Source organism: Mycobacterium sp. DHQP2018-32-09, from assembly GCF_058148405.1.
Map to the genome: position 1 here is coordinate 1 of NZ_JBYVYK010000024.1, position 54817 is coordinate 54817.

Genomic DNA, 54817 nt, shown 5'->3' on the forward strand with positions numbered 1-54817 from the left:
TGCCGGCGGGCGCGGGGGCGACGGGAACGGCCGCGGCAGCGGTAGCTCGGGCGGCACGGGTGGCGACGCGTCCTCGACGGCCGGGGCGGCGACCGGCGGACACGGGGGAACCGGCGGCGACAACGGCTTGGAATCTGGTGGTCGCGGGGGCGACGGGGGCCGCGGATCGGGTGCTCCGGGGCGCGGTGGTGACGGTGGAGACGGCGGCGCTCCCGGTGGCGCGGGAGGCGCCGGGGGTAGCGGCAGCACCGCGAACGGCAACGCGGGATCCGACGGCTGACGGCTCGGCGTTCACGCTTCCGCTACCGCGGTCGGGTCCTTGGGCCCGTTGCCGTGGCATGGCGAAAGCGGTTGCGCCAGTGGCGGTCACCGAGTCGAAGGCACGCGGGGCGGCGTCGGCGCAGTCGTGCGTGGCAACGTCCGGCATCTCGCTCGGAACGTTTCAACCAGTTTGCTGACGGGATCGTCGCGCCGCAGCCCGGTAGTGTGCTGGGCCGAAGTCGACTGGTGCATCGGTCCGGTGGCGCCGTCACGGTCGGCGCGCGGCGTCCGGGTCGGTCCAACGGCGGCGGTACCGTGCTCGACCTCCCTGGGGATGGTTCCGGTGCGGGTGCGTGGATGCAGGTTTCTGCAGCGCATGACATATTGACGTCCAGGATCGAAATTTGCCGAAAAGTATCGCGCCGGTTGGTTCGGGCTATGTATAGTCCCATCGCATCGTGCTCGACCTGAGACCAATCCGTTCTCGGCGGTATGTGCACCTCGTCTAGAAGGACGCCTCATGAAGAAGTTCGCGCTGTCGATTGCTGCCTTTGCCGCCGTGGGCATTGCCCTGGGCACTGCGGGTACGGCAAACGCCGATGAAGGCGGTTACTTCACGGCCTTGACCGACTACGGTTACGGCGACACCTCGCAGGACGTCGCATTGAACGTCGGCTATGGGGTCTGCAAGGACCGTGCCGCCGGCGTCGCGCGCCAAGCCACCATCGACGACATCTACAACACCACCAACGACGCCGTCGACGCCAAGGACGCCGCATTCCTCTACGACGCCGCCGTCGCCCACCTCTGCTGATCGCCAACGACGTCTGCGGCGATGCGGTTGGTGACAACCGCATCGCCGGGCACCCGCGGCGTGGCCGGCGGCAGGCTCACCTCTGCGAGAGGACTTCGAGCGCCTTGTCGAGGCTGGGATAGATCTCCAGCACGTGGTGCAGATCGGTGATGGTCAGCGGCCGGCGCGTCGCGGGTGCGGCCGCCACGATGGCGAGGCGCGTGTGCGCGGCCAGGCGGTGGACGTCGACCAACACCTGCAATCCGGCCGAGGCCAGGAAGCCGACGTCGGTCAGGTCGACGATCAAAACCGCCGGGGCGGGTGCGATCGCCCGGGCGAGTTCGTCCCGGAGTTGGTCGGCCGTCGACAGGTCGACGTCACCGGTCACGCTGGTGATGGTGCAGCCCGCTTCCCTGCGGGTGAGGACACGCACCCGCGAGGAAGGCTGGAAGGCATTCGATCGCTGCATTGCACCCACGACTTTACGGGATGGCACCGACGACACTGCATTGCGCACAATTGAAATGCGTACGATAGTCTGGCTCCATGCCGGGGCCACGTCTCGACGAACAACTATGTTTTGCGCTCTATTCGGCTTCCCGGGCCGTGACGGCCGCTTACCGGCCGCTGCTGGAGCCGCTCGACCTGACCTACCCCCAATACCTGGTGCTGCTGGTGCTGTGGGAGGAGGAGCCCTGCACGGTGGGGCACCTTGGAGAGCGGCTGTATCTCGACTCGGGGACGCTCTCGCCGTTGCTCAAACGGCTGGAGGCGGCGGGCCTGGTGCTACGCCGACGCAGTGATCTCGACGAGCGGCGCGTCGAGATCACCCTGACGCCCAACGGGCGAGCACTCGAAGAGCGCGCGGCGTGCATCCCGGAGCGCCTGCTGGAGGCCGACGATTCCGCGGCGACCGACCTCGCGTCGCTGCGTGATGCGTTGCACGCCATCACCGCCGAACTGCATGCCCGCACGGCCCGCTGAGGAACCCGTCGCCCGCCCACCGTCGAGAGGATCGATCCCGTGCCCGAGTCCGACCTGCCTGCGCCGCCACCGACCACCCGCGCGCGAACCCTCGCGCGACTCGTCCTGGCGGGTGCGATGATCTTCGCCGGTTTCAGTCACTTGTTCTGGGCCCGTGAGGAATTCCAGGCCCAGGTGCCCCGGTGGGTGCCGATGGACGCCGACGGCGTCGTCATGGCATCCGGAGGCGTCGAGATCACGCTCGGCGTGGGCCTGGCCGTCCTCAACCGGGACCGGGTACTCGTCGGCAGACTGCTCGCGGCGTTCTTCGTCCTGGTCTTCCCCGGCAACATCGCGCAATTCGTCCATCAGACCGATGGTTTCGGCCTCAACAGCGACACCAGTCGCTTCGTTCGGCTCCTGTTCCAGCCGGCGCTGATCGCGTGGGCGCTGTGGGCCACGGGGATACCGCGCGGCAAGCGGTGAAGCGTCCGCGCACCCGGTGATTCGGCCTCAGGTCGTGGCGTCGATCGCGGCGACGGTGATGGCGAAGGGGCCCTGCTGCCCGTCGAGGATGTAGACCGACAGCTGGTCGATGGTCGCGGGGTCCAGCCGCCGCGGCGCGTCGGGTGCGGGGTCGAGGCGCATGCCGACGGGTTCGAAGTCCTCGACGGGCAGCTCGTAGGTCCGTACGGTGCCGGCGACCGTGCGGAATCTCTGGACGTAGGACCAGGGCTGACCCGCCACTCCCAGCTTGAGCAGGTAGACCTTGCCGTCGCCCTCGGCGCGCATTCGCAATGCCGTTGCGCCCGTGGCCCGTTGCCCGATACCGGGGTCCTCGGGGCTGCGGGCCGAGGCGAAGCCGCCGTTGTTCGCCAAGGAGACGTTGCCGGAGAACACCAGCCCGCCGTCGCCGGCAGCGACGGTCGAGGTGGACGCCCCGCCCATGACGGGATCGTTCACCGTCGTCCATCCGGCCACCGCGGCGGGATCGAGATCGACGAGCGCGACGTCCGATGCGGCGGGCGCGGTCGTCTGGGTCGCGTCCGGGGACCCAGACGCCGTCCCACACGACACGACCAACAGTGCCGCGCTCGCCAGCGACACGCCCGCCAGCCGATACCGGAACCCTCGACCCATCATGACGTGTCCTCCTCAACACCGGTTCGACTGCGCGCCGGCCTCGCGGCCGCGCATCGGCATGCCGTCGACGACGTCGTACACCGTGCGCATGTCGGGTACGTCGCCGACGCGGAACTTCTCGCTGCCGTCCTTGCCGATCAACACGGCTGCGAAACCACTCGGCCCGATGTCGAAGCGCTGGGCGAGTTGCCGTGCCTCGTCGGCGGTGATGGCCCGGTCGTCCAGCGTGCTGGCCCCACGGGGCACCACGACACCGAGCACCATGTCGCGATCGGCGAAGTCGCAGCGGCTGTTCTCGACCCGGCGCAGCGTCTCGATCAACCGGGGGTCGTCGGCGGCGGGGGCGAATACCAGCAGCGGCCGACGCTCCCAGAGGAAGTCGCCGAGTCCGGCGGCCGCAACGGTGGCAGGTGACAGCGCGGCACTCGCCACGGCGGCGCCGACCAGCGCGAGGGCCAGGACGAGCGCGCGTCGCAGGGCGCCAGGCATCGTCGACATGTGGCATCACTCCCCGGACACGGTGATTTCGACTGTACCGATCGCAGCGGCGTCGGTGGGCTCGGCCCTGGTCTGGCTGCGGTGTCACGTTGAATGTCGAGGGGGTGCAGCCACTTCGGGGCCGTAGCGCGACACGCTGAAGTCGGCGAGCCGTTTGGCCATGCCCGCGAGCGTGTCGGCGGCGTGATGGCGCGGGTCCCACGCCGCGTACAGGCGGATCCGGACCGGTCCCGCCGGGCCGTCGATGTGCAGGGGAACCAGCCCGAATCGGGGGTCGTCGGTGACCACGGCGACACCGCGCTCGGCGGCGGCGATCGCTTGCGCCACCTGAGGATTGGACACCTCGACGTACCGTCCATATCCGATGCCGGCAGCGTCCATCGCGGCGTCCAGCAGCATGCGCGGCCGGAATTCCTCGGTCAGCAGGATCAGTTCGCGGCCGGCGAGTGCGGCGACGTCGACGCGCGTGCGGTCGGCCCACGGGTCGGATTCGGGAACGTAGGCCCACACCGGCAACACCGCGAGGAGTCGGCTGGCGAGCCACTGCGCCGGCGGGCGGGTGGCGACGGCGAGGTCGGCCCCGCCGCGGATGGCGGCGGCCGCGCCCCGCGGGTCGAGTTCGCGCACCACCGGCGTCGGGTCGTCGGGCCCCCACGTCGCCAGGAACGGGGCGAGCACGTCGGTGAGAGTCGTGGTCGTCACCGCGAGGTGCAGTGAGGACATGCGGCCCGACGCCAGCGACTCCGCCGTGCGCTCGGCCATCGCCGCCTGGTTCAGGAGCGCCCGCGCCTCCACCACGAACTCCTCTGCGGCGGCCGTGGGCCGCAGACGGCGACCGTCCCTGTCGAACAGCCGCAGGCCGAGATCCCGCTCGAGCTGGCGCAGCTGGCGCGACAGCACGGGCTGGGTGACGTGTAGGACCGCGGCCGCCTGCGTGGCCGACCCGCACTCGACCGTCGCGACGAGATAGCGCAGCAGCCGCAGATCGATGCCCACGAAGCATGATTTTAATGCCGAACAAGTCTTGGACGGCAAGTGCGCAGCGCCTCACACTGCATGTCATGGTCAACGGTGTCGAGCAATCCCGCCTCCTGCAGACGGCCGTCCCCGGCCCGCGGTCGGTCGAGCTGATGCAGCGCAAGCAGGCGGCCGTCAGCGCAGGTGTGGGCACCACGATGCCGGTCTTCGCGGCGCGTGCGGCGGGCGGCATCGTCGAGGACGTCGACGGCAACCGCTTCATCGACCTCGGCTCCGGCATCGCGGTGACCACCGTCGGCAACAGCGCGCCCCGGGTGGCAGCCGCTGTCGCCGAGCAGGTCGAGGCCTTCACGCACACGTGTTTCATGGTCACGCCGTACGAGGGGTACGTCGCCGTGGCCGAACGCCTTTCGGAGCTGACGCCCGGTGACCACGCGAAGCGCACCGCGCTGTTCAACACCGGGTCCGAGGCGGTGGAGAACGCGGTGAAGATCGCCCGTTGTGCCACGCGCCGCGACGCGGTGGTGGTGTTCGACCACGCATATCACGGGCGGACCAACCTCACGATGGCGATGACGGCGAAGAACATGCCCTACAAGCGGGGCTTCGGACCGTTCGCCGGCGAGGTCTACCGAGCACCCATGTCGTATCCCTTCCACGACGGCGAGGAGATGGACGGCGCGCGCGCCGCGAAGCGGGCCATCGCCATGCTCGAGGCGCAGGTGGGTGCCGACCAGGTCGCCGCCGTGGTCATCGAACCGGTGCAGGGCGAGGGCGGCTTCATCGTTCCCGCCCCGGGGTTCCTCGCCGCCCTCGCGACGTGGTGTCGGGACAATGGCGCGCTGTTCGTCGCCGACGAGGTGCAGTCCGGCTTCGGGCGCACCGGCGCCTGGTTCGCCGTCGAGCACGAAGGCGTGGTGCCCGACCTGGTGGTCAGTGCCAAGGGCATCGCGGGCGGTCTGCCGCTGGCCGCCGTCACCGGCCGCGCCGAGGTGATGGACGCCGTCCACGCCGGTGGTCTCGGCGGCACCTACGGCGGCAACCCGTTGGCGTGCGCGGCCGCGCTGGCGGTCATCGAGACCATCGAGTCCGAGAACCTGCTGCAGCGCGCCCAGCACATCGAGAAGACGCTGCTCGGACGGCTGCGCGACCTACAGGCGCACGACAAGCGCATCGGCGACGTACGTGGCCGCGGGGCGATGATCGCCGCCGAGTTCGTCGACGCCGTCACCGGCGAACCGGACGCCGAACTCGCCAAGCAGGTGGCCGCACACGCCATCGCCAACGGCGTCATCACGCTCACCTGCGGCACCTGGGGCAACGTGATCCGCTTCCTGCCCCCGCTGAGCATCTCCGACGAACTGCTGGACGAGGCACTCGGGATCGTCGCCCAGGGACTGGCCGAATGACCGCCGTAAGCGCACCGGCGCACCTCGAACTGGTGGCGTCGCTCGACCCGGTCGACGCCGTGCTGATCGACGGGCGCTGGCGCGCCGGTGGGGCGGGCACGTTCGACGTCGAGAACCCGGCGACCGGCGAGGTCGTGGCCACCGTGGCCGACGGCGACGCAAGCGATGCGACCGCGGCCGTCGACGCAGCGGCCATCAGGCTCGCGCAGTGGTCGGCGATCCCGGCCCGCGCGCGGGGCGAGATGCTCACGCGGGTGCGCGATCTGATGCTTCGCGACCACGAGCGACTGGCCCAGTTGATCGCGCTCGAGAACGGCAAGTCACTGGTCGACGCCCGCGGCGAGGTGACCTATGCGGCCGAGTTCTTCCGCTGGTACGCCGAGGAGGCCGTGCGCCCCGGTGGGGACTACGGACCGTCGCCCGCGGGCGGCACCCGCACGCTGGTGACCCACAAGCCAGTGGGTGTCGCCGCACTGGTGACGCCGTGGAACTTTCCGGCCGCCATGGCGACCCGCAAGATCGCCCCGGCGTTGGCGGCTGGGTGCACCGTCGTGCTCAAGCCTGCGGGGGAGACCCCGCTGACGGCCCTGGCCATCGCCCGGCTCATCGAAGAGGCCGGGGTGCCGGGCGGCGTGGTCAACGTGGTGCCGACGAGTGACTCCGCCACCGTCGTGAGCACGTGGCTCGAGGATGCGCGAGTACGCAAGCTGTCCTTCACCGGATCGACCGGCGTGGGCCGAATCCTGCTGCGCCAGGCGGCCGATCGCGTCGTCAACACCTCGATGGAGTTGGGCGGCAATGCGCCGTTCATCGTGACGGCCAACGCGGAGATCACCGCCGCGGTCGAGGGGGCCATGGTGGCCAAGTTCCGCAACGGTGGGCAGGCCTGCACTGCCGCCAACCGCTTCTACGTCCACGCCGACGTGGCCGAGGAATTCACGGCCAGGTTCGGCGCCGCGGTCGAGGCGCTGCGCGTGGGTCCGGCCGACGAGGGCAGCGACGTGGGTCCCCTGATCTCCGCCAAGGCGCTGGGCCAGGTGACCCGGCTGGTCGACGGTGCGGTGGCGCGCGGAGCGACCATCGCGCACCGGGCCGCCGCCCCCGAGGGCGCCGGGCACTTCCTCAGCCCGATGGTGCTCACCGGACTGGCCCCCGACGACGACCTGCTGGGCGAGGAGATCTTCGGACCGGTGGCGCCCATCGTGGTGTGGGACGACGTCGCCGGCTTGCTCGAGATGGTGAACGACAGCGAATACGGCTTGGCTGCCTACGTGTTCGGGGAACTGGCCGAGGCGCTGAAGATCGGTGAGGCGCTCGACGCGGGGATGGTGGGCATCAATCGCGGGTTGGTGTCGGACCCGGCGGCGCCGTTCGGTGGCGTGAAGCAGAGCGGCATCGGCCGCGAAGGCGCCCGCATCGGGCTGGAGGAGTACCTGGAGACGCAGTACCTCAGCGTCGCTTGGTAATCATCACCGCCGTGCCGCGGCGAGCTTGGCCAGCGCGTTGCGGGCCATCTCGCGGGTTTCGCGACGCGGTTGTTTGCCGTGTCGCACGTCGTCATGCGCTGCGGTCAGCAGCCACCACGTGGTGCTGACCATGAACGTGGCCGTGAACTGCGTGTCGACGGTGCCGTCGCGCTGGCCGCGTTCGATGACGGCGATGATGCCTTGGTCGGTCTCGCAGTCGAAGTCGTCGACGTCGTGGTCCTCCGACGCGCGCAACCACCAGCCCAGGCTGTCCAGGCGTTCGAGCATCTCGTCGACGATCCGCAGGTAGGCGGCCAGTCCGGTGCCCTCGTCGGTGCGGGCTTCCCGGATGGCCTCTTCGTACTGGGATTCGACGAACGCCTCGATGCCTTCCGTCAGCGCTGCCCGGTCGGGGAAGTAGCGGTTGAGCGTGCTGCGCGCCACGCCCGCGGCGGTCGCGATGTCGCTCATCGACGCGGTGGCATCGTCGGTGAGCACGTCGATCGCCGCCGACAGCAGCGCCGCTCGCGTGCGATCGCGAGCGCGCAGGGGGCGGGTGCTCGCAGCCATGACCACATCGTGCCCCACGGACCCCCTTTCGGACGAAACTTGACGAAAATCGGACACATATGTCCTAATTTTAGGTGTGAACCCCACCGCAGTCGTTGACGCGCATGCCGAGTCGCAGCCCAGCAGACTGTCCGTGCTGTGGGGCTTCGTGCGACCCCATCGCGGCCGGCTGGCCGTGGCCCTCCTGCTGGGACTGGGTGTCTCGGCGGCCGAATTGGCGACGCCGCTCGTCACGCGGAGCGTGCTCGATGCGATCGGCGCCGCGGGGGGATTCGTCGGGCCCGCTCTGCTGCTGGCCGGAGTCATCGTGGTCAGCACGGTCCTGAGTTGGCGGCAGTGGGTGATCCTGGGGACGCTGGCCGAGGACGTCGTCTTCGACGCCCGCCAGGGAATGGTCAAGCGTTTCTTGCGCGCCCGCCTGCTGCCCCTGCACGAGCGTTCCAACGGCGAGCTGGTGACCAGGGTGACCAGCGACACCGTGCTGCTGCGCGAAGCGACGTCGTCGAGCGCGGTCGGGCTCGTCAACGGCACCATCACCGTCGTCGGCACGCTGGCCCTGATGGTGTATCTCAACCCGCTGCTGGGTGCGGTGACCATCGGGTCGATGGTGCTGATCGCCATCGTCTTCGCGCTGTTGACGCCGGCCATCGGTCAGGCCCAGGAAGACGCCCAGCGCGCACTCGGCGGCCTGGGCGGCATCCTGGAGACCACGCTGCGGGCCATCAAGACCGTCAAGGTGGCAACAGCCGAGGAACGGCAATCGGATTCGCTCGTCGAACGAGCCCTGGAATCGCGCAGCCACAGCGTGCGCGCGGTGCGCCGCGAAGCCTTCGTCTGGAGTGTCACCTTCTCCGGCGTCCAAGCCACAACTCTCGTGATCGTCTGTGGCGGTGCCTATCTCGTATCGGTGGGGCAGCTCGGCATGTCCACCCTGGTGGCCTTCCTGCTCTACGCGGTGGGCCTGCTGGGTCCGACCATGGAGTTGAGCCACCACCTCACGACACTGCAGGCGGGCATCGCCGCCGCCGGCCGGATACGCGACGTGCAGTCGCTCGCCCAAGAACCGCAGGACATCGGTCCGGCGACCCCAGACCGCCTCACCGCCCTCGACGTGCCCGCCGTGGCGTTCGAGGGGGTCGGCGCCCGCTACCGCAGCGGTGGCCCACCGGTCCTGCGCGACGTCAGCGTGGACGTACCACGACGGGGCCACACGGCGATCGTCGGTCCGTCCGGTGCCGGCAAGACCACGTTGTTCGCAGCAATGCTCGCGTTCATCGAGGCGGAGACGGGTTCGCTTCGAATGGGCGGCAAGGCCTACTCGGAATTGGGCATCGCCGGGGTGCGCCGGCGCCTCGGCTACGTCGAACAGGACTGCCCGTTGCTGCCGGGAACGCTTCGCGACAACCTGTTGTTCGCGAATCCCGAAGCCACGCAGGACCAAGTCGACGACGTGGTGCGTCGGCTGCTGCTGACCGACCTGGTCACCGGTCTGCCGCGGGGACTCGACACCGACGTTGCGGCGGTGACCATCTCGGGTGGGCAGCGGCAGCGCGTGGCCCTGGCACGGGCGCTGCTGGCGCAACCGGAGGTGCTCCTCCTGGACGAGGTCACCGCACAGATCGACGCCTTGTCGGAGGCCGCCGTACACGACGTCATCCGCGAGGAGGCCGCCAGCAGGGCGGTGGTCACCATCGCCCACCGGCTGTCGACGGTCGTCGACGCCGACACCATCATCGTGATGGACCGCGGGCGCATCGTCGACCGAGGGCGCCACGACGAACTCCTCGAACGGTGTGAGCTCTACCGCCGTCTCGTCGACTCACTCCGGCTCGACACCGTCCCTGCCGGTGCCGACATCCGGGAAGGGATCACCCCATGACCCAGGGCAACGCGCCGGTCACCACCACCACGACCGACGCCTCCGCGCCCACGACCCCTGCGGCGCAGCGCACCTCGGTGCTGTCCGCGCTCAGCCCCAACGACGTCTACGGCGGCGTCATCGGGACGGTGTTCGCCAGTGCGACGCTGGCGGCCATCCCCATCGGGCAGTCGGCGGGGTACTCGGCACTGTGGGTCGCCGCCAGCGTCGGCATCGCGGCGATCACGCGCAGCTACGGCCAGCACGTGTCGGCTCACCAGGTCAGCCCCACCACGGGCTTCTGGCGGGACCTGCGGTCCTTCCTGCTCACCGGCGTTCCGATGGTGCTCGCGTCCGTCCCCACGCTGATCCTGCTGTGGACGGCCCACCTCACCGGATGGCGCGACGACGTGGAAGGGGCCGACGGGTCGCTCACGGTGGGCTACACGTCGGTCGCGCTCGTGCTGAACGCGGGCCTGCTGTTCGGCTGGGGCGTGGTGGCCGGCCGGATCAGTGGCTACTCGAAGTGGGGGGCGTGCGTCGTCGGGCTGGGCAACACCGCCCTGGGCGTGGCCGTCATCCTGGTCAACCTCGCCATCAAGTGACCTGCGCTTGCCGATGACCGCGAACCTGGACCACATTGGTGGGCATGTCAGCGGAACGACGGTCGGCGATCCACACGGTGCGAGCCGGGGTACTGGACGTGGCCTACGAGCGGCACGGCGACCCGGCGGGCTGGCCGGTGGTGCTGCTCCACGGCTTCCCGTACGCCCCACCCTGCTATGACGACGTGGTGCCGCCACTCGTCGAGGCCGGCGCCGACGTCGTGGTGCCCTACCTGCGGGGTTACGGGCCAACCCGTTTCGTCGACTACGCCACCATGCGCTCGGGCCAGCAGGCCGCGTTGGCCCACGATCTGCGGGACCTCATCGAGGCGCTCGCGATCGACCGCCCCATGGTCGGTGGCTTCGACTGGGGTGGGCGCGCCGCATGCCTGGTGGCGGCGCTCTGGCCCGAGGCGGTCTCGGGTCTGGTCACGGTGGACGGGTACAACGTCCAGGACATCGCGGCCGCCGCGACCCCCGCACTGCCGGAGGTCGAGGCCCGCTACTGGTACCAGTACTACCTGCACGGTGAGCGGGGGCGCCGCGGCCTGGAACGCCACCGCGCCGAGTACGCCCGGCTGCTGTGGCAGCAGTGGTCGCCGCGATGGGACTTCACCGAGCAGGCACTCCTGGCCACCACGCGCTGCTTCGACAACCCGGACTTCGTCGACGTCGTGGTGCACAGCTACCGCCACCGGTACGGTCTGGTCGCCGGCGACCCGGCGTACGAGGCGACCGAGCAGCGCATCGCCACCCGACCACCCGTCGACGTGCCGACCGTCGTCCTCGATCCCCTGTACGACGGTCTGGGCCCGCGTCCCGGCGTCGGCGACCACCACGAACACTTCGCTCGACTGGTCGACCACCGGGCAGTGGACGCCGGCCACGGCCTGCCGCAGGAGAACCCGAAGGCCTTCGCCGATGCCGTCCTCCTGCTGAGACGATCACACCCCACGGTTTGAGATCACGGGCGCGCGGCAAGCACCACAGTCGTGCCCGAGGGTGACACCGTGTTCGCGCTGGCGCGCCGGCTCGACGCCGCCCTTCGCGGGCGCGTGCTGACGCACGGCAGGCTGCGCGTTCCGGCGCATGCCGCCGAGGACCTCGGCGGTCTCACGGTGCTCGAGCACGTCACGCACGGCAAGCACCTGTTGACCCGCCTTTCCGAGGACGTCACGCTGCACACGCACCTGCGGATGTCGGGCTCGTGGACGATCTCACGCGCCGGTAGGCGGCTGCCCGCGACCGTCATGCCGGACGTGCGTGTGGTGCTGCGCACCGACGGACCCGCGGCGTACGGCATCCGGCTCCCGGTGGTCGAATTGCTGCGCACGCGTGACGAATTCATGGTCGTCGGGCACCTCGGGCCCGATCCGCTGCGCCCGGACTGGGACGCTCGGGAGGCGTTGCGACGCATGCGCGAAGACGGGGGACGGCCGGTGGTGGCCGTCCTGCTCGACCAGCGCTGCGTGGCCGGCTTCGGCAACCTGTGGGCCAACGAGCTGTGCTTCCTGCGGGGGCTCAGCCCGTGGACCCCGATCGACCAGGTCGACGTCGAGGCCTTGCTGGCTCTCGGGGCACGCGCACTCCGCCATTCGGCCACGGTGCCCGGCGCCATGCAGGTGACCACGGGCCACCGGCGCAAGGGCGAGAGTCACTGGGTGGCCGGCAGGGCGGGGCGGCCGTGCCTGCGATGCTCGACCGTCGTCAGGGCGATCGACGAGGTCCCCAACGACCCGGAGCGGAGGCGCACCTGGTGGTGTCCGAACTGCCAACCGGGGCCGCAAGCGCCGCCCGGTTAGGAATCCGGGGCGCGGTGCCTGCCGATGTACTCGGCCTGCGCCGTCGGCGGCCGCCAACCCAGGCCGAAGAGTTCGTAGGACGAGTTCCCGAAGCTGGGCGCGGTGGCCGACAGGCCACCAGGCGACGGGATCAGGGGATCCACTCCGTGGTCGTTCATGTCCGCTCCGTGGTGACGTTGACGCTGGCGCAGATTCGATACCCGCCAACCGGAGGGACGAAACGCAGCTGTCACGACGGTCTGGCGGGCGGAGCGAACCCGGGCTACTTCTCGACGCTCACCACGGGGAGGATTCGTCGACGGGGATGCCTAGCGGTCGCCGGCCGTCACTGGCCGTTGGCGACCACCCCGCCGCTGAGGTGGTCGACGACGAAATCCGCTGCCTGGTCGGCCATCCCATTGCTCTTGTAGGCGCTGTGGGCGGCTCGTTCGAAGCCGCCGGGTTGGCACACCGGATCGCCCGGTGCGCAGAGTTGCACGGTCTTGTCGGCGTAGCGGGGACCGACCGAGATCGGCGGGGCGTTGCGGTCGACGATGTCGAGGAAGTTCGAATCCGGGGTGCCGAACAGCGCCACGGCGGCGACGTGTGACGCCACCGACTCCGGCATGGGCCCCTTGATGCTCGGCGGCAGCACGTAGCCCGGCGGAACGCTGTCGAACGTGGTGTAGGCCGCGACGGCGGCGCCCTGCGAGTACCCGCCCAGCACGATCTGGGTGTCGGGGCACCGATTGGCCAGCGCTTCGATGTAGTTGGCGGCGTCACCGACGCCGCCGACCGCCGCCTGGAAGTCCAGCGATGCCGGGTAGTTCACCCCGTAGACCGCGGCGGGCGTCTTCAGGCGCGAGTTGAGCGCGTCGATGAACGCCTGACCGGTGGCGCCGACACCGGGCGCCTCGAACGTGCCGCGGGCGAAGACGACCTCGACGGCGGGGCATCCCTGCGCGGGCTCGGCCCACGCCGACGCCATGCCGGGGCCCACGGCGGCGACGAGCGCCAACCCTGCGGCGGCGGCGAGTCGGCGGCCCCTCCGCACGTGCGTACTGATGGTCATGGGTGCCTTTCGACGGAGCCGCTTAGACGGGCTATCAAGCTATATGGCTATCACGCCACCCCCGTTGGTGCAGAACGGCCTCGCCGATTGCTGTCCGAACGCTGGGACCGCTCGGATGAGCGGCGTCACTGAACAGGGCGAAAACCGATGCTTCCAGACGCGCGTGGGCCCGCCTGCGATCCTCGACCACTTGGGATGGGGACTTCGTCGCCCGTCACGTCCCACGGGCAGCGCCCGGCCGGGTGCCTGCGGCAACCGCTGACGGCCTCAGACCGGCGGCCAGTGGCGTAGCGCGGCATCGGCGACCCGTTGGAGTTCGCGACGGCCGGCACCGCCTGCGGCCTGCACGGCGAGACCGTTGCCGACGGTGGCCACGTAGCGGGCGAGCAGCCCGGGATCGGTGTCGGCGCTCAGGTCACCGGCCGCGACGGCCGCGCGGAAGCGATCGCGCAGCTGCGACCACTGTTCCTCGCGGCACGCGGCCAGGAAGTCGCGCGCGGATTGGGCCACGTCTCCTGCGACCAGCGAGCCCTGCACGACGAGGCATCCGGCGGGACCACCTCGGCGGGTGGTGGCGGCCACCACGCCGGCGAGGGCAGCCGCGGCGACCTCGCGGGCGGTCGGCTGGGCCAGCGCGGAGGTGAGGTAGCCGGCCGGCCCGGCCAGGTAGCGGCGGACGGCGGCCTGAAACAGCTGTTCCTTGTTGCCGAAGGCCGCGTACATGCTGGTGCGCGTGATGCCCATGGCATCGGTCAGGTCGGCCAGCGTCGCGCCCTCGTACCCCCGCTCCCAGAACACCAGCATGGCGCGCTCCAACGCCTGGTCGGCGTCGAAGCCCCGGGGCCGCCCCAGGGCCGTTCCCGTGGTCGTCGGCATGTGACGAGTCTACGCCTTCTGTACCGATCGGTCCCGAAGTGATACGGTGACTTCCGTACCGATCGATACCGAACCGGCGCGACGTGCGCCGTACCGCGAGGAAGGCCAATCCCATGAACGCTGCGGCACCCGAGCATCTCGGCTCTCCTCGCCCACGCCCCCTCGCGGGCCTGCGGGCACTCGTCACCGGCGGTTCACGCGGCATCGGAGCCGAGATCGTTCGCCGTCTGGCGGCCGATGGCGCTGCCGTGGCGTTCACCTACCGGTCCTCGCCGCAGCAGGCCGACGACCTCGTCGCCGCCGCGACGTCGGCGGGCGCCACCGTCGTCGGGCTCGACGCCGACAGCGCCGACGCCGCCCAGATCCAGCGCGCCGTCGACGAGGCCGCGCGCCGCCTCGGCGGCCTGGACGTCCTCGTCAACAACGCGGGCATCGCCCATGCCGAACCCATCGACACCTTCCCCCTCGAGCGGTTCGACCAGTCGATCGCGGTGAACGTGCGGGCGGTGTTCGCCGCCGTACAGGCGGCCGTCGCCCACATGGAAGAGTCCGGCCGCATCATCACCATCGGCAGCGTCAACGGCGATCGGGTGCACGTCCCCAACCTGGCGGTGTACGCCATGACCAAGGCGGCGGTCGCCGGCCTGACGCGCGGCCTGGCGCGGGAACTCGGCCCGCGCGGCATCACCGTGAACAACCTGGCGGTAGGCCCCACGAGCACCGACATGAACCCGGATGACGACAGTGACATGGCCGAGGCGAACCGGGCGATGACCGCGTTGGGTCGCTATGGTCATCCGCGCGACATCGCCAGTGCCGTCGCCTATCTCGCCTCACCGGAAGCGGCGTGGGTGACCGGCGCGACGTGGGCCGTCGACGGTGGTTTCAGCGCCTGAGCGCAGACGGCGAGGCCAACCGTCCCGTTCGGTCACGACTAGGACCGATTTCGCGAAAGCGCATGCGCAAGCGCTTGCGTAGCCCCTAGGCTCCTGCACAGCCGCGACGCGGTCGGCGTCGCACCGGGACGAGGGAGTCCACATGGTCGGAAAGCGCACCCGCAGCACGCTCGCCGTCGGAGCGCTGCTCACCGCGGGGTCACTGGTCCTCGGTGTCACCGGCTGCAGCAGCTCCGGCTCCGACGAGGTCAAGGTCGGGCTGATCACCAAGACCGACTCGAACCCGTACTTCGTCAAACTGCGGGAGGCCGCCCAGGCGCAGGCCGACAAGGACGGTGCCAAATTGGTGGCGCTTGCCGGAGCCTTCGATGGCGACAACGAGGGTCAGGTGTCGGCCATCGAGAACATGGTCGGCCAGGGCGTCAAGGGCATCCTCATCACCCCGAACTCCTCGACCGGCGTGCTCGACGCCATCAAGAAGGCCCGCGACGCAGGCGTCGTCGTCATCGCCCTCGACACCGCGACGGACCCCGAAGACGCCGTCGACGCCACGTTCGCCACCGACAACAAGGCCGCGGGCGTCAGCCAGGGCAAGTGGGTGCGCGCCGCGATCGGCAGCGCCGCGCCCCAGGTCGTCATGCTCGACGGCACGCCGGGCGGCACCGTCGACACCTTCCGCCACGACGGCTTCCTCGAGGGCTTCGGCATCGCCAACGGCTCGCCGGAGATCGTCGGCCAGGAGAACACCAACGGCGACCAGACCAAGGCGCAGACCGCAATGGAGAACATCCTGCAGCGCGCCCCGCGGATCAACGCCCTCTACACCATCAACGAACCCGCCGCCGCGGGCGCCTATCAGGCCATCCAGTCCGCCAACCGCGCGGGTCAGATCACCATCGGATCGATCGACGGCAGCTGCACCGGCATCGCGGACGTCAAGGCAGGCAAGATCGGCGCCACGGTGCTCCAATTCCCGGCCAAGATGGCCGAACTCGGCGTGCAGGCCGTCGTGAAGTTCGCCAAGGACGGCACCAAGCCCAGCGGATTCAACGACACCGGTTCGCAGCTCGTCACCGACAAGCCCATGCCCGGTATCGAATCGAAGGACACCGCCTGGGGCGAACAGAACTGCTGGGGCTGAGCCGCGACATGAGTACGGATGCACCCACGACCGCGACGCCGCCGGAGGAGGGCCGGTCGAGGCGGTTCGACGTCGCCAACCTGCTGCGTGAACCGCTGCTCGGGCCGGTGGCCGCGCTCGTCATCGCGATCGTCGTCTTCAGCGCGGTGTCGGATTCGTTCCTCGAACCGCAGAACGTCTCGCTGATCCTGCAGCAGTCGGTGGTCATCGGCATCCTGGCCGTCGGTCAGACGCTCATCATCCTGACCGCCGGCATCGACCTGTCGATCGGAGCGGTCGCGGTCTTCGGAACCATCGTGCTGGCACAGGGCGTCGGGGCCAACGGCCCGGTCGTGGCCTTGCTCTCGACGCTGCTGGTGTGCGTGGCGTTCGGCGCGCTCAACGGTGGGCTGGTCACCGTCCTGCGCCTGCCGCCGTTCATCGTGACGCTGGGGACGTTCACCGCGATCCAGGCCGCCACGCGCCTGCTCGCGGGCTCGGAGACCTACCGCGTGGAGCCGGGGCCGCTGACCTTCCTGGGCACCTCGTTCCGGATCGGGTCCTTCGCGACGACCTACGGCGTGGTGGCCATGCTGCTGGTCTACCTCGTCATGTGGTACGCCCTGTCCCAAACCGCCTGGGGCAAGCACGTGTACGCCGTCGGTGGCAACCGGCAGGCCTCGGATCTCTCGGGCATCAAGTCCGGACGCGTCTTGCTGTCGGTCTACGTCACCACGGGTGTCATCGCCGCCATCGCCGCGTGGGCGGCACTCGGTCGCATCCCCAACGCGGACCCGAACGCCTACCAGAACGCGAACCTGGAGACCATCACCGCCGTCGTCATCGGCGGCACCAGCCTGTTCGGCGGTCGGGGCGGCGTGGTCGGCACCCTGGTGGGCACCCTGATCGTCGGCGTGCTGCGAAATGGCCTGACCCAGGCCGGTGTCGACAACCTCTATCAGAACATCGCGACGGGGATCCTGGTGATCGTCGCGGTGGCGGTCGACCAGTTCACCCGCAGGAGGTCGCGATGAGCGATGCGCCCGCACTCGAGGCCCGGAGCCTCGTCAAACGCTATGGCAACGTCGTCGCCATCAACGGCGCCGACTTCGAATTGCGCACCGGCGAGGTGCTGGCCGTCATCGGGGACAACGGGGCGGGCAAGAGCAGCTTGATCAAGGCGCTCGCCGGCGCGGTGATCCCGGACTCCGGACAGATCCTGATGGACGGTGAACCGGTGTCGTTCAAGAACACCCGCGATGCCCGGGCCGCCGGGATCGAGACCGTGTACCAGGACCTCGCCGTGATTCCGGCGCTGGACATCTCGTCGAATCTGTACCTGGGTCGGGAGGTGCGTCGAAAGGGATTGGCCGGCAGCGTGTTCCGCAGGCTCGACATGCCCCGCATGCGCCAGGAGGCCTCCGGGCACCTGGCGGACCTGAAGATCGGCATCAAGAACGTGAACCAGGCCGTGGAGACGCTGTCCGGTGGGCAGCGGCAGGGGGTCGCGGTGGCGCGAGCGGCCGCGTTCGGCCGCGGCGTGATCATCATGGACGAACCGACCGCAGCGCTGGGCGTGCGGGAATCGGGCCAGGTGATCGACCTGATCAAGTCGATCCGCGAACGCGGTATCCCCGTCGTGCTCATCAGCCACGACATGCCGCACGTCTTCGAGGTGGCCGACCGGATCCACATCCATCGGCTGGGGCAGCGCGCCGGCGTCGTCGACCCGAGGAAACGGTCCATGTCGGAGGTAGTGGCGCTCATGACCGGTGCGGAGGAGCCGACCGATGAGGAACGCGCAGGGCTCTGAGCGCGCCCCGGCCGGACTCTTCGTCGGCCTGGCCACCCTCGACGTCGTGCACCGCGTGGCCTCGCGTCCCGACGTCAACGAGAAGGTCACCGCCACGGCGCAGTTCGTCTCGGCCGGCGGTCCGGCTGCCAATGCCGCGGTCGTCCACGCGGCCCTCGGCGGCACGGCGACGCTCGTCACCGCGCTCGGCGATGCACCGGTCGCGGACCTGGTGCGCAGTGATCTCGCCGCTCACGGAGTCACCGTCGTCGACGTCGCCGTCGGGACGGAGCGGGCGGTTCCGGTGTCCGCGATCGCCGTCGTCGAGGGGACGGGTGACCGGTCGGTGGTATCGCTGGACGCGGTGACATCGGATGCCGGGCCGCCGCCGTCCCTGGAGCGCCTGGTCGCCGCCGCCGACGTCGTACTGGTCGACGGGCATCACCCCGACCTCGCCGGAGCCGCGGCGAGGTGCGCGGCAGCGCGCGGGGTCCCGCTGGTCGTGGACGCGGGACGCTGGAAACCCGTGCTGGGCGCGATCGCCGAGCACGCCACCGACATGGTGTGCTCTGCCGACTTCCGCGTGCCCGGCGCGGACACGTCGGAGGCGATGGCGGCCGCCTTGCTGGCCCGCGGGGTCGGCACGGTGGTCGTGACCCATGGGGGCGGTCCCGTCCAGTGGTGGGCCGGCGGGCGCAGCGGCGAGGTGGCGGTGCCTGCGGTGACGGCGGTCGACACGCTCGGTGCGGGCGACGCCTTTCACGGCGCGTACTGTTTCCATGCCGGTGACGCCCTGGTGGATCGGATAGAACGGTCCGCACGCGTTGCGGCGCTGCGTGTCTCGACGGTCGGGCCGCGGGCGTGGCTGGCCGAGTTGCGCGGCGGAGGGGAGACGAGGTGACCATCGACGGCGACGTCCAGGACGTCACCATGGAGCAGTTGACCGAGTGGGCGCGTGCGCTCGTGGTCCCGGGACGGCGCCGCCTCCTCGGGATCACCGGCGCTCCCGGCGCCGGAAAGTCCACGGTGGCCGAACGTCTGGTGACCGCACTCGGGTCCGAGGCCGCGGTGCTGGTCCCCATGGACGGCTACCACCTGGCCAACGAGGTGCTGGAGGCGTTGGGCCGACGCGACCGCAAGGGTGCGTACGACACGTTCGACGATGGGGGATACGCGCGACTGCTCCAGACACTGCGGGCGCAGGGCGGCGACGATCCGGTGGTCTACGCCCCCAGGTTCCGACGGGAGATCGAGGAGCCCGTCGGCTCGTCGATTCCGGTGGCGTCGACGACGCCGCTGGTGGTGACCGAGGGCAACTACCTGCTGCTCGAGTCCGGGGCATGGCCTGCGGCCCGCGCGTGCCTGGACGCCGTGTGGTTCTTGGCCCCCGCCAGCGACGTTCGGCATCTGCGGCTGGTACGCAGGCACGAGGCGTACGGCAAGTCGCCGGACGACGCGAGGCGCTGGGCGCTGGGATCCGACGAACGCAACGCCCAGCTGATCGAGTCGACCGCAGGTCGCGCGGACCGCATCCTGCGACTGCCATGACCACGATGGGCGACGTGGCCCGGCTGGCGGGTGTCTCGGCGTCCACGGTGTCGCACGTGCTCAACGGCACCAGGAAGGTCGACGCGTCGACGCGGTCGCGCGTGGAGGCGGCCATCGAGCAGACCGGGTATCGGCGCAACGTCGTGGCGCGTGCACTGGCGGCCGGGCGGACGCACACCGTGGGCCTGTCGATATCCGCCTTGACCAACCCGTATTTCGGAAGCCTGGTGCACGCCGTCGAGTGCGCGCTATCGGCCGCCGGGTACGTCCTGATCGTCGGGGACTCGCACGACGACGTGCACTCGGAGCGGCGCGTCACCGACTCCTTGCTCGACCGGAAGGTCGACGGCCTGATCGTGGCGCCCGCGGCGGGATCCGAGCGGGTGACGCTCCCCGCGGTCGTCGCGAGCCGTACCCCGCTGGTGCTCATCGACCGCGGAGTCGAACTGGACTGCGACCAGGTGTGCCCGGAGAACACGGCTGCGGCGCGACGGCTCACCGAACACCTGCTCGCGCACGGGCACCGGCGCGTCGGCGTCGTCCGCGGACTCGCCGGGATCTCCTCCACCACCCAGAGATTCGACGGGTACGTCGCGGCGCTGGGTGCGCGGGGGATCGCCGTGGACCCCGATCTCGTCGTCGACGGTGAGTCGGCCACCGACGTGGCCGAGCGGCGGGTGCTTGCCGTCATGTCGGATTCGCGTCGCCCGACGGCGCTGGTGTCGATGAACAACGCGATGACGATCGGGACGCTGAAGGCGGTACGCCGCCTCGGTCTGTCCATCCCCGGGGACGTGGCGTTGGCCTGCTACGACGACTTCGAGTGGTCGGAGCTGTTCGAACCGCAGCTGACCGCGGCCGCCCAGGACGTCGAGACCATCGGCGCCACGGCTGCCGAGCTGCTGCTGCGGCGCATCCGTGGCCACGATGGCCCGAGCGAGCGGATCAGCGTTCCCACGACGTTCCACCGCCGGAATTCCTGCGGGTGCGCCTGACCCGCGTCGCGAAGCCGGGGGTGAAGCGGCGTGCACGACGTGGGTCGCCTCAGGCGCCGTAACGCGCCCAGATGGGCATGCACTTGTCGAGTTGCTCCAGGAACTTCTCCAAGCCGACACGAGGTTCCCCGAAGCCCGTCGGATCGACGCGGTAGCCGGGATAGGCGATCCCGATGCCGAACAGGCCGGGGGCGATGATGCCATTGGACGGGTTGTGCCGCAGGGCGCCCCACTGCGGCGTGGCGATGCGACGCGGCTCGAAGCCGACGGTGTACACCACGTGGTCGCACTGCGCCACCAACTCGTCGAACCGGGGATCGGCGACGTGGTGGCGATGCAGACGTTCGGGTAGCCGACCGTCGAGGTTGTCTCGAGCCCACTGCGCGGCCCGACCCTTCAGGCCCGTGTCGTCGAACAGCGTCCAGTCCTCGAACTCGACGGCGTAACGCAAGGGATGCTGGTAGAAGTCGATGACCTTGGAGACCGGTTGGCGCAGCAGGTTCGGCAGCACCAGCATGGTCGAGTGGGAGGAGCCGAACACCGCCACCGTCGCACCCGCCAGAGGTTCGGCGTCGAGCTTGCGCAGGTCCACTGCGACCTCGAGTGGTATGTGACGCAGGTGCGGATGATCGAGGGTGCGGGCGTCGCTGCCGATGGCCAGCACGACGTTGTCCGACGTGAGTTCCGAGTCGTCGACCTGCACCGTCCAGCGGCGCTGCCGTAGCTCGATGCGGGTCGCGCGTGCCTTGACGGCCGCGACGCGTTCGATCAGGTGGCCGGTGATCCACTGCAGGGGTTCGGCGACGGTGCCGAGCGGGCAGGTGTCCCGTGGATCCAGGTGCCGGATGGCGAAGTCGGGCCCCTGGTCGAACCTGAACGCCCTGCTGGCGCCGAGGAAGTGCGTGAAGCCCGCGACCCGCGTGTTGCTGGAGACCGCGGACCACTTGGCCCCGAAGTCACCGACGGCGAAGTCCGGATCCACCCAGGCGATCTGCTCGGCGTCGACGCCGTCGTCGAGCAGGCGCCCGACGGTCGCGATGCCCGCCGGCCCGGCGCCTATGACCATCCATCGAAAGTGGTTGCTACGCATGTCGAGACTCCCTCCGAGATCACGTGCCGCTGATCGGCACCACTCCATGCTCGGGCCGACCGTCGCGAAGCGGTAGCGGCGCCGTGATTGTGGTCCCACAATGACGGCTTGTGAGTACGGCGGCGGCTAGTGTCGAGGGCGCAGGGACGCGATGTGGGCGAGGAGGTCTCGGACTGCGCCGGCCGGGGGCGTGCGGCCACCGGTCCACACGGCCCGCAGGTCACGGTGCAGATCCAGGTCGGCGGTGGCCACTTCCCGCAGACGGCCGAAGGCCAGGTCGTCGGCGACGGCCAGTCGGCTCATCACGGTGGGGGCTCCGCTGGCCAGCACCGCGGCGCGTACCGCGGCAGCCGACGACAGCTCCAGCAGCGGCGACGCCAGGCGATCCCCGGAGTATCCGGCGTTGGCAAGCGCCGCGATCAGGGAGTCCCTGGTGCCCGAGCCCGGCTCACGGCAGATGAGCGGAGTCCGCGCCAGCTCGGCGGCACTGACCGGGCGGGTGCGCCTGGACCATGCGTGACTGGCGGCCACCACCACCACGAGTTCGTCCCGAGCCACCACCCGCGTATGCAACCCCGATGGCACGGAGGGGCTTTCGATGAAGCCGACGTCGGCGGCACCGGTCGTGACGTCGGTGATGGCGTGGTCGCTGTTGGTGGCGGTCAGCGTGACCTCTGGGGACGGGGTGCCGGTTCGCACGGCGGCGGCGCTCAAGGACACCAGCCAGCGTGGCAGCAACCGTTCGGCGATGGTCTGGCTCGCGGAGATGCGGATGCGATGGCGGGATTCGTCACGCAGGGAGGCCAACCCGGCGTCGACGTGTGCTGCGACCTCGAGCAGTTGGTGGGCCCATTCGGCGACGACCACTCCCGCGGGCGTGAGCCGAGAGCCGCGCGGTGACCGGACCGCGAGTTTCACGCCCGTCTGCGCCTCCATCGACGCCAGCCGCGCCGACACGGCCTGCTGGGTCAGGCCGACGTCGCGAGCCGCGGCTCCCAGGCTGCCCGTCCGGGCGATGGCGAGCAACACCTCGAACTCGGCGAGGGTGGGCATCCGTGAGCTGAGGGCCATGACGTCGATGAAAGCACGCGCCGGGGTCGGGGGCACTGGCATCGGACCGACGCCCGCTCACAAGCAGCGATTGTGAACTCACGACGAAGAGTCCCCTACCGTGGCGCCGCTGCCGAGTGGACGCTGAATCATGTTCGGCAGTAACGACATCGAAGGGATACGAACATGACACTCAAGCACACGATCATCGCCCTGGCGCCTGCGGCGGCAGCGGTGATGGTCGCTCTCACGCCCGCCGCCGGCACCGGTCCGGATCCGAGTACCGCGTACGGCACCAACCCGGTCACCGCCGTCACCCCGACCTATCACGTGGACGACCACGACGAAGTGGACACCTCAGGGGGTTTCGTGGATCAGGCGTTCTGATGGTGGTTCGCGCGGTGCCGGCCGTGGCTCACGCCGCGGTGAGCGACTCCATGGCGACGCGTTCGGCATCGTAGGTGTCGACCCCGACGCCGTCGAAGATGGCAGCGATCCGATCCGCCCGTGCCCGCGGTGACATGTCCGTGCTGCGGTAGACACGACCGGCCGCGCGGGCGCCGTCGCGTACCTGCCGGGTCCGCGACAGCCGCAGCTCCTGGTAGAGCCCGAGCCGCCCAGGCACGTCCGACGGCTCGCAGCCTTCGAGCACGACCGCGAGCGTGATCGCGTCCTCGATGGCCTGATTGGCGCCCTGCCCCAGGTGTGGCACGACGGCGTGCGCCGAATCGCCGAGCAGCGTGAGGCGGTCGGTCGACCAGTTCGCCCGCGGTTCGCGGTCGTAGATGCCCCATCGGAAGGTTTCGTCCATGGCCGAGATGACGTCGAGAACGGGCTGCTGCCAACCCGCGTACGCGGCGGCCAGTTCGGCGACGTCACCCGGTGCGGTCCACGACTCGACCACGTCGAGGTTCGTGGGCACGAAGGCCACGACGTTGAGGAGCCGGCCGGCCGAGACCGGGTAGGTCAGGAAGCTGCGGCCCGGGCCCATCCACATGGCGCTCGCATCGAGTGCGCCGACGGCGTCGACGCCGACGAGCCGCTCGGCCGGGATGACGCCGCGATAGGCCATGATGCCTTCACTGACGGGTTCGGCCGAGGGGCCCACCGCACCCTGCAGTCGCGAGTGGATGCCGTCGGCCCCGACGACGACGTCGGCCTCGGTGCGGCTGCCGTCGGCGAAGTGCAGCGTGACGCCCTGCGCGCGTTCGACCACGTCGACGACCCGGCGGCCCAGCGTGATGGCGTCCACCGGGAGTGCCTCGGAGAGCACGCGCTGGAAGTCGCCGCGGTGGAGGAACCAGGTGTGGTCGGGATCGCCGAAGGACAGCGACGACGGTTCGCCCGCGATGGGCTGGCCTTGCCACGTGCGGAACACGTAGCGCTTCAGCGGCCCGGCGATGGCGCGCAGCCCGTCGCCCAGTCCGAGGCGCTCGAGGATGCGCGATCCGTTGGTGGCGATCGACACGCCTGCGCCCAGGCCCTTCAGTTCGGCCGCCTGCTCGTAGACGTGGACGTCCACACCGCGCTGCCGCAGCGCGATGGCCGCGGTGAGTCCGCCGATGCCGGCCCCGACGATCGCCACCCTGATCTTGCCGTCAACGTTCATCGACCGTCCTCCCGTCACCATTGATGTACCGATCGGCACAACTTCATGTCGTTGACCGTAGTCGTACCGATCGATACATTCAAGTGATGCCGCGCACCCCCGATCCCGTCAAGCGTGCCGAGCTGTTGCGTGCCGTCGTCGGCTATCTGGAGGAGCGCGGGGTCGGTGACATGTCGCTGGCCCCGATGGCCGAGGCGATCGGAACGAGCAAGCGCATGCTGCTGTACTACTTCGGAGATCGCGGGGAGTTGTTGTCGCAGGCCCTCGAGGCGAGCAGGCCCGCCGTCGGCGAGATGTTCGACGGGATCGCCACCGCCGCCGACTTCGATGACGCGGCCACGCGGCTGTGGCAGGCGATCACGCGTGGTCGTCAGCGCCGCACCGTCGGCCTGATGCTGCAGGTACTGAGCTTGGCCGTCACCGATCCGGATACGTACCTGCCCCACGCACAGGCCGCGGTGAGGGCAATGCTCGATCCCATCGCCGCCGCGCTGACGAGCTTGGGATGCGCCGACGATGACGCGAGAGTGCGTGCGACGCTCGTGGTCTCGGCGTTGCGCGGGCTCTGCCAGGATCGCCTGGTCACCAAGGACGCCGCCCGCCTCGACGCGGCAGCTCAGCGGGTGATCGCCGCAGCGGTCGCAGACCTGTGAGCGCTCACGGCGCGGTGAGCTGCGCGGCGGCCCGACGCATGCGGGTGTGCATGCCGGCATACGGGGAGGCCTGCGGGAGAAGCCCCTTGGCGATCTTGGTCACGGCGCTGTAGTTGACGTCGACCACGTTGGCCAGCGGCGACGAACACAGCTGAGAGCACACCTGGTAGGCATCCATGGTGCCGAGGCCGTACAGCTCCGCGAGCCACCGCACCATTTCGACCTGCGAGCAGCGCCAGGCGTCTTCGAGGGGGCGCGCCGAGCCGACGGTCGCGATGGCGTCGTCCTGCTCGAGGCGGGGCCACGCGGGCGCGCAGCCCTTGATGAGGTCAACGATCAGCGTCACGTGCATGGCTCCCTCCAGAGCGGTTCCACACGTTTCGCCTTCCCCCTGCCGATAGTGTCCGTCCCCCACGGAGAACAGTGCGCCGTCGACGTTCACGCCGAGATACACGGTGGTTCCTGCCCGTATCTCGGGCGTATCCATGTTGCCCCCGAAGTAGTCCGGTACCAGCGTGGTCCGCACTTCGCGCAGCGCGGGTGCCACACCGACGGTGCCCAGCATGGGAGCCAACGGCATCGACATCGTGAAGTCGCCCTCGTGCGCGACGAAGGTGGCGATCTCCGCCTGCCGATCCACGGCGTAGATCCACGTGAGTTCCGGCAACGGCGGCTGCAGCCCCGCCGTTCTGTCGGTTCCGGTGAGGGCGCCGAAGAGGGGGATCGTGGTCGACGCCGCCCAGTCGCGCGCCGGGGCCAGTGACACCACGTGCAGCGCCAGCGTGTCACCGGGTTCGGCGCCCGTCACGTGGAACGGGCCGGTCTGGGGGTTCAGTTCCTTGGGGTTGAGTACCTCGCTCGGTCGGTCGGCGACGGAGGTCACCCGTCCGGCGAAGGCATCTTCGGTCCAGAGGCGCAAGGTCGTCCCCGGTGCCACCTCCAGCACCGGCTCCGCGCCGCCGAACGTCCAGGCGTACTGGTCGGGGGAGGGGGTGAACTCAACGACGGCCACTGGGTGCTCCACTCTGGTGTGCGGTTGGGGTTGCGGTGACGGTGCGGGGCAGCAGCGCGGCCGCGACCATGCCGATGACGGCCCACAGGATGGCCTGGTTCACCAGGGAGTCGACGCGGAAGTCGCTCAGCACCTCGGCCGGGAATCCCGGGTAGACCATCGCGCCCGTGGCGTCGGTGAGTACCTCTGGCACTTCCGCGAACGTGGGTGTCACCGCGTTGACCAGGATCATCGCCACGACGTAACCGACGGTCGCCAGCGCTGCGGCCCGCCAGGCGCCGAGGCGCGGCGTCGACCGCAGCGCGGTGAACGCGGCGACACCGGCGACGACGAGAGATGCCGCCACGACCGTCAGATGAGCCGTCGTCCTGGCAGCCATCGTCTCCTCGAGACCGACGCCCGGTGGATTCGGCGGATGACACAGCGCAGGTAGCAGGGCGACGACGACGAAGGCCGCCGCGGCCAGCCCCACCGCGGCCGTTCGCCCGTCGACCGGGCGAGGTCCACCACGCAGCACGCGCAGCGTCACGGCCAACGCCACGGCGAACAGAGCGCCCATCACCATGCCGAACACGACGATGCCGACCCCGGCGCCGAGGTTTTCCTGCCATGCCCTACTGAAGATCTCGTGCGAGTGGGAGTGCCCCTCGCCGAGCATGGCCGCCTCGGCATGGGAGCGTCCCGCCTCGTAGTCGATGGCCGCGTCGATCACCGGGGAGATGGCTACGCGGGAGTAGGTGAACGATGCCATACCCGCCACCGCTCCGGCGCCGACGCCGAGACCCACCAGCTGCTTGTCCATGTCGGGGCCTCTCAGTGGCACGGGAAGCCCAGCAGGTGGCGGGCGTCGTGGAGGAATTCGTGAACGTGGGTGTCCGCTCCGAACATGGAGACGGCGCCCTGGTCGTAGCCGAGGAAGTAGTACGCGATCAGTGCGACGACGACGGTTCCGGTGAGCCACAGTGCGGATCCGACGGCGGCGTCGTCGGCAGCTGCGATGCCGAGTCGGGGGTGAGCGTCCGACGCTTCGAAGGCGGCCATGATGAGATCCTTTCGCCAAGATGTTTCCATGAAGCAACTATTGTTCTGCGAAGCGAGTGTGGGGACGCCTGGCTCCGGTGTCAACCGCAGGACGGGCCGTTTCCGCCGCTCGTAACACTCATTTAACGCTCTATCGGGCAATGTAAAAGCGTTGTAACGAGGTCGCTTACGGGATTGCGTCGACGCGTCCGCGGCGGTTGGTTGTCACATGGAAGTATTCGCAGCTCATCTGAAGGAGGCCGTATGCACGGTCCACACGACGTCGGGGGTCGCGATGGTCTCGGACCCATCGCCACCGAGTTCCTCGAACCGGACATTCCGGACTGGCGCTATCCCTTCGAGGGCCGCATGCATGCCGTGACGGCGATGGCGATCGCCAACGGTGCGTTCAACCTCGACGAACAGCGTCACGGCATCGAGCTGATGCGCTGGAGCGACTACACCGACTCGACCTACTACGCACACTGGCTGTTCTCGGTAGAGAAGCTGCTCAACGACAAGGGGTACATCTCCCACGCCGAAATCGACCAGCGGATGCAGGAGTTGGGTGCGCCGGCCATGACGCCCCACCCGGAGAAGCCCGAGCACCCGTCGCCGTTCGCCCAGAAGATGGTGGAGATCCTGTGGCAGGGGACGCCACACGATCTGCCCGCCGAGGCCGAGCCCCGCTTCGCCGTCGGAACCACGGTGCGCGTACGCAACATCCACGCCACGACGCACAACCGCCTGCCCGGTTACCTCAATCGCGCCACCGGTGTGATCGTGAAGCAGTATGGCGCGTACCACGACCCGGCCGCCAGCGCCCATCAGCAGACCGACGTGCCCCACCACCTCTACATGGTGCGATTCACGTCCACCGAGCTGTGGGGCGAGTCGGCGCCCGAGGAGTTCGACCTCTACGCCGACCTCTTCGAGGACTACCTCGAACCCGCCACCGATTGACACATCAACGAAGACAGGGAGATTGACGAAGATGGACTGGCTGTCACTGACCGACGTCGAGGCGCGGGTGAACGCCCTCGAATCACTGATGGTGGAGCGCGGTTTGGCCGAGCACGAGGCCGTGGACGCCGTGGTCGCGTCCTTCGAGAACGACATGGGACCGGTCAACGGCGCCAAGGTCGTCGCCCGTGCCTGGACCGACCCCGACTACAAGGAGTGGCTCCTGCGCGACGCGACCGCTGCCATCGCGGACATGGGGTTCACTGGTCTGCAGACCGAGCACATGGTCGCGGTCGAGAACACCGCCGAGCGGCACAACGTGGTGGTGTGCACGCTGTGCTCCTGCTACCCGTGGACCCTGCTGGGCATTCCGCCGGCATGGTTCAAGTATCCGCAGTATCGCGCCCGCGTGGTGAAGGAGCCGCGCAGCGTGCTGGCCGAATTCGGAGTGACACTGCCGGATGAGGTCAATATCGACGTCTGGGACAGCAGCGCCGAGATTCGTTATCTGGTGATCCCGCAGCGCCCGAAGGGTACCGAGGGCATGTCGACCGACGAACTGGTGGAGCTGATCAGTCGCGATTCCATGGTGGGTACGGCCCTCCTGCCTGATCGCGAGGTGGCGTAGCGCATGACGGCACAGACGCTCGACCTCGTCGACTTCGACGATTGGGGCGGACCGTCGGCACTGCCACGGTCCAACGGGGAGTTGGTCTTCGACGCACCCTGGCAGGGCCGGATCTTCGGGCTCGTCGTCAGCCTCTGCAAGGCCGGCGCCTTCGCATGGGACGAGTTCAAGGTGCACCTGATCGCCGCCATCGACGACGCCGGCCTGACGGACGTGTGTGACCCCGCGGTCTACTACCGACAGTTCGGCGAGGCCTTCTGCCGATTGGCCGCCGAGAAGGGCTTCTTCGACGATGCCGTGCTCGACGCGCGCACCGCCGTCGAGGCGCAGCGGCTGGCACATGCCGACCATGACCACGACCATGACCATGATCACTAGGGGACGGGAATGAGCAAGGCCACCGCGCTGTCGATCAGCGTAGGAATCCTGGGCGGGCTGTCCACGTGGATGACGGCGACCGTGTGGCCGCTCCCCGTATGGGTGTTGTTCTTGGCGTGGGCGTCGTTCTTCTTCGTGGGGACGGGACCACGGGGGCTGGTCACGTCGGTGGCGTGCAATTGGGTGGGGATTGCGATCGCCACCTGCACACTGGCGGTGGTCGGCGCGACCAGCAGCGCGGCACTGCTCGCGGTGGCAGTCGGCGTCGGCAGCCTGACCATGGTTCAGGTGTCGCGGCTGCCGCGACTGTCGGCCACGCCGGCCATCGTGTTCGGCTTCGCGATGACGGTGGGCACCATCGCGGCCACGGGGCACGACATCCTCACGCCGGGAGCATCCAATCCGGCGCTCGTGGCGGCGGTTACGGCGCTGGTGGGTGCCGGGTTCGGCATCGCGTCCGAATGGGGCGCGGCGGCGATCACGAAGGTGGTGGGCCCCCCGGTGGCAGAGTCGGGTCAGCCGGCGTGAGGGGTGCACCGGGGTCCGGCGCCGCTTATGCTCGGCCCCGTGGGTGATCGGTCGTGACGGCGACGGCGGCGGGACGCGGGGTGTCGACCTCGACGAGCATGGAGAGCGTCTCCGAGGTGCTCCTGCGTGCGGGGCGCTGGTGGACCGACGCGTTGTCACACGGCCTGCTCGACGACGAGGTGACGAGCATCGAGGGGTGGCGTGTGCTCGGCGCGTTGCGCAGTGGCGACGGCTACACCATGAGTGACATCTGCGCCGCGATGGGCATTGCTCCCCCCACGTTGACGCGCATCGTGGACAGGTTGGTCGACGGCGGCTTCGTGATCCGCCGGGTCGATGCCATGGATCGTCGGCGGGTTCTGGTCTACCTGTCCTCGCGCGGCAAGTCCAAGGTGCGCAAGCTCACTCGTCACGAGGCTGCCGTGAAGGCCACCTTCGTCGACGAATTCGGCGAGGACACGGCCTTGCTCCTGGTCCGCACGCTGTCGCGGGTGTCCGAGTTGCCGATGCCCGGCCGCTGACACCAGCGGTGTCAACGAAAGCCAACACTGCCGAAACCGCACGGTAACCGCACGCGGCGAGGATGATCCGGCGACGTGCGGACGGAGGACCGATGGACGGCAACGGAGCGGACGCCGACCGCGAGACACTCGACGTCGCCCTCGTCGTCCCGCAGAGCGGGTCGGCGGGCATCTACGGGCCGTCCTGCGAGGCGTGTGCCGAGCTGGCCATCGCCGACGCGAATGCCACCAGTGGGGTGCTCGGCCGACGGCTGCGGCTCGTGCCGGTGGACGGCAGCCAGCCGCCGGCAGTCGTGGCGGCCCAGATCGCGACGCTCGTCGAGGACGGCGCGATCGACGCCGTGACCGGATGGCACATCTCGCCGGTGCGGCAGGCGATCTCGCGTGTGACGGCCAATCGAATTCCCTACGTGTACGGACCGCTCTACGAAGGCGGCGAGGACACTCCGGGACTGTTCCTCACCGGGGAGACGCCGTCGCGGCAATTGCTGCCCGCAATGGACTGGATGACGCGGGAGTACGGGATCGACCGCTGGGTCGTCATCGGTAACGACTACGTGTGGCCGCGACAGACGGGGTCCGCGGCCCGCCAGCACGCCCGTGCCCAAGGCCGTCCTCTGCTGGACGAGATGTACTTCCCCCTGGGAACCCAGGACTTCGGCGACGCCATCCGGCGAGTTGAGGTCACCGGAGCCTCGGGAGTGGTGGTGTTGTTGGTCGGCGGTGACGGTGTCGCCTTCAATCGGCAGTTCGCAGCCTCGGGGCTGGACGGCACCGTCCCGAGGTTGAGTCCGCACGTGGAGGAGAACATGTTGCTCGCCAGCGGCGGGGCGAGCAATCGGGGCTTGTTCGCGTCGGCCGGCTACTTCGAGGCGCTCAACACCACGGCCAGCCTGGAGTTCGCCGCGCGGTACTACGCGCACTTCGGCGCCGCCGCGCCGGCGCTGAACAGCATCGGGGAGTCCTGCTTCGAGGCGCTCACGCTGTTGCTCGTGTTGGCTCGGCGGGCCGGATCGCTCGACCTCCACGCGATGGGCGCTGCCGCCGAGGGGCTCGTCTACACGAGTCCCCGCGGCGACGTCCGGATGCGGGGCAACCACATGTCGCAGGACGTCTACGTCGCCGAGGCCGTGGGCCTCGACTTCGAGGTACGGTCTCGGATCTCGGCTGCTTGAATCGGGCGCCGCCGTCACATCTTGATGGCCGGCATCAGGCGCATCATGTTCCAGGTGCGGTTCCGCCGCGCCGAGAGCGCCGAGATCACCATGCCTCCGACCATGATCGCCAGCAGCGTGATCACGGCCTGCCACAGGCGATGATCGATGCCACCGAGGATCAACTGCCGCAATCCGTTGACGCCGTAGGTCATCGGGTCATAGGCATGGAAGATCTGAAAGGGTCGCGAGGTGGTCTCCACCGGATACATGCCGCCTGCGCTCACCAACTGCAGCATGAGCAGCGCCATGATGAGCACCCGGCCGACGGCGGGGCCCACCAAGGCGTTGATGGCCTGCGTCGCCGCGACGAACGCCCCCGAGATCAACACCATGAACGCCAGCATCGCCACGGGATGTACGGCGTGCAAGCCGAGTCCGAAGCGCACCACGCAGTACAGGATGATGGCCTGGAACAGCGCGATCGTGGCCGCGGGAAGGTAGCTCGCGAGCACCACGCGAAAGGCGGACACCTCGGCGGCGATGGGCCTGGTCTGCAATGGACGCAACACCATCCACAGCACGAGCGCCCCGAAGAAGAGGGCCAGCGTGAGGAAGAACGGCGCCATGCCGGTGCCGAAGTTCGGGGCGGCGTTCTCGTCCGCGGTCTGCAGGTGCACGGGACCGCCGATGGTGTCGGCGATCGCATCCTTCTGCTGGGGACTCCACTGCGGTACCTGCTTGGCGCCGTCGGCAAGCTTCGTCGCCAGCTCGGCCGAGCCGGTGCGCAATTGTTGGGTGCCGTTCGTCAGTTGGGTGGCACCGTCGTCGAGCTTGACGATCCCGTTCGACAGCTCGGCACTGCCCGAGGCCAGTTGCCGTGCACCGCTGCGCAACTGGTTCAACTGGTTGGTCAGCTCCCGCCCCTTCGTGCCCACGTCGTCCAGGCCCGTGCTCAGCGGGCTGCCCGGGGTGCGCAACGACGTCGTCATCGAGATCGCGGCATTCTCCGCGTCGGTCAGCTGCTGTCGGATGGCCGGGGTGAACGTGTGCGCCCGCAGGTCGTCTTGAATGCCACGCAACGTCGCAGCGGCACCGTTGGCCAACGGGTCCGCGCTGCCGGCCAACTGGTCGATCACCGGCGAGAGCGAGGTGGCCGCGGTGTCCTGGGCGGTGGCAATCGTGCCAATCTGGTCGTTCGCCTGGCGCAGTGCGTCGGTGCCCTGCTGCAGGCTGGCCGTGTCCCCGCCGAACTGCGAAAGGGCCGTGGTGACGGCCACCAGGGGATCGGTGGCCTTGGTGATGCCGTCGGAGAGTTGACGCGCACCCGTGGCCAACTGGGCCGAGCCCGAACGGGCCGTGTGCAGACCCGATGCGAGCTGCGTGGCACCGTCGTCGACCTTCGCCGCACCGTCGGCGAGGCGCTGGGCCCCGTCGGCGGCCTGCTTGATGCCGGCTCCGGACGAAACCACCACGGACAGGACCTGGTTCACGGCCTGGCCGGAGATGCGGGTCGACACCGCGTTGAGCACCTGGTCGATGGCCGTGCGCCCGATGTTGGACGAGATGTAGTTGTTGGCATCGTTGTAGACGGCGACCAGATCGGCCTGCTTCGGTTGTCCGGTGAGCGGTGACGCGACGGCCTCGCTGAAGTCTTCCGGCATCTCCAGCATGAAGTAGTACCTACCGTGTTCCACGCCCTCCTTGGCCTCTTCGGGGGTGGTGACGTGCCAGTCCAGGCTGCCGTCGGCGGTGAGGCTCTTGGCGATCTCGTCGCCGACGTTGATCTGCTGACCCGACACCACTGCGCCGCGGTCGGCGTTGACCAACGCCACCGGCATCTTGTCGACGCGGCCGAAGGGGTCCCAGTACGCCCAGAGGTACAGCGCCCCGTAGACCAGTGGCAGCAGGGCGAGGACGACGATGGCGATCCGGGTCAGCCGGCTGCGGCCGAAGCGTTTGATCTCGGATCCGAAGGCGAGGCCGGCGAACATCAGGCGTCCTTTCCGGTGAGGATGCGGTGGTCGTGCAGGTCGTGCAGTGGTGCGCCGGAGCCCAGCGGGTTGGTGACGCCGACCACCACCGTGTGGTGTTCGGCGAGTGCACCGAGACGCTCCACGGCGAGGTCGCGACGGTCGTTGTCGCGCACCTGCTCCAGGTCGCCGACCACGAGGATCGGCCGCTTCGACGCCATGGCGAGCGTCACGCGAAGGAGGAACGAGTCCAGGTCGGACAGCTCGCTGACGAAGGTCGTGCCCGACGGGGGTTCGAGGTCGCCGAAGACGGTTGCCATCGTGTCGGCCATCGTGTCGGCGCCCGCGTCGTCGGAGGCCCGACGACGCAGGCGTCGCCGCCACGGCGTCAGCCAGCGGCGCTGTTCGTCGACGACGGTGGCGACGGTGACCGCGTCCTCGAGGTCGTCGATGTCCGGGAAGGCGGCGATGGCGCAGTGCTTGCGGATGTCCTGCGGTCGTTCGGCACCGCAGACGGCCACGCTGCCGTGGCTGGGCTTGAGCCGTCCGGAGAGGGTCAGCAGGAGCGCGGTCTGACCCCACCCGCCGGGCATCTGGATGGCATGCAGACCCTCGCCGATCTCGAGGTCGACGTCGGCGAACAGGGGGCCGTGTTCGCCGTCGACGCCGAGCTTGGACGCCGTGATCAGGGCGGGCGTGGCGTCGGCCATGTCATCACCTTTCGATACTCGGTGGTATCCACTCGATACCGACGAGTATGCTGCTGTTCATGTCCCCTGTCAAAGCCGCACGGACCCGCCCGACCCGCGACGAGGTCCGCGACCGGATTCTCGACGCAGCGCTGGGTGTCTTCGCCGCCGAGGGATTCGCGGGAACCACCATCGACGCGATCGGCAAGGCCGCCGGCTTCACCAAGGGTGCGGTCTACTCGAACTTCGAATCCAAGGACGAACTGTTCCTGGCTCTGCTGGACCGCCAGTTCGAGACGCGGAGCGCGTTGATCGTGTCCGCGTTCGACGTGGGCCGAGGCGACAACGCGGCGATCGCACGGGCGCTCAGCACGTCCATGCTCGCCTCGATCCACGACGAGACCCAGTATCAGATCGTGCTGTTCGAGTACTGGCTGCGCGCCATGCGGGACCCGCAGCTGCGGCAACGGCTGATCGCGCGGCGGCACGCCGCAGTCGAGCAGGCGACGAAGGTGGTGAGGGCGGCGTCCACGGGACTGCCTGCGGAGCGGCTGGCCGAACTCGCTCAGCTGGTGGTGACCATCACCGCCGGCGTGGCGATGGAGGAACTGCTTCAGCCCGGGGTGATCCGGACCGACATGATCGAACGGCTCATCACCAGGCTGCTGGAGTCCGCCCCCGATGCCGCGTCGGCCGAATCGCTATAGCGCGAAGGGTGGCCGGCCCGTACCGCTGATCATGAGATGCCCCCCGGCCGTGCGTTCCACCAGGCGTGTGGGCACGTCGTAGTCGTCGACGCAGAGCCTCGCGGGGGTAGTTCCCGACCGCAGCTCGGCAGGCGCGTCGTAGACGGTGCCCTGCCAGTGATAGTGCCCGTCGAAGGCATTCAGGGAGCCCTTGAGCCGCACGCGCACCGGATGTCGCACGTCACCCACGACCAGGCTGGCCGGGCCGGCGTACCCACCCCCGCCGCCGTCGCCGTCGAACGAGGTCACAGGAAGTGGCTCCGCTTCCACAGGCGCCGTGCGATCGGCCCCATCAGTCCGGCGTCGTCGAGGAACTCCGCCAGCGAGGCGAAACCCACGCGTTGCATCTCGTGGAATCGGGGGTTGGCGCGGGCCTGCCGCTGCGCTTCCGCGCCATCGAGGCCCACCCGTTCGTAGAGGCCGCGTCGCGTGAAGTTCAGCAGGTAGAGCCGCGCCCCCAGGCCATGCAGGTTGGCCAACACCCAGCGCATGCGCGGCGACAGCTCGGCGAGATCACGCCGGAGGCCGTCCCGCGCGAATTGGATGTGGCGGGCTTCCTCGGTGACGTGGATGCGCATCACGCGCTGCACCAGAGGCTGCACGTCCTCGCCGTCTTCGAGGATGCGGCGCTGCAGGGCGTCGAAGATCTCCTCGCCCACGAGCGCCGCGATCCACAGCATCGGCCCGCGGAACAGGAAGGCCATGGCGTTGACCTGGCGTGCCGCATTGCCCTTGGGCCAGAACGGTTCTGCGCCGACACGCGCGATGGTCTTGCCGAACATGAGCATGTGGCGCGCTTCGTCGCCCAGCTCGGTCAACTCGTAGAAGGTGCTGTGGGCGGTCGGGGAGGAGTGCATCATGCCGCGCAGCAGCGATTGGTTCAGCATGTTCTCGAACCAGATGCCCATCGACAGGTAGTTGACGAACTCCTGCCGTGACAGTTCGATGCGTTGCGCCTCGGTCATGCCCTGCCACAGCGGGGTGCCGTACAGCGAGGACATCTGCGGCGGCACGAAGTACTTGTCCTCGGCCAGCGGCCCGTCCCAGTCGATGTCGACGACCGGTTCGTAGGACTTCTTCGCCGAACCCTTGAGCAGCCGCAGCGAGAAGTCCTCCCGGCTGGTCCCGCTACCGGAAAGCGTCGGTGAGGTGGTCATGGCCACCATTCTTCTTCACCCCTGCGGTCAATTTCTCGCCCCGCACGGCCAAACCCGCGTCGTCGGACTGTCCTCTGCGGGCAATGCGGGACGTAGCATCGCGGCTGTGTCCGACCCACCATCCCGCCCACCATCCCACCCGCCACCCGACCCGCCGCCCCACCCGCCACCCGACCCGCCGCGCGTCGTCGAGCTGCCCACGCACACGCTCGAGGCGATGCGGGCGGGACTGCCCGAACTCGTCGACCACATGGTGCACACGGTCATCGCCGAGGTGCCCGCCCTGGCGGCGGCCGCCCAAGAGTCGTGGCGGCCGGTGATCGACGCGTCGGCCAATCAGCTGTTGGGCGCCCTGCTCGACCAGTTGGACGCGTCGACCGAGGGCTATCTCGCGCTCCCGATGCAGGACGTGCTGGATACCGCGTATCGCTTCGGACGGCGCGAGGCCCGCAACGGACGTCCCACCGAGGTGCAGCTGGCCGCGTATCGCGTTGGAGCGCGCGAACTCTGGCGGGACTGGAGCGCTCTTGCCGTGCGCGACGGCATCGACCGACATCACATCAGCGTGTTCGCCGAGCTGTTCTTCGCCTACCTCGACCGGATCTCGGCGGCCGGGGTCGCGGGTTACGCCGAGGAGCAGGCCCGCTCGGGGCTGGACCGCGAGCGGCAGCGCGAGCGACTGGTCCGGCTGCTGTGGAGCGGCGCGCCCGCGAACGAACTCCTCGGGGCCGCCGACGACGCCGGTTGGGCGCCGCCGCGCACCCTCACCGCGGTGGTGCTCCCCAGTCGACGCCACACGTCGATGGCGTTCGACGCGCGCACCCTCAACGTGCCCGACGATCTCGTCGAGGCGCCTGCGGGCTACCGCGCCGTGCTGGTGTGTGACGTGGGCGGTGCGGCGCGTGCTCCGTTCCTGGCCTCGCTGGTGTCGACGAATGCGGTGGTGGGACCCGCGATGACATGGCAGGGCGTGCGGGAGTCGCTGCACCGCGCCATGCGCGCGACGGCGTTGCGGGAGCCGGACGTTCAGGCAGTGCTGGACACCGAGGAATTCCTGCCGGAGCTGGTGCTGCACGCCGACGCCGAAGCGCTGGCCGACCTGCGCGCCCGGGTGCTGGCGCCGCTGGCGGGGCTTCCCGATGCGGCGCGGGAACGCCTGATCGACACCCTGCGATCGTGGCTGCTGCACCACGGCAGACGCGACGACGTGGCGGCCGAGCTGTTCGTCTCGCCGTCGACGGTCCGCTACCGGCTGCGCCAGCTGCGCGAGGCGTATGGCGACGGGCTGGTGGATCCGCGGGTGATCGCGGAGCTGACGGTGGCGCTCGCGGTGCGGTGAGACGCCGCGTCTGTACAGACCGTATGGACGGTATTGCAGACCATATGGTCTGTTAACGTCGTCGGGGTGAACCTTCCGTCGCAGCCGCTGACCCCGCTGGCCGGACGTCGCGAGTGGAGCGCCCTCGCCGTCTTGATGGTCGGCGTCGTCGTGCTCGCCGTCGACGCCACGGTGCTCTACATGGCGGTGCCCGCCCTCACCGCCGCGTTGGATCCCACGGCGGGTGAGGTGCTGTGGATCGGCGACGTCTACTCGTTCGCGTTGGCCGGCCTGCTGGTGGTGATGGGCAACGTCGCCGACCGCATCGGTCGCAAGCGGCTGCTGCTGTTCGGTAGCGCGGCCTTCGCGGCGGCCTCGGTACTCGCCGCGTTCGCTCCCACCCCCGGCCTGCTGATCGCGGCCCGCGCGCTCCTGGGCATCGCGGGCGCGACCATCATGCCGTCGACGCTGTCGATAGTGCGCAACATGTTCGAGAACCCGGCGCAGCGCACCAGGGCCATCGCGGTCTGGGCGGCCGGGGCCAGTGCCGGTGCGGCGCTGGGTCCACTGGTGGGCGGCGTTCTGCTGGAACACTTCTGGTGGGGCTCGGTGTTCCTGGTCAACGTCCCGCTGATGCTCGTCATCGTGATCGCGGGTGCCCTGCTGCTGCCGGAGTCGCGCAACCCGCACGCCGGCCCAGTGGACGTGTTCTCGGCGCTGCTGTCGGTCGCGGCCATCGTCGGGGTCGTGTACGCCATCAAGCACGCCGTCGGCACCGGGGTGGACTGGCAGGTGCCCGCGGCCTTGGCGGCGGCCATCGTCGCGGGCGTCGGCTTCGTCCGGCGCGAACGCCGCGTCGCCGTGCCGCTGATCGAGCTGAGCCTGTTCCGCGTACCGGCATTCAGCGGCGCCGTGGTCTCGACGGCGCTGGCCGTCTTCGCCTTCAGCGGTGTGCTGTTCTTCTTCTCGCAGTACCTGCAGCTGGTGCGCGGCTTCAGCCCCATGCGGGCGGGTCTTGCCGAGCTGCCGGTCACCATTCCGATGATCGCGGTGATCGCCTTCGTCGGCGTGCTGTCCGCCAGGATGGGACAGGGGCGGGCGTTGGGTCTGGGCCTGGGCACCATCGGGATCGGCATGGTGGGACTCGGGGCGACCGAAGGTCTGCCGACCTATCTCGGCGTCGCGATCTCGCTCGCCGTCATGGGGTTGGGGGTCGGCGTGGCGATGACGCTGTCGACCGACGCCGTGGTGACGACGGCGCCCCGTGAGCGCGCGGGTGCGGCGTCGTCGATCTCCGAGACGGCCTACGAACTCGGCGTGGCACTGGGCATCGCGATCCTGGGTTCGATGCAGACCGCGGTGTATCGCGCACGGCTGCACCTGCCTGCGGGCCTCGACGAGGGGACCCGCGAGGCCGTGACGAACTCGCTGGCCACCGCGCGCCATCACCTGGGCGGGGCGGGTGGTGGATTGCTCGACGTGGCGCGGCACGCGTTCGTCGAGGCCATGCAGCTGACGTCGTTCGCTGGGGCGGTCCTGCTGGGACTGGCCGCTATCGTGGCATGGCGGGTGATCCCATCCGCGATCGACGACCACGGCATCGAAGACGAGGACCGCGATGGCGCCCGCTGACCACGCCGTCGGCCGCGACAAGGCCCGCACCCGGCGCGCGGTCCTGGACGCCGCCGAGACGCTGTTCTCCGAGCGGGGCTCCGGGGTGAGCCTCGCCGACATCGCCAGTGCCGCGGGAGTGTCGAAGAGCGGTCTGCTGCACCACTTCCCGAGTCGGGACTCGCTGGCGCTCGCGATCGCCGAGGACGTCGCCCGCCGCGTCTGGGACGAGGTCTACCGCCGCATCGATCTCGCCGACAATGCGCCCGGCAAGTTCACGCGGGCCTACGTGCGCACGCTCACCGGTGACAGCGAAGCCGCCATGCGCGTGTTCGCGCCCACGTCGCTGCTGGACGGACTGGGCCACAGTGCCGCCGTCGAGAAGGTGTTCGCCCGCGACGCGCGGGCGTGGCGGGAGGCGTTCGCCGCCGACGGTCTGCCGCTGGGCCTGAGCACGACGATCCGCGCCGCGGCCGAGGGGCTCGCCGCCATCGACGGCAGCCCGTACCTGACGGCCGAGGAGCTGGCCTTGGCGCGCGACGAACTGCTGGCGTTGACCACGCGGTTCGAGGGGCGCGACATGGGCGGCTAACCCCTGCTACCACAAGGGAACCGGTCGCATCGCACCGCACGTCGGGCGTGCCTGCCATAGGCTCTCCCCATGGCCGAGAAGGACCCCGCCCCAGACCGTCACGCCGAGCCGACGTACACCGACGTCGCGATCGGGATCGACGCGGGCGGTCATCGCCGCGAGTTCGACAGCCTCGGTGACGTCGAGGTGCCCGCCGACAAGTATTGGGGTGCCCAGACCCAGCGCTCGCTGCAACACTTCTCGATCGGCACCGACCACATGCCCATCGAGGTGTACCGCGCGTACGGCTTGGTGAAGAAGGCCTGCGCGCTGGTCAACGAGAAGGCGGGCCGACTGGAGCCTTGGCGCGCGAAGGTCATCGTGCAGGCTGCCGAAGAGGCCATCGCCGGCAAGTTGGACGATCAGTTCCCCCTCTTCGTGTGGCAGACCGGCTCGGGCACGCAGAGCAACATGAACGTCAACGAGGTGCTGTCCAACCGCGCCATCCAACTGCTCGGTGGCGAACTCGGCAGCCAGGTTCCCGTGGGTCCGAACGACCACGTGAACATGGGCCAGAGCAGCAACGACACGTTCCCCACCGCCATGCACATCGCGACGCTGACGGCCATCGAGGATCGGCTGCTGCCTGCGGTCGGTGCCCTGCGCGACGAGATCGCGGCCAAGAGCGAGCAGTGGAACGACGTCGTCAAGATCGGACGCACGCACCTCGAGGACGCCGTTCCCCTCAGCGTTGGCCAGGAGTGGTCGGGGTGGGCGGCTCAGCTGAGCGCCTGTCTCGACGACGTCCGCCACGCCCGGGAAGGGCTGCTGCAGTTGGCTGTCGGCGGTACCGCGGTGGGCACCGGGCTGAACGCGCCCGCCGGCTTCGGGCGTGACGTCGCGGCGACGCTGGCCGAGTTGACCGGCACGCCGTACGTCACCGCGCCCAACAAGTTCGCCGCACTGGGATCGCTCGACCCCATGGTGCGGGCGCATGCCGCGGTACGCGGATTGGCCGTTGCCCTGATGAAGATCGCCAACGACATGCGGTGGCTGGCGTCCGGACCACGCTGTGGCCTGGGCGAATTGGTCCTCCCATCCAACGAGCCGGGTTCCTCGATCATGCCGGGCAAGGTCAACCCGACGCAGTGCGAGGCGCTGGTCATGATCGCGATCCAGGTGATCGGCAATGACACCGCGGTGGCACTGGCCGGCTCGCAAGGCAACTTCGAGCTGAACGCCATGCGGCCGGTCATCATCCAGAACACGCTGCACTCCATCCGGATCCTGGCCGATGGGTGCGCCAAGTTCCTCGAGTTCTCGGTCAAGGGAACGACGCTGAACACCGAGCGGATCAGCCATTACGTCGAGACGAGCGCCATGCTCGTCACGGCGCTGAGCCCCGTCATCGGCTATCAGAACGCCGCGCACATCGCCGAGGACGCCGTGGCCCGTGACATCACGTTGCGTCAGGCGGCCCTGGACTCGGGGAAGGTCACCGGCGAGCAGTTCGACTCCATCGTCAGGCCGCTCGACATGATTGGCGACGGTGTCGCAGGCGCCTGACGCCCTGTCGACGATCGCGCGGGCGGCGGCGTTCCTGCACGACAATGGGCAATCCACCAGCATGACCAGCGTTGCGGTGCAGCGACTCTCCCGCGGTCTGGGGCAACCCGCGGTGCTGCTACCGGGCTGGTCGTCGATCACGGTGTACGACCCCGGCCGCGGGGGAGCGCACGCCCTGGTACGGGAGACGCATCCCAACGCGGTGAACATGCGTCGGGTGGCGACCGTCATGCGCGTCGTCGACGAGGCCGAGACCCGGCCGCTCGACCGGGCCGAGATCGAGCAGACGCTGGACGCGGCCGGGGCTCTGCCGGCGTCGTCCACGGGGGCGTTCGTCACCGCGTGCGGTGCGGGGGCTGCGGCGCTCGGGGTCGTGTTCGGCGCCGACGACGCGTGGGTGGTCGCGACGATCGCGATCGCCGCGGCTCTGGGTGGGGCCCTGCGCCGCGGCCTCGCCAGGATCGGTGGGGACGCGTTGCTGCAGACGTTCGTCGCCGCCCTCGTCGCGGGTGCGGCCGGCGCGGTCGCCGGTGCGCTGGGACTTCACGGTGCCACCGGGCTGGTGGCCGTGTGCCCCGCCATGGTGCTGGTGCCGGGCCCTCAGATCCTCATCGGGGCAATGGATCTGCTGGCGGCACGGCTGCCGCTGGCGCTCGCCAGACTCGGTTACGCGGTACTGCTCCTGACGACGATCGCCGTGGGCCTGGTGATCGGATTGCAGCTGGGTGGCCAGTCGCTGCCGCTCACGTCGCCGCCCGCCGACGTGCCGCTGCCCGTCGACGTCGTGGCGGCCGGTATCGCCGCGGCCTGCTACCCGGTGTTCTTCTCGATGCCCTACCGGCTCCTGGGCTGGCCCGTCGCGGTGGGCATGGCCGCGCACGCCGTGCACTGGTGGGCCATCGAGGTGGGGCATGCGAGCATGCCCGCCGCCGCCGCACTGGCGTGCCTGCTGGCAGGGGCGGTGCTCACGCCACTGGCCTATCTCAAGCGGATGCCCTTTGCCGCAGTCGGATTCGCGGCCGTGGTCGCGTTGGTGCCGGGCATGTACGTGTTCCGGGCGGTCGCGGGCGCGGCCCAGATCACCACGCGGCCCAGTGAGCAGGTGCTGCTCGACGTCGCGAGCAACGGCGCCACCGCCGCGCTGACGGTTCTGGCCATGGCGGTGGGGCTGGCCGTGCCGAGCAGGTTGCGGGACGCAGTGCTCGCGCGCCGAGGACTCAGAGACGGTCGAAGATCGAGTTGACGATGTCGTCGCCGATGCCGATACCGGCCCCGGTGACCATCGCCTGCCCGAACCGCCCACTGAGGAAGCGCTGCAGGGTGCCCCCGCCGCCGGCGGGCGCGTACGGGGCCGGCTGCGAGTACTGGGCCGGCTGAGCGTATTGGGCCGGCTGAGCGTACTGGGGCGCAGGCGGGGAGTATTGCGGAACCTGCGGTGCCGTCGCGACGTGGTCGTCGACGAGTGCGTGGATCGCCTGCAGCAGTTCGGTGGTCGTGGCCTGCTCGTCACGGACCGCGAGTGCGATCTCCTTGAGGTCCAGACTCCACTCGCGAACGTTGGGATCCCCGGTCGCCGAGGCGGCCGTCAGCTTGTCGGCGAGCGTGCGGATCAGTGATGCGGTGAGTTCTGCCTGCGACTGCAGCGCGGCGAACTGGCGGTCGACGGTCTCGGTGTTCATGTCTCACGTCCCCTTTCTCCTAGCTGCCTCCTGCCTACTCGCGCCGGCTGGGGAAATGCTGAGGGGTGCCGAAGAATTCGCGACACCACGCCGTCGATCTCAGCACTGCACCGCCACCAGCACGGTGGTGGGCGTGGGGGCCTTCTTGACCGTCTGTGCCTCGCCCCTGAGATGCTCGTGGACCACCTTGCACTCCTCGAGCGGTGTGCGATCGCCGAAACGGGAGGCCACCACCACCGTGAAGCCCGCGTCGGAGAGCGCCTTCTTGGCGTCGGCGTATTTCGAGCCGGTCTGGTCCGGCGGCTTCGCGGCGAACGCGGTGCCTTCGGTCGATGCCCATACCGCGAGTGCGATGGCAACCGCTGCCGTGCGGCGCAGCCAGTTGGACGTCATGGTGCCCACCTCCTTGGGTCGAGATGTCGATCGTGGCCGCACCGAACCTGATTGGTGAATCGGCCGATCGGCCCGTTGGGACAGGCACGTGGCTGGACGCAGCTGCCCGGTCGACGGTGAAACGTGGCCGGCTGGGCGATGCCGAGCCGATCGATCCCGACGAATCCTGTACCGGTGAAACCGCGTTCCGACCACGTCCAGCACCGCTCGGCCGCCGGATAGGTGGCGCGATGTTGGACTGGCAACTCTTCACGGGCCCGGTGCCGTGGGTGTTCCACGGTGGTGCGCTGGCGGCGTGCCTGTGGCTGGGCTGGCGTACGTGGAGGACCTCACGGCGGCCGGCGTTCACGGTGGTGATGCTGGTGGCGGGGGCCATCGTCGCCATCGGCGTGGCACGGGTCTGCGGTTACCTGGCCCGCGACGTTCTCACGTTGTTCCCCGACTCGCTGTCGGTCACGGTGTACGCCTGGACCGCATGCGCCGTGTTCGTGGTGGGTCTCGCCGCGTTCCTGGTCGCGGTCGACGGCCGCTGGCGCAGGGCACTGACCACCGTCACGGCGGCCATCGTGGTGGTGGCGTGCTGCGGCAACCAGGTGAACGCGTTCTTCGGCGCCTATCCCTCGCTGCGCTACGCGCTCGGAATTCAGCAGGCCGACGACGTGCCGTTGCCACCACCTCGCGCCGGAGTGGTGGCAGCGCTACCCGGTCGATCCCTGGAGTCGGTGTGGACCGCAGCACCGGACCAACCCTCGCGGGGAAAGCTGACGTCGGCCACCATCCCGGGTCGCGTATCGGCGTTCACGGCGCGGACGGCCAAGGTCTATCTGCCGCCTGCCTACTTCGCCGCCCGACCACCGAAGCTACCCGTGCTGGTACTCCTCACCGGCCAGCCCGGGACGCCTCAGGACTGGATCGGTGCGGGGCGCCTCACCTCGGTGATGGACGCGTTCGCTGCGGCGCACCGCGGACTCGCGCCGGTGGTGGTGATCCCCGACCCGACCGGCAGCGCGTTCGCCGACCCCCTCTGCCTCGACTCTCGACTGGGAAGGGCCGACACCTATCTCAGCGTGGACGTGCCGGCCTGGATCGAACGGCACCTCACCGTCGACACGCGCAAGTCGGCGTGGGCGGTGGCCGGTGCCTCCTACGGCGGCACCTGCGCACTGCAGTTGGCGACGAATCACCCCGACGTCTATCCCACCTTCCTCGACATCGCGGGGTCGGCGGAGCCGACACTGGGTGACCGCGCCCGCACGGTCGGGGCGGCGTTCGGCGGCGACGAACGCACCTTCGAACGCGTCAATCCGCTGACCCTGTTGCGGACGCGCTCCTTTCACGGCAGCGGTGCGGCCGTGGTCGTCGGTATCTCCGATCACGATGCGCGAGGCGATGCCAGCCGCGTCGTCGCCGCTGCCAGGGCTGCGGGCATGGACAGCCACCTCACGGAGTTGCCCGGCGCCCACGACTGGCGGCTCTTCTCGGCCGGCCTCGCCCACGAGCTTCCGTTCGTGGCGCGGAGGATGGCGGTGATCGACTGAGGTGCCACGATTACCCTCGAACCGGCGGGTTCGCGTTTCGAGGAGGTCCCATGCCGCGCGTGATCATCGTCGACGACGAGGCCCTGATCCGTTCGGGTTTCGAACTCATCCTGTCCGCCGCCGCCGACATCGACGTCGTGGCCACCTGCGACGGCGTGAATGCCGTGGCCACCGTGCAAGCCCACCGACCCGACGTCGTCCTCCTGGACATCAGGATGCCGGGCAAGGACGGGTTGACCGTACTGGCCGAACTGCAGAAGACGGCGCAACCGCCCACGGTCGCGGTGCTGACGACGTTCGACGCCGACGAGTACATCTCGTCCGCACTGCGTCTGGGCGCGGCGGGCTTCCTGCTCAAGGACACCGATCCCGAGCAGCTGCCACACATGGTGCGCACGCTGGCCGCCGGTGGGCTGGTGCTGTCGGACCGGGTGAGCCCCCGCGTCGTCAGCGGTTATCTCGAGGGCCGCAACGACGACCGGGCCGTGGATCACGTGCGACTGCTGAGCGACCGCGAGACCCAGGTGCTTCGGCTGCTCGCGCGCGGCATGTCCAACGGGGAGATCGCCGCGACCGTCTACTCCAGTGTCGGCACGGTGAAGGACCAGGTCAGCTCCATCCTCGCCAAGCTGGGGGTGCGGACGCGGGTCGAGGCGGCCATCATCGCCCAGCGCGCGGGACTGCTGGAGGAGTCGTGAACTGGCTGCGGTGCGGCCCGTCGTCGCGCCGATGGCTGCTGAACGTGGCGCTGATCGTGGTCGCCGGCGCAGACGCCGTGGGGTCGTTGTTCGCCGATGACGAGCACCCCATGACACCGGTGCGCGTGGCCATCTCGGGGGTCGCCGTGCTGGCGGTGTGCGTGCGGGAACGGTGGCCCTTCGCGGCGTTCCTGCTCACCGTGCCGGGCTTGTTCGTCACCGACGTCGTCATCGCCTCGCTCATCGCCCTGTTCACCGTCGTGCACCGGTACGCGATGGACTGGCGCGTCGTGTGCTGCATCGTGGCGATGTTCGTGGGTTACACGTCGCCGTGGGAGGTCGAGTATCAGGGGCTTCCCACGGTGATCAACGCCGCCTACGCCGTGGTGTTCACCGCCGCACCCGTGTGGCTGGCCCTGCTGGTGCGCGCGCGAACGTCGTTGTCGGACAGGATCGTCCAGATCGAGGAAGCCCGCAAGCACGAACAGGAACTGCTCGTCGAACGCGCGCTGGCCTCGGAGCGAGCCGCGCTGGCGCGCGAGATGCACGACGTCGTCTCGCACCAGGTGAGTCTGATCGCCGTGCAGGCCGGGGCGCTGCAGGTGACCGCGTCCGACCGCGCTTCTGCCGACGTGGCCATGACCATCCGGACCCTCGCCGTCCGGACCCTGGACGAACTCCGGGAGATGGTGGGGGTGTTGCGTCCCTCCGGTGACGGCGAACTCGCACTGTCGCCACAACCGGGTTTCTCGGACATCCCGGAACTGGTCGCCGGCTGCGGAATCCCCGCCGAGGTGCGGTACGTGGGGGAGCCGGGCGTCGAACCCTCGCCTGCCGTACAGCGCGCGATCTACCGCGCCATCCAGGAGGGCCTGACCAACGTCGCGAAGCACTCGCCGGGCTCCAGTGCCATCGTGGACCTGCGGATCGACGCCGACCGCGCGCAGATGACGCTGACCAACACCGCGCCCACCCGCCCCGTCGACCCCCTGCCGAGCGCCAAACACGGACTTCTCGGCCTGCGCGAGCGAGCCGAACTGCTCGGCGGCTCCTTGCACGGCGAGCACCGCGCCGAGGGTGGCTATCGGTTGTCGATGACACTGCCCACCCACGTCACCAGCCACCCATTCGGGGTGCGCAGCGCGCCGAGGTCGCAGTAGACCAGCCGATCGGCTGGATTCGTTGGCCGGCTGCCGGATGTCGAGCAGGTGGCGAGTGGGCCACGGTTGACGGGTCGTCCGCAACCTCGAGGAAGTCCATGCACATGCGCATCGCAGCACTGGCCGTCGCCGCCATCGTGGCCCTGGCAGTCGTGACCACTGGGGCAGCTCCGGCTCGTGCCGCCGTGGACAACGAGCTGAGCGTGGTCGACGGGAGCAACCGGACACTGACCGTGCAGCAGTCGGACACGTTCCTCAACGGCGTCTTTCCCCTCGACCGAAACCGTTTGACGCGTGAGTGGTTTCATTCCGGTAAGGCGTCCTACACGGTCAAAGGACCCGGTGCCGACCAGTTCGCGGGCACGCTCGAACTGGGTTACCAGATTGGCTTTCCGTGGTCGCTGGGCGTGGGCATCAACTTTTCCTACACCACGCCCAACATCCTGATCGACGACGGAAACATCACCCGACCGCCGTTCGGCCTGGAAAAGGTGATCACGCCCAATCTCTTTCCGGGAGTGTCCATCAAGGCCGACCTCGGCAACGGGCCGGGCATCCAGGAGGTCGCGACGTTCAGCGTCGACGTCACGGGCGCCAACGGTGCGGTCGCGGTGTCGAACGCGCACGGCACCGTGACCGGCGCGGCCGGCGGGGTACTGCTGCGACCGTTCGCTCGGCTGGTCTCCAAGGCCGGTGATTCCGTCACCACCTACGGCGAGCCATGGAACATGAACTGACGCATGGCCGCTTCGGGGCCTACGCCGTCACGGTGACCAGTCGCGCCGTCGGGGCGGACACGAACAGTTCGGCGACGGCGATCCTGCGGGCTGCACGATGGAGGGTCACTGACTCGAGCTCCCCCGTGGCGTCGAACGTCGACCCGACGTCGAGCACGCCAGCAGGCGTGCCGATGCGGAGCGTCGACGACCGCCGATCCACCAGATTCGAGGCGACGGTGCCCCCGTGGACGGTGGCGGCGGCAGCGACGGCGACCGCCGAGGTCAACCCGATGGCAGGATGCGGCGCCAGCATGGACAGCATGCGCACCGATACGTCGTACTCGTCGGCGCGGATTGCCTGGCCGGCAGTGGTGACGTAATTCGCGGACGGACCGACGATCCCGGTCTTGGGGATGGCATTGCTCACCGGATCGCCGGGCTTGCGCAGTCCCATTGCCAGCGCCGCGTTCTTACGCAGCTCGATCAACAGCGGAAGGTGTTCGGCGATGGTCGAATTCGACTCTGTGGCGGTGAGGCCGAGCGCTTCGGCGCCGAACAGTGCAGCCGGTGCACCGGCCGCCACCAGCGTCGCGGGGTAGTCGTGGCCGGCCGCCCGGACGTGGTCGACGGCGTTGCGCGTCGGCAGCAGCGGGCCAGTGGCGGCGACGTCGGTGAAGGTCAGACCGACCGGCACCCCCAGCGCCGTGGTGCCCGGCACGGCGGCGGTGCCTTCATTGGGAATGGCCCGCCCGGGCGTGGCGATGCTGGCCGTCAGCACCGCCCCCGACGTGACGTGTCGCATCCGGATCGACGTTCGGACGTCGTCGACGGCGACGAGGCCCGACTGCAGCGCGTAGAGGCCGATGGCGGTGGCGCAATTGCCGCAGTTGCTTCCCCATTCGACCCGGCGGTCGTCGACGTCTACCTGGGCGAAGAGATAGTCGACATCGACGCCGGCAACCGTGGAGCGCCGGACGATCGCCGCCTTGGAGGTGGTCGAACTGCCGCCCCCCACCCCGTCGAGTTGGCGGGGGTCGCCGGAGCCGAAGGCGGCGGTGAGTAGGGCGTCCAGTCCGCCAGCGCGCTCGACGAGCGGGTCGACGTCGACCGCGTTGAACAACCAGCACTTGCTGGTGCCTCCGCGCATCCAGGTTCCACGCAGCGTGAACATGAGTGCTCGCCTTTCGGAAGTGGTGGCTCGACCGGCCTGCGTCCAGCCTGCGGCACACCCGCGTGAAGGACAATGTCGAAGAATTGAACCGGCCTACGGTTTTGCTAAAGGAAAGCCGCCTACGCGGCGGGCCCCCGGCTCAGAACAGGTTGGGCGCCAGCACCAGGACGGCCCAGCACAGCGCCGGCGCCACTGCGACCACGATGCCCGCGTTGACGAGCAGTTGCCGGTAGAAGCGCGGCCGGTCGATGCCCTGTGCATTGGCCAGCACCAGGGCGCCGTTGGTGGAGAAGGGCGACACGTCCACCACGGTGGCGGCGATCGCGAGTGCTGCGACGACGCCGACGATGGGCAGCGTGCCGGTGTGCAGCAGCGGCAACGCCAGCGGGATGATGGCGGCCAGCAGTGCGGTGGACGATGCGAACGCCGACGTCACGCCGATGACGTAGCAGAGCACCAGGGCGACCAGCAGCGGGGCGCCGACGGCGAGGGCCATCTCGGCGAGGTGATCGAAGGTGCCCATCTCCTCGACGATCGAGATGTAGGTGATCATGCCCGCGACCAGTAGCACGGTGGGCCAGCTGATGCCCGCGATGGCGTCGCTCTGCTTGGACAGGTCGGTGAAGGCCAGCACGGCGCCTGCGGCGATCGCGACGAAGCTGATCGGCAGGTGCAACACCAACACCAGCACCAGGACGGCGGCGATGAGGAACAGCGTCAGCTTCTGGACGGCCGTGACGGGCTGCCGGTCGACCTCGACGAGGGTGCGTGCGGGACGGTTGAGCAGCATGGTGGCGCCGTCGGAGCCGCTGCTCGCCTTCGGGAAGGCAATCGCGGGACCGGAGCCGCCGGAGCCACTCGAACCGCCGGGGCCACTCGAACCGCCGGGGCCACCGTGGCCATCCTCGTCGGGGGCGGTGCCCAGCGCGGTGTACTCGAGGTGACGGGTGCGGGCCAAGGCGGAGTAGCCGACGATCGTCAGCACCGATAGCAGGACGTTGATGCCGTAGCTGGCGAAGAACAGCGTCCAGTGGTCGATCGAGAGTCCGCTGCGCTCCACGAGGTCGACGACCAGCGTCCCCGAGACCGAGATGGGGGAGAACGCACCGGCGTGGGCGCCGTTGATGGTCATGATGCCCATGACCAGGGGGCTCATCTTGGTACGTGCGGCGAACGACATGGCAGCCGGCACGATGAGGGCGACGGCGGCGGGGCTGAAGGTGCCGAGCGCGGTCAGGACCGACGCCGAGAAGAAGAACACCCAGGGCACCAGGCCGATGCGCCCACGTACGGCTCGGATGCACGCGTTGACCAGGAGGTCGATGGTGCCGTTCTGCTTGGCCATGCCGAAGAAGTACGTGACCCCGACGATGGTCAGCACGATGGAGCTGGGGAACTCCGCCAGGATCTCCTTGTCGTCCAGCCCGAGGAGGAAGGCTCCCACTCCGAAGGCTCCGACGAATCCCAAGATGCCGATGTTGATCGGAAAGATGGTGGCGATGACGAACATCGCCACAAGGGCGATCAACGGCAGGACTTCTACGTAACTCATGGGCGTACCCTCAGTTCCCTGGCAGTGTGGCAGGCGCCGGTGCACGGCGTCCGAGCGCTCCGTGCCGTGGGCACGTCCGCCGGTGGCACGTCACAACCGACTTACATCATTACGTGGATCACACTAAGAACGGCCTTGCTTCAGCACAATCGCGATAAACTGGAGGGTGCTTAAGTCAGGCTAAAGGTGGCGCTGGATCAGGCGCCGCGGCCGCGGCGTGTCGGCCCGACGCCGTCGTCGTACCGGTAGGCCACTTCCTCGAAGGTGTCCACGAGCGTGGCCTCACCGGGGGTCAGCCGATGTTCGGCCAGGTGGGCCAGCAGGATGCGCCGCGACGGGGCGCCGCGCAGAGGAATCACCTTGACGTCGTCGCGCAGGTTCGACAGGGCGAGCCGCGGCGCCATCGACACCCCCAAGTCCACGGCCACCATCGCCTGGGCCTCCTGGTAGTCGTTGGCGGCGAACGCCACTGTCGGCGTGAAACCCGCTGCCTGGCAGGCCCTTTCCAGCGCCGCGCCGACGGGGTGATGGTCCTCCCTGGTGATCCACTGCTCGTCGGCGAGTTCGGCCATGTCGAGCGACTCCCGGCGAGCGAAGCGGTGGTGGACCGAGACGACGAGGGTCGGAGGGTCGACCAGCAGTTCGCGGACCACCAGCTCCCGGTCGGCCACCGGCGCCCACTCGTAGTCCCACAGTAGGGACAGCTCCACCTCGCCGGTCTCGAGCATGGCGCGCAATGCGGCGAACCGCGAACTCCGCACCTTCAGGCTCACGGCCGGATGCCGGCTCTTGTACAGCTTCACCACCTGAGGCAGCAGGCTGGACCCGACGGTGGGAAACGTACCGAGTCGCACGGTTCCCGAACGCAGACCGGCGATCTCGTCCAACTCACTCCGGGCGGCTTGCAGCTGCGTCTCGATGCGCTCGGCCCGCCGCGCCAGCGCAGCGCCGGCCTCGGTGAGCCGAATTCCCCGCGGGTGCCGCTCCAGTAGCGGCTGGCCGGCCTCGGCCTCCAGCTTCGCGATCTGCTGGGAGACGGCCGACGTGGTGTAGCTGAGCCGATTGGCCGCGGCCGTCAGCGATCCCGCGCGCACCACGTCGACCAGCAGCAGGAGACGGCGCGGATCGAGCATGGGACGTACCTTTCAGCAAGGCTTAATAGTCGTCGAGCTGTCGGCAACTCTACTGCACGTCGTGTCACGCCGACTGCTACGAGACCGCGAGCACGTCGTGGATCATCGAGCGCAGGGCGACCACGCCCGCATCGTTGTCCGACCGAGCGTGCCAGTACACCCTGACGTCGTGGACCGGCAGGTCCAGCGGCACCTCGAAGAGCGCGAGTTCGCCCTTGCGGCAATGATGTTCGGCGAGCCGACGGGGAGCCACCGCAATGCAGTTGCCGCGCTCGACGACGGCGAACAGCGAGCCGTAGTGGCCGACGACCAGCTGCACGGAGCGGGTGCGGCCCAGCCGGGCCAGCGCATCGTCCACCTCGCGTCCCCGGCCCGCGGTGATGCGCACGTGGACGTGCGGCAGCGCCACGAACCGCTCGATCGTCATGACCTCCTGCGCAGCGGGGTGGTGGCGCGCGATGATGCCCACGACGTCATCGGTGAACACGGGCTCCGAACGCCACGCGGGTGCCGTCGTGGTGGGAACGCCGAGGTAGAGATCCAGTTCGCCGGTCGCCAGGGCGTCGGTGACGGTGATGCGGTCGAGGGCCGCGACGCGCAGCGTCGAGCGCGGGGCGTCGCGTTGCAGTCGTTCGTGCAGCCCCGGTAGCAGCAGTGGTCCGTAGAGCTCGGCGAATGCGATCGCCCATTCGCGGGTGGTCGTGGACAGGTCGAGGTGGTCGAGGTCGTGCACGATCCCGTCGAGCATGGACAGCGCTTCGGCGAGTCGCGGCTGGACGGCCAATGCCGCCGCGGTGGGACTCAGGCCACCCCCGGCGCGTACCACCAGTGGGTCACGCAGCAGGATCCGCAGCCGCGCCAACGCATTCGAGACGGCCGGCTGTGTGAGGTGCAGGCGCGCGGCCGCCTTGGTGGCACTGCGCTCCTCGAGTACCGCGTGCAGGACCACCAGGAGGTTCAGGTCGACGCCCGCCAAATTCACCTGATGAATATCGCACATCACCGATCATGAGTGGATCTGATGACGCGGCGTTCCTAGTGTCGATTGCGTACGCGACGAGAGGGGAACGACGATGCGCATCCTGGTGACCGGAGCCGGCGGGGGTGTGGGTGCCGCGGTCGTCGACGGGCTCTGCCGGACGGGCGCCGACGTACGCGCCACCTGTCGTCGACCCGACGCCGACCGGTGGACCTCGGTCGAGGCCATCCCGAGCGACCTGGCCGCGCCCGCCACGTTGCGGCCCGCCCTCGACGGCGTCGATGCCGTCTTCCTCTATAGCCTGACCCCGCCGGAGGCGATGGCCGACCTCGTCGAGGAGATGACGGCCGCCGGAGTGGACAAGGTGGTCGTGCTGTCCACCATCGACACCACCCGCCACGAGCCGTTCGTGGAGTACAACCGGCAGCGCCACCTCGCGGTGGAGGATGCGGTGATCGCCGGCGGGTTCACCACCGTCTGCCTGCGCCCCGGAGCGTTCGCGCGCAACGCGATCCGGTTCTGGGCCCACCAGATCCGCACCGGATCCGTTGTGGGGCTGCCGTTTCCCGAATCGCAGCAGGCGCCCATCGCCGACGAGGACATCGCCGCCGTCGCGGTACGCGCGCTCACCTCGTCGGAGTTGGACGGCGAGAAGCCGGTGCTCACCGGTCCCGCGTCGCTCACGATGCGTCAGCAGGTGGCCCTCATCGCCTCGGCCGTCGGTCGCGACATCGGCATCACGGTGCTCTCCGACGCGCGGGCCCGCGCGCTCTACGGCACCGTGCTGCCGCCGGAGTACCTGGATCTGTTGATGGGGCAGTGGGCCTTCGAGGTCACCGAGCCCGCCGTGGTCACCGATGCCGTGTACGCCGCGACGGGCAGGCGGCCCGTCGCGTTCGCGGACTGGGCTTCCGCGCACCGCGCGGCGTTCGGCTAGGGCGCATCGCGCGGCGTTCGGCTAGGGCGCACCGCGCGGCGTTCGGCCGAGCCGCGTGCGAGCATGATCGCGTGAAGGGCAGCAGCGCGATCCGGTGGGCGCTCGTGCTGGCGGTGTGGACGCTGCTCGTCGGCTGCGCCGGCGCACCCAGCGGGCCGCCGCCGCCCACGTTCGGGCCTGCGGGCAGCGTCGTCGCCGCGGCCGCACCTGCGTCGCTCGACCCGGCCATCGCCGACGCCGCCTCGTTCTCGCGGGTGATCACCTACCGTTCACGATCGGGGATCGACGACGACAACACCTCGGTCACCGGATCGGTGTTCGTTCCCAAGGGTGCGCCGCCCGACGGCGGTTTTCGCATCGTCGTCGTGGCACCCCAGGTGGTCGGCACCGACGCCGAGTGCGCCGCGTCGCTGTCTGCCGACCTGCTGGGCAACGCGGCCGTCGTCCGCGAACTGCTGCTGGCCGGTCATGTCGTCTTCGTACCCGATTATCAGGGGCTGGGGGCGCCCGCGGGCGGGGACCGGATGCGCTATCACCCGTACCTCGACTCGACCACCGCCGGCTACGTCGTCATCGACGGCGTCCGGGCGGCGAAGACCGTGGTCCCGGTACCGACGTCCTCGTCGTGGGCCGCCGTCGGACGGCGCGAGGGCGGCCAGGCCGTGTGGGCGGCAGACGAACTGGTGGACAACTACGGTTCCGGGCTGACGCTCGTCGCGACCGCTGCCCTCTCGCCGCCCGCCGACCTCGACGGCCTGGCCGACGCGGCAGTGGCAGGAACGCTCACCCCGGCGCAGAAGGTCGCCTACGTCGCGTACCTGAGCGCGGTGCGTGCCGAGCACCCCTACGACGTCGACCTCGACGACTATCGGCGCGGCGCGGCAGCGCGGGACTGGGACCGGCTGACGTCGTGCCGCCAGCCGCAGCGGTTGGCCGTGGCGGCGGCGATTCCGGCCGAGGACCTGCGGCCTGCGAATGCGAAGGCCGTCAACGCGTTGCGCGGCTATCTGCACAAGACGACCTTGCCGCAGGGGCCGACGGCCGCGCCGATGTACGTCATCTACGGCGGCGCCGACACGTTGACCCCGCCGGGATGGACCGAACACGCGCTGCGCGGTGCGTGCCGGATGGGTGACGTGGTGCAGATCGCCTACTGGCCTGACGCCGACCAGGACGGGATCGACCCGTCGGCCGCCACGGGGTGGCTCACCGATCGCCTGCAGGGCCATCCGTCGGCGAGCGACTGTGACGAATTCCTGGCGCGCACCAGTGATCCCGAACCGCAGGAACGTGCCTCGGCGGAACCCGAGCCGGCACCCTCCACGGCGGCTACGGCGGCGCCCCCGCTCCCGCAGGCGGAGGGCGCTGAGACGTCGCTGACCTCGGGGTGGCTGCCGTCCACCGTGGCCGTGGTGACCGTCGCCGCCCTCGGATGTGCGATCGGGCGGCGCAGCGTCGACTGGCATCGGCGACGGCTACCCGCGGCGCTGATGGTCGGCTGCGCGACCGCGGCCGCCGTGCAACTGTTCGTCCAGCATCAGGGCTGGAACGCGGGTGCCGTCTCCTGGCAGTGGGCGCTGTGGACCGCCGCCCTCGGATTCGCGGCGGCCCTCGTGGTCCTCGGCTGGCGTGGGGCGGCCTGGTGGCAGCGCGCGGTGTCGGTGCTCGCCGTGGCGCTGTGCGCCGTGACCGCGGCATTGGCGCTCAACGGTGCGACCGGTTACTTTCCGACCGCCGCCGCGCTGCTGCGCCAGGCCACCGGAACCCAACCCGCCGACTGGATCGACGAGGGGGCGCTGGCCGAACTCACCCGGTCGCACGCCCGTCCCGCCCAGGGTGTCATGGTGTGGATCGACGTCCCCGGCACGGCATCGGGATTCGAGCACCGCAGGGAACTGGTCTACCTGCCGCCTGCCTGGTTCACGTCCGATCCGCCGCCGCAGCTGCCGGTGGTGACGATGCTCGGCGCCGAGTTCAGCCAGCCGGGGGACTGGGCG

Annotated in this window: 60 protein-coding genes and 1 pseudogene (1 of these 61 cut by a window edge); 37 read left to right on the plus strand and 24 right to left on the minus strand. The window is 69.6% G+C overall.

All coding sequences use genetic code 11. From position 1 onward, the window contains the following. Positions 1–280, plus strand: a pseudogene (locus AC30CM_RS13395) (PE family protein); the annotation flags it as partial. Positions 281–781: 501 nt separating this feature from the next. Beyond that, a complete protein-coding gene (locus AC30CM_RS13400; protein WP_490117373.1) occupies positions 782–1075 on the plus strand; it encodes a DUF732 domain-containing protein in 294 nt (97 codons plus the stop codon). A gap of 76 nt (positions 1076–1151) precedes the next feature. On the opposite strand, the gene AC30CM_RS13405 is transcribed toward AC30CM_RS13400, so the two are convergent. Next, positions 1152–1523: an STAS domain-containing protein gene (locus tag AC30CM_RS13405; RefSeq protein ID WP_490117374.1), complete on the minus strand. Its 372-nt coding sequence runs from the start codon at positions 1521–1523 to the stop codon at positions 1152–1154. 77 nt (positions 1524–1600) lie between these two features. Between AC30CM_RS13405 and AC30CM_RS13410 the strand changes: the two genes are divergently transcribed. Together AC30CM_RS13410 and AC30CM_RS13415 are read left to right on the plus strand one after the other, a co-directional pair. After that, complete coding sequence (locus tag AC30CM_RS13410; protein WP_490117375.1) at positions 1601–2038, plus strand: MarR family winged helix-turn-helix transcriptional regulator; 438 nt, start codon at positions 1601–1603, stop codon at positions 2036–2038. A 117-nt stretch (positions 2039–2155) separates the two neighbouring features. Beyond that, complete coding sequence (locus AC30CM_RS13415; protein ID WP_490117449.1) at positions 2156–2503, plus strand: DoxX family protein; 348 nt, start codon at positions 2156–2158, stop codon at positions 2501–2503. A 27-nt stretch (positions 2504–2530) separates the two neighbouring features. On the opposite strand, the gene AC30CM_RS13420 is transcribed toward AC30CM_RS13415, so the two are convergent. From AC30CM_RS13420 to AC30CM_RS13430, 3 genes are all read right to left on the minus strand, one after another. Beyond that, on the minus strand, positions 2531–3160 hold the full coding sequence (locus AC30CM_RS13420; protein ID WP_490117376.1) for a CIA30 family protein: 630 nt from the start codon (positions 3158–3160) through the stop codon (positions 2531–2533). A gap of 12 nt (positions 3161–3172) precedes the next feature. Beyond that, positions 3173–3658 carry a DUF4174 domain-containing protein gene (locus AC30CM_RS13425; RefSeq protein ID WP_490117377.1) on the minus strand — a complete coding sequence of 162 codons (486 nt, stop codon included), beginning with the start codon at positions 3656–3658 and terminating at the stop codon, positions 3173–3175. Between the two features lie 84 nt (positions 3659–3742). Then, complete coding sequence (locus tag AC30CM_RS13430) at positions 3743–4654, minus strand: LysR family transcriptional regulator (RefSeq protein WP_490117378.1); 912 nt, start codon at positions 4652–4654, stop codon at positions 3743–3745. A 65-nt stretch (positions 4655–4719) separates the two neighbouring features. On the opposite strand from AC30CM_RS13430, the gene gabT reads away from it, so the two are divergent. Continuing rightward, positions 4720–6045 carry a 4-aminobutyrate--2-oxoglutarate transaminase gene (gabT, locus tag AC30CM_RS13435; protein ID WP_490117379.1) on the plus strand — a complete coding sequence of 442 codons (1326 nt, stop codon included), beginning with the start codon at positions 4720–4722 and terminating at the stop codon, positions 6043–6045. Beyond that, positions 6042–7511, plus strand: coding sequence for an NAD-dependent succinate-semialdehyde dehydrogenase (locus tag AC30CM_RS13440; protein ID WP_490117380.1), 1470 nt, complete (start codon positions 6042–6044; stop codon positions 7509–7511). Before gabT ends, AC30CM_RS13440 begins: the two co-directional genes overlap by 4 nt. Before the next feature lie 3 nt (positions 7512–7514). On the opposite strand, the gene AC30CM_RS13445 is transcribed toward AC30CM_RS13440, so the two are convergent. Further along, entirely contained in the window at positions 7515–8081 is a 567-nt protein-coding gene (locus tag AC30CM_RS13445) for a TetR/AcrR family transcriptional regulator (RefSeq protein ID WP_490117381.1), read from the minus strand. Between the two features lie 76 nt (positions 8082–8157). Between AC30CM_RS13445 and AC30CM_RS13450 the strand changes: the two genes are divergently transcribed. From AC30CM_RS13450 to AC30CM_RS13465, 4 genes are read left to right on the plus strand one after another with little or no spacing between them, the layout of a single operon-like run. After that, positions 8158–9960 carry an ABC transporter ATP-binding protein gene (locus tag AC30CM_RS13450; protein ID WP_490117382.1) on the plus strand — a complete coding sequence of 601 codons (1803 nt, stop codon included), beginning with the start codon at positions 8158–8160 and terminating at the stop codon, positions 9958–9960. Further along, positions 9957–10544, plus strand: coding sequence for a hypothetical protein (locus tag AC30CM_RS13455; protein WP_490117383.1), 588 nt, complete (start codon positions 9957–9959; stop codon positions 10542–10544). Before AC30CM_RS13450 ends, AC30CM_RS13455 begins: the two co-directional genes overlap by 4 nt. A 44-nt stretch (positions 10545–10588) precedes the next feature. Then, entirely contained in the window at positions 10589–11506 is a 918-nt protein-coding gene (locus tag AC30CM_RS13460) for an alpha/beta fold hydrolase (protein WP_490117384.1), read from the plus strand. A 30-nt stretch (positions 11507–11536) separates the two neighbouring features. Continuing rightward, on the plus strand, positions 11537–12346 hold the full coding sequence (locus tag AC30CM_RS13465; protein ID WP_490117385.1) for a DNA-formamidopyrimidine glycosylase family protein: 810 nt from the start codon (positions 11537–11539) through the stop codon (positions 12344–12346). On the opposite strand, the gene AC30CM_RS13470 is transcribed toward AC30CM_RS13465, so the two are convergent. The 3 genes from AC30CM_RS13470 to AC30CM_RS13480 form a co-directional block, all read right to left on the minus strand. Next, positions 12343–12504: a hypothetical protein gene (locus tag AC30CM_RS13470; protein ID WP_490117386.1), complete on the minus strand. Its 162-nt coding sequence runs from the start codon at positions 12502–12504 to the stop codon at positions 12343–12345. The two genes, AC30CM_RS13465 and AC30CM_RS13470, sit on opposite strands and share 4 nt — an antisense overlap. Positions 12505–12671: 167 nt before the next feature. Next, positions 12672–13397, minus strand: a complete 726-nt coding sequence (locus AC30CM_RS13475; protein ID WP_490117387.1) for a cutinase family protein — start codon at positions 13395–13397, stop codon at positions 12672–12674. 267 nt (positions 13398–13664) lie between these two features. Further along, the gene (locus AC30CM_RS13480; protein WP_490117388.1) at positions 13665–14273 is read right to left on the minus strand and encodes a TetR/AcrR family transcriptional regulator; all 609 of its coding nucleotides are present in this window, start codon (positions 14271–14273) and stop codon (positions 13665–13667) included. 113 nt (positions 14274–14386) lie between these two features. Here AC30CM_RS13480 and AC30CM_RS13485 point away from each other — a divergent pair, with 113 nt between their 5' ends. The 7 genes from AC30CM_RS13485 (at position 14387) to AC30CM_RS13515 (ending at position 20624) form a co-directional block, all read left to right on the plus strand. Further along, positions 14387–15169, plus strand: coding sequence for a 3-oxoacyl-ACP reductase family protein (locus AC30CM_RS13485; protein ID WP_490117389.1), 783 nt, complete (start codon positions 14387–14389; stop codon positions 15167–15169). Between the two features lie 142 nt (positions 15170–15311). Next, entirely contained in the window at positions 15312–16310 is a 999-nt protein-coding gene (locus tag AC30CM_RS13490) for a substrate-binding domain-containing protein (protein WP_490117390.1), read from the plus strand. An 8-nt stretch (positions 16311–16318) separates the two neighbouring features. After that, positions 16319–17323, plus strand: a complete 1005-nt coding sequence (locus tag AC30CM_RS13495) for an ABC transporter permease (RefSeq protein ID WP_490117391.1) — start codon at positions 16319–16321, stop codon at positions 17321–17323. Next, positions 17320–18102, plus strand: a complete 783-nt coding sequence (locus AC30CM_RS13500; protein ID WP_490117392.1) for an ATP-binding cassette domain-containing protein — start codon at positions 17320–17322, stop codon at positions 18100–18102. Before AC30CM_RS13495 ends, AC30CM_RS13500 begins: the two co-directional genes overlap by 4 nt. Next, positions 18080–18982: a PfkB family carbohydrate kinase gene (locus AC30CM_RS13505; protein ID WP_490117393.1), complete on the plus strand. Its 903-nt coding sequence runs from the start codon at positions 18080–18082 to the stop codon at positions 18980–18982. Before AC30CM_RS13500 ends, AC30CM_RS13505 begins: the two co-directional genes overlap by 23 nt. Next, complete coding sequence (locus AC30CM_RS13510; RefSeq protein ID WP_490117394.1) at positions 18979–19629, plus strand: nucleoside/nucleotide kinase family protein; 651 nt, start codon at positions 18979–18981, stop codon at positions 19627–19629. Before AC30CM_RS13505 ends, AC30CM_RS13510 begins: the two co-directional genes overlap by 4 nt. After that, positions 19626–20624: a LacI family DNA-binding transcriptional regulator gene (locus AC30CM_RS13515; protein WP_490117395.1), complete on the plus strand. Its 999-nt coding sequence runs from the start codon at positions 19626–19628 to the stop codon at positions 20622–20624. Before AC30CM_RS13510 ends, AC30CM_RS13515 begins: the two co-directional genes overlap by 4 nt. 49 nt (positions 20625–20673) lie before the next feature. On the opposite strand, the gene AC30CM_RS13520 is transcribed toward AC30CM_RS13515, so the two are convergent. Together AC30CM_RS13520 and AC30CM_RS13525 are read right to left on the minus strand one after the other, a co-directional pair. After that, positions 20674–21714: an FAD/NAD(P)-binding protein gene (locus AC30CM_RS13520; protein ID WP_490117396.1), complete on the minus strand. Its 1041-nt coding sequence runs from the start codon at positions 21712–21714 to the stop codon at positions 20674–20676. Positions 21715–21840: 126 nt separating this feature from the next. After that, positions 21841–22785 carry a LysR family transcriptional regulator gene (locus AC30CM_RS13525; protein ID WP_490117397.1) on the minus strand — a complete coding sequence of 315 codons (945 nt, stop codon included), beginning with the start codon at positions 22783–22785 and terminating at the stop codon, positions 21841–21843. Positions 22786–22950: 165 nt separating this feature from the next. Between AC30CM_RS13525 and AC30CM_RS13530 the strand changes: the two genes are divergently transcribed. Beyond that, complete coding sequence (locus AC30CM_RS13530) at positions 22951–23151, plus strand: hypothetical protein (protein WP_490117398.1); 201 nt, start codon at positions 22951–22953, stop codon at positions 23149–23151. Positions 23152–23179: 28 nt separating this feature from the next. Here the strand turns inward: AC30CM_RS13530 and AC30CM_RS13535 are convergent, their stop codons facing one another. Further along, on the minus strand, positions 23180–24355 hold the full coding sequence (locus AC30CM_RS13535; protein WP_490117450.1) for an FAD-dependent monooxygenase: 1176 nt from the start codon (positions 24353–24355) through the stop codon (positions 23180–23182). Between the two features lie 104 nt (positions 24356–24459). Between AC30CM_RS13535 and AC30CM_RS13540 the strand changes: the two genes are divergently transcribed. Further along, a complete protein-coding gene (locus AC30CM_RS13540) occupies positions 24460–25026 on the plus strand; it encodes a TetR/AcrR family transcriptional regulator (protein ID WP_490117399.1) in 567 nt (188 codons plus the stop codon). 4 nt (positions 25027–25030) lie between these two features. On the opposite strand, the gene AC30CM_RS13545 is transcribed toward AC30CM_RS13540, so the two are convergent. The 3 genes from AC30CM_RS13545 to AC30CM_RS13555 are packed head-to-tail and all read right to left on the minus strand — an operon-like array spanning position 25031 to position 27079. Further along, a complete protein-coding gene (locus tag AC30CM_RS13545) occupies positions 25031–26038 on the minus strand; it encodes an acetamidase/formamidase family protein (protein ID WP_490117400.1) in 1008 nt (335 codons plus the stop codon). Then, positions 26025–26840, minus strand: a complete 816-nt coding sequence (locus AC30CM_RS13550; RefSeq protein ID WP_490117401.1) for a CbtA family protein — start codon at positions 26838–26840, stop codon at positions 26025–26027. The genes AC30CM_RS13545 and AC30CM_RS13550 overlap by 14 nt, the downstream gene beginning before the upstream one ends. Before the next feature lie 11 nt (positions 26841–26851). After that, positions 26852–27079, minus strand: a complete 228-nt coding sequence (locus tag AC30CM_RS13555) for a CbtB domain-containing protein (protein WP_490117402.1) — start codon at positions 27077–27079, stop codon at positions 26852–26854. Between the two features lie 243 nt (positions 27080–27322). On the opposite strand from AC30CM_RS13555, the gene nthB reads away from it, so the two are divergent. The 6 genes from nthB to AC30CM_RS13585 all read left to right on the plus strand — a co-directional run bounded on the left by nthB (position 27323) and on the right by AC30CM_RS13585 (position 31251). Beyond that, positions 27323–28021: a nitrile hydratase subunit beta gene (gene nthB / locus AC30CM_RS13560; RefSeq protein ID WP_490117403.1), complete on the plus strand. Its 699-nt coding sequence runs from the start codon at positions 27323–27325 to the stop codon at positions 28019–28021. Positions 28022–28052: 31 nt separating this feature from the next. Next, the gene (gene nthA / locus AC30CM_RS13565) at positions 28053–28649 is read left to right on the plus strand and encodes a nitrile hydratase subunit alpha (RefSeq protein ID WP_490117404.1); all 597 of its coding nucleotides are present in this window, start codon (positions 28053–28055) and stop codon (positions 28647–28649) included. 3 nt (positions 28650–28652) lie between these two features. Beyond that, positions 28653–29027, plus strand: a complete 375-nt coding sequence (locus AC30CM_RS13570) for a nitrile hydratase accessory protein (RefSeq protein ID WP_490117405.1) — start codon at positions 28653–28655, stop codon at positions 29025–29027. 9 nt (positions 29028–29036) lie between these two features. Next, on the plus strand, positions 29037–29555 hold the full coding sequence (locus AC30CM_RS13575; RefSeq protein WP_490117406.1) for a DUF1097 domain-containing protein: 519 nt from the start codon (positions 29037–29039) through the stop codon (positions 29553–29555). Between the two features lie 53 nt (positions 29556–29608). Then, on the plus strand, positions 29609–30076 hold the full coding sequence (locus tag AC30CM_RS13580; RefSeq protein WP_490117407.1) for a MarR family winged helix-turn-helix transcriptional regulator: 468 nt from the start codon (positions 29609–29611) through the stop codon (positions 30074–30076). A 92-nt stretch (positions 30077–30168) separates the two neighbouring features. Continuing rightward, positions 30169–31251, plus strand: a complete 1083-nt coding sequence (locus AC30CM_RS13585) for a substrate-binding domain-containing protein (protein WP_490117408.1) — start codon at positions 30169–30171, stop codon at positions 31249–31251. Between the two features lie 14 nt (positions 31252–31265). Here the strand turns inward: AC30CM_RS13585 and AC30CM_RS13590 are convergent, their stop codons facing one another. Together AC30CM_RS13590 and AC30CM_RS13595 are read right to left on the minus strand one after the other, a co-directional pair. After that, complete coding sequence (locus AC30CM_RS13590) at positions 31266–33224, minus strand: YhgE/Pip family protein (protein ID WP_490117409.1); 1959 nt, start codon at positions 33222–33224, stop codon at positions 31266–31268. Next, the gene (locus tag AC30CM_RS13595) at positions 33224–33913 is read right to left on the minus strand and encodes a hypothetical protein (RefSeq protein ID WP_490117410.1); all 690 of its coding nucleotides are present in this window, start codon (positions 33911–33913) and stop codon (positions 33224–33226) included. The genes AC30CM_RS13590 and AC30CM_RS13595 overlap by 1 nt, the downstream gene beginning before the upstream one ends. Positions 33914–33960: 47 nt before the next feature. Here AC30CM_RS13595 and AC30CM_RS13600 point away from each other — a divergent pair, with 47 nt between their 5' ends. Then, on the plus strand, positions 33961–34599 hold the full coding sequence (locus tag AC30CM_RS13600) for a TetR/AcrR family transcriptional regulator (protein WP_490117411.1): 639 nt from the start codon (positions 33961–33963) through the stop codon (positions 34597–34599). On the opposite strand, the gene AC30CM_RS13605 is transcribed toward AC30CM_RS13600, so the two are convergent. Next, positions 34594–34887 carry a DUF4873 domain-containing protein gene (locus AC30CM_RS13605; protein ID WP_490117412.1) on the minus strand — a complete coding sequence of 98 codons (294 nt, stop codon included), beginning with the start codon at positions 34885–34887 and terminating at the stop codon, positions 34594–34596. The genes AC30CM_RS13600 and AC30CM_RS13605 overlap by 6 nt on opposite strands. Then, positions 34884–35795 (minus strand): AurF N-oxygenase family protein, encoded by a 912-nt coding sequence (locus AC30CM_RS13610; RefSeq protein WP_490117413.1) that lies wholly within the window; start codon positions 35793–35795, stop codon positions 34884–34886. Before AC30CM_RS13610 ends, AC30CM_RS13605 begins: the two co-directional genes overlap by 4 nt. 106 nt (positions 35796–35901) lie before the next feature. On the opposite strand from AC30CM_RS13610, the gene AC30CM_RS13615 reads away from it, so the two are divergent. The 5 genes from AC30CM_RS13615 (at position 35902) to AC30CM_RS13635 (ending at position 42104) form a co-directional block, all read left to right on the plus strand. Continuing rightward, a complete protein-coding gene (locus tag AC30CM_RS13615; RefSeq protein WP_490117414.1) occupies positions 35902–37134 on the plus strand; it encodes a PucR family transcriptional regulator in 1233 nt (410 codons plus the stop codon). A 66-nt stretch (positions 37135–37200) separates the two neighbouring features. Then, the gene (locus AC30CM_RS13620; protein WP_490117415.1) at positions 37201–38745 is read left to right on the plus strand and encodes an MFS transporter; all 1545 of its coding nucleotides are present in this window, start codon (positions 37201–37203) and stop codon (positions 38743–38745) included. Further along, positions 38732–39316, plus strand: coding sequence for a TetR/AcrR family transcriptional regulator (locus AC30CM_RS13625; protein ID WP_490117416.1), 585 nt, complete (start codon positions 38732–38734; stop codon positions 39314–39316). The genes AC30CM_RS13620 and AC30CM_RS13625 overlap by 14 nt, the downstream gene beginning before the upstream one ends. Before the next feature lie 69 nt (positions 39317–39385). Further along, positions 39386–40861, plus strand: coding sequence for a class II fumarate hydratase (gene fumC, locus AC30CM_RS13630; protein WP_490117417.1), 1476 nt, complete (start codon positions 39386–39388; stop codon positions 40859–40861). Further along, positions 40845–42104 carry a threonine/serine exporter family protein gene (locus AC30CM_RS13635; protein ID WP_490117418.1) on the plus strand — a complete coding sequence of 420 codons (1260 nt, stop codon included), beginning with the start codon at positions 40845–40847 and terminating at the stop codon, positions 42102–42104. Before fumC ends, AC30CM_RS13635 begins: the two co-directional genes overlap by 17 nt. On the opposite strand, the gene AC30CM_RS13640 is transcribed toward AC30CM_RS13635, so the two are convergent. Then, positions 42079–42540, minus strand: a complete 462-nt coding sequence (locus AC30CM_RS13640) for a hypothetical protein (RefSeq protein ID WP_490117419.1) — start codon at positions 42538–42540, stop codon at positions 42079–42081. The genes AC30CM_RS13635 and AC30CM_RS13640 overlap by 26 nt on opposite strands. Before the next feature lie 99 nt (positions 42541–42639). Then, the gene (locus AC30CM_RS13645; protein ID WP_490117420.1) at positions 42640–42942 is read right to left on the minus strand and encodes a hypothetical protein; all 303 of its coding nucleotides are present in this window, start codon (positions 42940–42942) and stop codon (positions 42640–42642) included. A 221-nt stretch (positions 42943–43163) separates the two neighbouring features. Here AC30CM_RS13645 and AC30CM_RS13650 point away from each other — a divergent pair, with 221 nt between their 5' ends. From AC30CM_RS13650 to mspA, 4 genes are all read left to right on the plus strand, one after another. After that, positions 43164–44471, plus strand: a complete 1308-nt coding sequence (locus tag AC30CM_RS13650; RefSeq protein ID WP_490117421.1) for an alpha/beta hydrolase — start codon at positions 43164–43166, stop codon at positions 44469–44471. A gap of 50 nt (positions 44472–44521) precedes the next feature. Further along, complete coding sequence (locus AC30CM_RS13655) at positions 44522–45169, plus strand: response regulator (RefSeq protein ID WP_490117422.1); 648 nt, start codon at positions 44522–44524, stop codon at positions 45167–45169. Next, on the plus strand, positions 45166–46329 hold the full coding sequence (locus tag AC30CM_RS13660) for a sensor histidine kinase (RefSeq protein ID WP_490117423.1): 1164 nt from the start codon (positions 45166–45168) through the stop codon (positions 46327–46329). The genes AC30CM_RS13655 and AC30CM_RS13660 overlap by 4 nt, the downstream gene beginning before the upstream one ends. 104 nt (positions 46330–46433) lie before the next feature. Then, the gene (gene mspA / locus AC30CM_RS13665; RefSeq protein WP_490117424.1) at positions 46434–47066 is read left to right on the plus strand and encodes a porin MspA; all 633 of its coding nucleotides are present in this window, start codon (positions 46434–46436) and stop codon (positions 47064–47066) included. 19 nt (positions 47067–47085) lie between these two features. Here the strand turns inward: mspA and AC30CM_RS13670 are convergent, their stop codons facing one another. The 4 genes from AC30CM_RS13670 to AC30CM_RS13685 all read right to left on the minus strand — a co-directional run bounded on the left by AC30CM_RS13670 (position 47086) and on the right by AC30CM_RS13685 (position 51886). Next, the gene (locus AC30CM_RS13670; RefSeq protein ID WP_490117425.1) at positions 47086–48219 is read right to left on the minus strand and encodes a PrpF domain-containing protein; all 1134 of its coding nucleotides are present in this window, start codon (positions 48217–48219) and stop codon (positions 47086–47088) included. A 139-nt stretch (positions 48220–48358) separates the two neighbouring features. Then, entirely contained in the window at positions 48359–49771 is a 1413-nt protein-coding gene (locus tag AC30CM_RS13675; protein WP_490117426.1) for an SLC13 family permease, read from the minus strand. Positions 49772–49968: 197 nt separating this feature from the next. Next, a complete protein-coding gene (locus AC30CM_RS13680; RefSeq protein ID WP_490117427.1) occupies positions 49969–50904 on the minus strand; it encodes a LysR family transcriptional regulator in 936 nt (311 codons plus the stop codon). A gap of 76 nt (positions 50905–50980) precedes the next feature. Next, on the minus strand, positions 50981–51886 hold the full coding sequence (locus AC30CM_RS13685) for a LysR family transcriptional regulator (protein ID WP_490117428.1): 906 nt from the start codon (positions 51884–51886) through the stop codon (positions 50981–50983). Between the two features lie 91 nt (positions 51887–51977). Between AC30CM_RS13685 and AC30CM_RS13690 the strand changes: the two genes are divergently transcribed. Together AC30CM_RS13690 and AC30CM_RS13695 are read left to right on the plus strand one after the other, a co-directional pair. Next, positions 51978–52820 carry an SDR family oxidoreductase gene (locus tag AC30CM_RS13690; protein ID WP_490117429.1) on the plus strand — a complete coding sequence of 281 codons (843 nt, stop codon included), beginning with the start codon at positions 51978–51980 and terminating at the stop codon, positions 52818–52820. A gap of 71 nt (positions 52821–52891) precedes the next feature. After that, a protein-coding gene (locus AC30CM_RS13695; RefSeq protein WP_490117430.1) for an alpha/beta hydrolase crosses the window boundary here: on the plus strand, positions 52892–54817 show its 5' portion. 726 nt of this gene lie beyond the right edge of the window; only the first 1926 of its 2652 coding nucleotides appear in the window; the start codon lies at positions 52892–52894; its stop codon lies beyond the right edge, outside the window.

Excerpts from the sequence above, each read along its gene's own strand:
- AC30CM_RS13400 (WP_490117373.1), top strand. The coding sequence starts at position 782 with ATGAAGAAGTTCGCGCTGTCGATTGCTGCCTTTGCCGCCGTGGGCATT.
- AC30CM_RS13405 (WP_490117374.1), bottom strand. The coding sequence starts at position 1,523 with ATGCAGCGATCGAATGCCTTCCAGCCTTCCTCGCGGGTGCGTGTCCTC.
- AC30CM_RS13410 (WP_490117375.1), top strand. The coding sequence starts at position 1,601 with ATGCCGGGGCCACGTCTCGACGAACAACTATGTTTTGCGCTCTATTCG.
- AC30CM_RS13415 (WP_490117449.1), top strand. The coding sequence starts at position 2,156 with ATGATCTTCGCCGGTTTCAGTCACTTGTTCTGGGCCCGTGAGGAATTC.
- AC30CM_RS13420 (WP_490117376.1), bottom strand. The coding sequence starts at position 3,160 with ATGATGGGTCGAGGGTTCCGGTATCGGCTGGCGGGCGTGTCGCTGGCG.
- AC30CM_RS13425 (WP_490117377.1), bottom strand. The coding sequence starts at position 3,658 with ATGTCGACGATGCCTGGCGCCCTGCGACGCGCGCTCGTCCTGGCCCTC.
- gabT (WP_490117379.1), top strand. The coding sequence starts at position 4,720 with ATGGTCAACGGTGTCGAGCAATCCCGCCTCCTGCAGACGGCCGTCCCC.
- AC30CM_RS13440 (WP_490117380.1), top strand. The coding sequence starts at position 6,042 with ATGACCGCCGTAAGCGCACCGGCGCACCTCGAACTGGTGGCGTCGCTC.
- AC30CM_RS13445 (WP_490117381.1), bottom strand. The coding sequence starts at position 8,081 with ATGGCTGCGAGCACCCGCCCCCTGCGCGCTCGCGATCGCACGCGAGCG.
- AC30CM_RS13455 (WP_490117383.1), top strand. The coding sequence starts at position 9,957 with ATGACCCAGGGCAACGCGCCGGTCACCACCACCACGACCGACGCCTCC.
- AC30CM_RS13460 (WP_490117384.1), top strand. The coding sequence starts at position 10,589 with ATGTCAGCGGAACGACGGTCGGCGATCCACACGGTGCGAGCCGGGGTA.
- AC30CM_RS13470 (WP_490117386.1), bottom strand. The coding sequence starts at position 12,504 with ATGAACGACCACGGAGTGGATCCCCTGATCCCGTCGCCTGGTGGCCTG.
- AC30CM_RS13475 (WP_490117387.1), bottom strand. The coding sequence starts at position 13,397 with ATGACCATCAGTACGCACGTGCGGAGGGGCCGCCGACTCGCCGCCGCC.
- AC30CM_RS13480 (WP_490117388.1), bottom strand. The coding sequence starts at position 14,273 with ATGCCGACGACCACGGGAACGGCCCTGGGGCGGCCCCGGGGCTTCGAC.
- AC30CM_RS13485 (WP_490117389.1), top strand. The coding sequence starts at position 14,387 with ATGAACGCTGCGGCACCCGAGCATCTCGGCTCTCCTCGCCCACGCCCC.
- AC30CM_RS13490 (WP_490117390.1), top strand. The coding sequence starts at position 15,312 with ATGGTCGGAAAGCGCACCCGCAGCACGCTCGCCGTCGGAGCGCTGCTC.
- AC30CM_RS13495 (WP_490117391.1), top strand. The coding sequence starts at position 16,319 with ATGAGTACGGATGCACCCACGACCGCGACGCCGCCGGAGGAGGGCCGG.
- AC30CM_RS13500 (WP_490117392.1), top strand. The coding sequence starts at position 17,320 with ATGAGCGATGCGCCCGCACTCGAGGCCCGGAGCCTCGTCAAACGCTAT.
- AC30CM_RS13505 (WP_490117393.1), top strand. The coding sequence starts at position 18,080 with ATGAGGAACGCGCAGGGCTCTGAGCGCGCCCCGGCCGGACTCTTCGTC.
- AC30CM_RS13515 (WP_490117395.1), top strand. The coding sequence starts at position 19,626 with ATGACCACGATGGGCGACGTGGCCCGGCTGGCGGGTGTCTCGGCGTCC.
- AC30CM_RS13520 (WP_490117396.1), bottom strand. The coding sequence starts at position 21,714 with ATGCGTAGCAACCACTTTCGATGGATGGTCATAGGCGCCGGGCCGGCG.
- AC30CM_RS13525 (WP_490117397.1), bottom strand. The coding sequence starts at position 22,785 with ATGGCCCTCAGCTCACGGATGCCCACCCTCGCCGAGTTCGAGGTGTTG.
- AC30CM_RS13530 (WP_490117398.1), top strand. The coding sequence starts at position 22,951 with ATGACACTCAAGCACACGATCATCGCCCTGGCGCCTGCGGCGGCAGCG.
- AC30CM_RS13540 (WP_490117399.1), top strand. The coding sequence starts at position 24,460 with ATGCCGCGCACCCCCGATCCCGTCAAGCGTGCCGAGCTGTTGCGTGCC.
- AC30CM_RS13550 (WP_490117401.1), bottom strand. The coding sequence starts at position 26,840 with ATGGACAAGCAGCTGGTGGGTCTCGGCGTCGGCGCCGGAGCGGTGGCG.
- AC30CM_RS13555 (WP_490117402.1), bottom strand. The coding sequence starts at position 27,079 with ATGGCCGCCTTCGAAGCGTCGGACGCTCACCCCCGACTCGGCATCGCA.
- nthB (WP_490117403.1), top strand. The coding sequence starts at position 27,323 with ATGCACGGTCCACACGACGTCGGGGGTCGCGATGGTCTCGGACCCATC.
- nthA (WP_490117404.1), top strand. The coding sequence starts at position 28,053 with ATGGACTGGCTGTCACTGACCGACGTCGAGGCGCGGGTGAACGCCCTC.
- AC30CM_RS13570 (WP_490117405.1), top strand. The coding sequence starts at position 28,653 with ATGACGGCACAGACGCTCGACCTCGTCGACTTCGACGATTGGGGCGGA.
- AC30CM_RS13575 (WP_490117406.1), top strand. The coding sequence starts at position 29,037 with ATGAGCAAGGCCACCGCGCTGTCGATCAGCGTAGGAATCCTGGGCGGG.
- AC30CM_RS13585 (WP_490117408.1), top strand. The coding sequence starts at position 30,169 with ATGGACGGCAACGGAGCGGACGCCGACCGCGAGACACTCGACGTCGCC.
- AC30CM_RS13590 (WP_490117409.1), bottom strand. The coding sequence starts at position 33,224 with ATGTTCGCCGGCCTCGCCTTCGGATCCGAGATCAAACGCTTCGGCCGC.
- AC30CM_RS13595 (WP_490117410.1), bottom strand. The coding sequence starts at position 33,913 with ATGGCCGACGCCACGCCCGCCCTGATCACGGCGTCCAAGCTCGGCGTC.
- AC30CM_RS13600 (WP_490117411.1), top strand. The coding sequence starts at position 33,961 with ATGCTGCTGTTCATGTCCCCTGTCAAAGCCGCACGGACCCGCCCGACC.
- AC30CM_RS13610 (WP_490117413.1), bottom strand. The coding sequence starts at position 35,795 with ATGACCACCTCACCGACGCTTTCCGGTAGCGGGACCAGCCGGGAGGAC.
- AC30CM_RS13625 (WP_490117416.1), top strand. The coding sequence starts at position 38,732 with ATGGCGCCCGCTGACCACGCCGTCGGCCGCGACAAGGCCCGCACCCGG.
- fumC (WP_490117417.1), top strand. The coding sequence starts at position 39,386 with ATGGCCGAGAAGGACCCCGCCCCAGACCGTCACGCCGAGCCGACGTAC.
- AC30CM_RS13640 (WP_490117419.1), bottom strand. The coding sequence starts at position 42,540 with ATGAACACCGAGACCGTCGACCGCCAGTTCGCCGCGCTGCAGTCGCAG.
- AC30CM_RS13650 (WP_490117421.1), top strand. The coding sequence starts at position 43,164 with ATGTTGGACTGGCAACTCTTCACGGGCCCGGTGCCGTGGGTGTTCCAC.
- AC30CM_RS13655 (WP_490117422.1), top strand. The coding sequence starts at position 44,522 with ATGCCGCGCGTGATCATCGTCGACGACGAGGCCCTGATCCGTTCGGGT.
- mspA (WP_490117424.1), top strand. The coding sequence starts at position 46,434 with ATGCGCATCGCAGCACTGGCCGTCGCCGCCATCGTGGCCCTGGCAGTC.
- AC30CM_RS13670 (WP_490117425.1), bottom strand. The coding sequence starts at position 48,219 with ATGTTCACGCTGCGTGGAACCTGGATGCGCGGAGGCACCAGCAAGTGC.
- AC30CM_RS13675 (WP_490117426.1), bottom strand. The coding sequence starts at position 49,771 with ATGAGTTACGTAGAAGTCCTGCCGTTGATCGCCCTTGTGGCGATGTTC.
- AC30CM_RS13680 (WP_490117427.1), bottom strand. The coding sequence starts at position 50,904 with ATGCTCGATCCGCGCCGTCTCCTGCTGCTGGTCGACGTGGTGCGCGCG.
- AC30CM_RS13690 (WP_490117429.1), top strand. The coding sequence starts at position 51,978 with ATGCGCATCCTGGTGACCGGAGCCGGCGGGGGTGTGGGTGCCGCGGTC.